This window comes from Streptomyces sp. NPDC025273, assembly GCF_040638585.1.
Classification (GTDB): Bacteria; Actinomycetota; Actinomycetes; order Streptomycetales; family Streptomycetaceae; genus Streptomyces; species Streptomyces cinereorectus.
In genome coordinates, this window is sequence record NZ_JBEZYP010000010.1 from 1 (window position 1) to 57,671 (window position 57,671).

The following is a 57,671-nucleotide window of genomic DNA, read 5'->3' on the forward strand; positions in this document are numbered from 1 at the left end:
ATACACATATTGCCCCCCCCTCATTCCCCCCCCCCGCCCCTAACCCCGTGTGGGGGGGGCGCCCCCCCGGCCCCCCCCCCCCCGCTCGCGTTCACCGGCTCATGGAGCGGTACGCGTCAGAACTGCAGCGCCCAGGAGTTGATCCTCCCGGTGTCGGCCGCGTAGTTGTCGCTGACCCGGAGCTTCCAGACGCCGTTGGCGACCTCCGACGAGGCGTTCACCGAGTAGGTGGTGATCACGTTGTCGGCGCTGCCGCCGGTCCCGTAGGCCTTCAGGTTGTAGACCGAGCCGTCGGGCGCGACCAGGTCGATCCTGAGGTCGCCCGAGTAGGTGTGCGTGATGTTGACCGGAACGCTGAGCGTGGACGGCGCGTTACCGCTGACACCGGAGACGGTGATCGGCGACTCCACCGTGGAGTTGTCGGCGATCGCGTAGGTGGTCGTGCTCTCGAACTTGGGCCCGGTCGGCGGCGTGGTGCCGCCGGTGCCGACGTTCAGCAGCTTGTTCGGCGAGCCGGTGCCCGGGTTGGTCACCACACCGGTGGTGGCGGCGGCGACCAGTCCGGCGGAGACCTGCGCCGGGGTGCTGCCGGGGTTGGCGGCGAGGTACAGGGCGGCCGCACCGGCGACGTGCGGGCTCGCCATCGACGTTCCGGAGATGGTGTTGGTGGCGCTGTCACCGGTGTTCCACGTCGAGGTGATCGAGGAGCCCGGGGCGAAGATGTCCACGACGCTGCCGTAGTTCGAGAAGCTCGAACGGGCGTCGGTGCTGGTCGTGGAGCCGACCGTGATCGCGTCTGCGACGCGTGCGGGGGACTTGGTGGAGGCGTTGGTCGACTCGTTGCCCGCCGCGACGGCGAAGGTGATGCCCGAGTTGACGGCGCTCTGCACGGCGGCGTCCAGGACGGAGTCCGCGCCGCCGCCCAGGCTCATGTTGGCGACGGCCGGCTTGACGGCGTTGGCCGTCACCCAGTCGATGCCCGCGACGACCTGCGCGGTCGTGCCGGAGCCGCTGTTGTTGAGGACGCGCACGCCGACGATCTTCGCCTTCTTGGCGACGCCGTGGGCGGTTCCGGCGACGGTGCCCGCCACATGGGTGCCGTGGCCGTTGCCGTCCTGCGCGACGTTGTCGTTGTCGATGGCGTCGTAGCCGTTCGAGGCACGGCCGCCGAAGTCGCTGTGGCTGATGCGTACACCGGTGTCGATGACGTACGCGGTGACACCCTCGCCCGCCTTGTCGGGGTAGGTGTAGCTCTGGTTCAGCGGCAGGGCCGTCTGGTCGATCCGGTCCAGCCCCCAGGAGGGCGGCGACGGCTGGGTGCCGGAGATCGTGAACGTCCGGTTCTGCACGACGGATTCCACGGCCGGGTCCGCGGCGAACTTCTTCGCCTGCGCGGCCGAGAGCTCGACGGCGTATCCGTTGACGGCCGCGCGGTACGTCTTCTTGATCTTCGCGCCGTACTCCGCGGCGAGCGCCCTGCCTTCGGCCGAGCCCGCTTCGGCGGCGGACTCGTCGAGCGTGACGATGTAGCTGCCGCTGATGGTGCCCGGGGCACCCGCGTTCTCGATCACGCCTTCCGGCGCGCTCTGCGACGCGACGGCCGGCAGGGCCGCCGCGGTCGAAAGGGCCAGGGCGACGCCGGTGACGACGCTCGTCGCGGCCAGTCTTCGCGCGTAGCGTGAGTTCCGCTTCTGTGCCATGTGAGGGGTCCTCCTCGGTTGCGGTGCGCTGGTGGGGGATGCATGGGGGTGCATGTCCTGCATCGCGTGCATGGGGGTGCAAAGGTCGAAACGAAAGTCATGACCATGACAAATCAGACATGGGGGTACCGCGTCCCATGAGGCTCCATGTCAGCGGCATGACCTGCTGCCAGCGAAAGATTGGCGGATCCATAGGAATCGCACAAGAGGTTCCGCGCCAGGGCAATACATTCGCCACACGCCTGACATGCTGACGCGCATGGCCACCTACCTCTGCCCGCAGGACGGGGCCCGCGCCGCCACGGACACTCTGACCTGGTGTTGTCCGGTGTGCGGTGGGCCCTGGGACCTGGACGCCGGCGTCCTGTCACCGGGTCCCCTCAACTCGCTGAACGGACGCGTCAATTCACTGTGGCGTTACGAAGAGGCGCTGCCCCTCGGCGACCCGGCCGTCTCCCTCGGCGAAGGACGGACCCCCCTCGTCCCCCTCACTCCGAGCGTCTCGGCCAAGCTCGACTTCCTCATGCCGACGCTCTCCTTCAAGGACCGCGGCGCGGTGATGCTGGCCGAACTGGCCCGCCGCCTCGCCCCGGAGCGGGTCGTCGCCGACAGCAGCGGCAACGCGGGCACGGCCGTCGCCGCGTACTGCGCGCGGGCCGGACTGCCGTGCACGGTGTACGTCCCCGAGGGGACCTCTCCGAAGAAGACCGAGCAGATCCGGGCCCACGGCGCCCGGTTGGAGATCGTCCCGGGTGACCGCGAGGCCACCGCCCGGGCAGCCCGCGCCGCGGCCGGTGTGCCCGGGACCTTCTACGCCTCGCACGTCTTCAACCCGTACTTCCTGCACGGCACCAAGACCTACGTCTACGAGATGTGGGAGGACCTCGGCGGCACGCTGCCGGACGCGATCGCCGTACCCGTCGGCAACGGCACCCTGCTGCTCGGCGCCGCCCTCGCCACCTCGGAACTCCTCGCCCAGGGCCTGATCGACCGTCGCCCGGCGCTGATCGCCGTGCAGGCCGAAGCCGTGTCACCGCTGGCGGCGGCCTTCCGGGCGGGCGCGGACGGGCTGCTCGACGCCACCGACGCGGCGTCACCCACCCTCGCCGAGGGCATCGCCATCCCCCGTCCGCCGCGCGCCCGGCAGATCCTGGCGGCCGTCAGGGAGTCGGGCGGCACCTTCCTCACCGTGCCGGAGGACCGGATCCGGGCGGCCCAACCGGACCTGGCCTCCCGCGGCCTCTTCGTCGAGACGACCGGGGTCGCCTGCTGGGCGGCCGTGGGCGACTGGACCGACCGCAGCGTCGTCGTGCCCCTGTGCGGAGCGGGCCTCAAGACGGGTCTCGCGCCGTGACCGCCGTCAGTCCGTCCAGTACGTGTCGTGCCTGATGAAGAACTCCGCCCGCTCCTCCTCCGGCAGGTCGGCGACCTGTGCCACCTTCTCGAAGTACTCCTCGCGCGGCGCACCGGGGGTGAACAGCAGCAGCATGGAGGCGGGTGCGTCGGCGTCGTTGCGGAAGGCGTGCAGGCCACCCTGGGGCACGTGGACGAAGTCGCCCTCGGTCGCGTCCACCCAGCGCTCCCCGTCGTAGATCCGCACCGTCCCGCCGAGGATGAAGAACGACTCCGAGATCGACCGGTGGAAGTGCGTGGCGGGGCCGCCGGCCCTGGGCGCCATGTTGATCCGGTACAGCCCGAACTCGCCGTGTGTCTGCTCCGTCGTCGCCAGGTAGTGCGTGGTGCCGCCGCCACGCGTCAGCAGGTCCGCAGCGGTGTCCGCAGGGCGGTACCGCGCACTGATCTCACCCTGGCCGTCCGTGTACGTGGGTTCCGGATACGACATGCCACTCTCCCTGCCCTGTTGCGCCGGTCCGCGCGCCGTAACCGCACCGGCGCACTCGTCTTCCCTACCTTCGTACGGTGAGCCTCAACCGCATCTCCCTCCTCACGTCCCTGGTCGCCGGCGCCCTCATCGCACCCCTGCCGCCGCTCTCCCACGCCGCCGTCCCGCAACCGCCCGCCGCCGTATGCGGCCGGCCGCAGGCCCCCGGCGCACCCTCCCCCGACGCCTCCTGGGCCCCGACGTCCACCGTCTTCGGTGAGGCCGAGGGATACGACCCCTATGTCGGGAACGGATATCTGGGCCACCGGGTGCCCGCCACGGGTGCCGGATACGCGGCGACGGGCGGGAGGACCGGCTGGCCCCTCTACACCCCGCGCTACGACGGCGCCTTCGTCTCCGGGCTCTACGCCCGCGACAAGGACCTGGCCGAGGGCCGCGAGGTGATCGCCGCACTGCCGAGCTGGACCACTCTCGACGTACGCGTCGGCTCGGAGACGTACAACGCCTCGACCCCCGCGGGGCGCGTCTCCCGTTACCGCCAGACGCTCTTCCTGCGCTGCGGCGTCGTGGTCACCTCCCTGCGCTGGACCACCGCCGACGGGCGCGCGACGGACCTCACGTACGAGGTGCTGACCGACCGCTCCGATGTGCACGCCGGGGCCGTACGCCTGCGGATGACCCCGCGCTGGAACGGCACGGCGACGGTCACGGGCCGGCTCGACGAGCGCGGGGCGCGCCGGGTCACGGTCGCCGGTGACGGGACGTTCCGCACGCTCGGTACGGGCACCGAGGGGGCGATCGTCCAGACGGGCTCCGGCGAGGGCACCCGTACGACCCGGGTCGAGGCGGGCCGCTCGTACACCTTCGAGAAGTACGTGGGCGTCGACACCGCCCTCACCTCCCGCGCCCCGCTCGCCTCCGCGCGCGACGCCGCGCTGCGGGCGGCGCGGCGCGGCTGGTCCGGGGTCCTGGCCGACAACGCGGCGGCCTGGCGCACGGTCTGGGCCGCCGACATCGCCGTACCGGGCAGCCCCGATCTGCAGGCCTGGCTGCGGGCCGCGCAGTACGGGCTGCTCGCCAGCACCCGGCCGGGGTCCTCGGACAGCATCGCCCCGGCCGGGCTGACCAGCGACAACTATGCGGGGATGGTGTTCTGGGACGCCGAGACCTGGATGTATCCCGGGCTGCTCGCCACCCGCCCCGAGCTGGCCCGCTCGGTCGTCGAGTACCGCTACCGCACCCGGGGTGCCGCCCGCGCGAACGCCGAGCAGCTCGGCCACAAGGGCCTGTTCTACCCCTGGACGAGCGCGAGCAGGGGCCGGCTGGACTCCGAGTGCCAGAGCTGGGACCCGCCGCACTGCCTCACCCAGAACCACCTCCAGGGCGACATCGCGCTCGCCGTCTGGCAGTACTACCTCGCCACCGGTGACCGCGCCTGGCTCGCCGGCCGCGGCTGGCCCCTCCTGAAAGGCATCGCGGACTTCTGGCGGTCCCGCGCCACCGCCAACAGCGACGGCAGCTACTCGGTGAAGAACGTCGCGGGCCCCGACGAGTACAGCAACGGCGTCACCGACGGCGTGTTCACCAACGCGGTGGCGGCCATCGCCCTGCGCAACGCCACCCGCGCCGCCCAGCTCCTCGGGCATCCCGCGCCCGCCGGGTGGACCCGGGTGGCCGAAGGGCTCCGCATCCCGTACGACGCCGAGCGGAAGCTGTACCTCCAGTACGCCGGGTACAACGGCTCGACGATCAAGCAGGCCGACACCGTGCTGCTCGTCCATCCGCTGGAATGGCCGATGGAGGAGGGCGCCGCCGCCGCGACGCTCGACTACTACGCCGCGCGCACCGACCCGGACGGCCCGGCGATGACGGACTCGGTGCACGCCGTCGACGCGGCCGCGATCGGGGAACCGGGCTGCGCCACGTACACCTATCTCCAGCGTGCCGTACGCCCGTTCGTCCGCGGCCCGTACAGCCTGTTCTCCGAGGCGCGCGGCGAGAAGTCCGGCGCGTCGGACCCGCTCTCCGGCTTTCCGGCCGAGGACTTCGTCACCGGCAAGGGCGGCTTCCTCCAGGTGTTCACCCACGGCCTGACCGGCCTCCGGCTGCGCGAGGACGGGGTGCGGCTCGACCCGCTCCTGCCGCCGCAGCTCCGCGAGGGCGTGGAGCTGACGGGGCTGCGCTTCCGCGGCCGTACGTACGACATCTCCCTCGGCGCCCGGAGCACCACGGTCCGGCTCACGGACGGCGCGCCGTTCACGGTCCACACCCCCGCCGGCCCGCGCCTGCTCTCCACCACCCTCACGCTCCCCACCCGCCGCCCCGACCTCACACCCACGTCCGACGCCGCACGCTGCCGCCCGGCGACGGCCACCTCGGAGACTCCCGGCCTGTACGCCGCGGCCGCGGTGGACGGCAGCCCGTCGACGGCCTGGTCCCCGGACGGTGCGACGGGCTCGCTGACGGTGGACCTGCGCGGGGCTCACCGGCTCGCCTCCCTCACGCCGCGGTGGACGGATGTCGCACCGGCCTCCCACGCCCTGGAGACGTCGCTGGACGGCCGGACCTGGCGGCCCTTCCGGGCCGGCGACGCCGCAAGGAAGGTGCGGGTGACGGTCACCTCCCAGGACGCCGAGAAGCCGACGGGGGTGACCGAACTGACCGTCGGCACACAGGATCAGGCGCTGACACCGGCAACTCCCGGCCCTTCGCGGACGACTCCTGACTCTCGGCCCCGGCCGTAGGGACCCGGGCCGGCCGCGCACCGAAGACCAGGCCGGCCCGCCCCGCTCCCCCGCGCGGCATGAGGGCCCACCGTGCCCGGCGGACCACTTCGGAAGACCGGACGGAGACTTCGGGTCACTACCGTCCCTCTCACAGCATCGCGTCTTCGGCGCGCCGCGATTCTCCTCGTGGCACAGCGCCGAGGTCCGGTGCCGTCCCCTTTGCCGAGGAAGGATCGACGTTGGACGAGAAGGTCCTCGACGCTCAGAAGTGGGTCAACGCGACCTACGGCAGCGTCACCGGTTACGTACGAAGCCCCGAGGACGGCCGCACCGGCTGGTCCACCATGAACGCCCTGGTCATGGGCCTCCAGCACGAACTGGGCATCAGCCCGGTGGTCGCCAGCTTCGGCCCGACCACGATGTCCCGGCTCCAGGCCCTCGGCGACATCGGCTTCGGCTGGGACAAGAACGCGAACATCGTCCGCATCATCCAGCACGGCCTGTTCTGCAAGGGCTACTGGGGCGCGAACGAGTACGGCGGATACGGTGCCGTGACCACCGAGGCGGTCAAGAGCCTGCTCCTCGACATGGGCCTGCCCGACGGAGGCATCGGCACCGCGGGGGGTGTCACCACGCCGAAGATCTTCAAGTGCATCCTGAACATGGACGCCTATATCAAGGTCAGCGGCGGTACGGACGAGATCCGTACGATCCAGCGCTGGCTCAACAGCCGCTACTGGACCAGGGACGCCTACACGATCGGCCCCTGCGACGGGATCTACTCCCGTGACGTGCAGAAGGCCATGATGATCGCCATCCAGTACGAGCTCGGCATAGCCGCCCCCAACGGCAGCTTCGGCCCTGCCACCCAGGCCGGTCTGAAGACCAAGGAGTTCGGCGAGGGCAGCTCCGGCCTCTGGGTCGAACTGTTCTCGGCGGCTTGCGTGTTCAACTCTCCCGTCCCGACCGGCACCAGTGACACGGGTACCCCCACCACCTGGCGCAGCTCCTACGACGACAAGCTCCGCGAGTGGGTCGAGGTCTTCCAGAGGTTCTGCAAGCTGGAGGTCACCGGCCGCTCCGACTACCGGACATGGGCACAGCTCCTGGTCTCGTCGGGCGACCCGGACCGGCCGGCCACGGGCTCCGACACCCGTTTCGAGATCACCGCGTCCCGGGCCCAGTGGCTGCGCAACAACGGCTACGAGGTGGTGGGCCGCTACATCTACGACCCCCCTGGCTCCACCCTGGACAAGGAGATCAAGCCGGGTGAGCTGAACACGATCTTCAGCAACGGGCTGAAGGTGTTCCCGATCTACCAGGACAACGCCCGCGAGTTCGGCGACTTCACCTACAGCCAGGGCTACCAGCACGCCCTCAACGCCCACAAGCTGGCCTCGGAGTACGGATTCAACCGCGGCACCGTCATCTACTTCGCGGTGGACTACGACGCCACCCGCGAGGAGATCGACGCGGCGGTCGTGCCGTACTTCCACGGGATAGCCGCCGGGCTCTCCTACAACGGCAAGCGCTACGTGCACGGTGTGTACGGTTCGCGGAACGTGTGCACGGTGGTCAGCCGGCAGACCGGAGCCCGCTACTCGTTCGTCTCGGGCATGTCGTGGGGCTTCTCCGGCAACCTCGGCTTCCCGATCCCGGCCAACTGGTCCTTCAACCAGATCAAGGAGTTCCAGGTCACCAACGGGTCGGACGTCTTCGACCTCGACCGCGACGTGGTCTCCGGCATCGACCCCGGCCAGAACAGCGTGAACAAGCCATCCGGTCCGGCGGACGGATTCGTCAACTACATCCAGCGCCTGTACGACCACGCGGTCGCCTACACCGGCGACCGCGACCCGAACCAGCTGGTGATGGAGTACATCCGGCACAAGGCGTACGGCGGCGGTGACTGGGACTTCCTGATCGGCTCGTACGACGGGGCGTTCGTCGATTACGCCAACGGAAAAGGTATGTCGGTCATGACCGACTTCACCGACCCCTACACCGCGTACGAGCTGAACGCCGAGCACCTGATGGCTTCCGCCAACGGGCACTTCGTCGCCTGGATGCCGTCCAACCCGCGTTCGGTGAACGAGGGCGATGTCGCGGGCTGGGGCGGCGACCTGCTCACCCTCTACGTCGACTGGCGCCGCGCGACGGACGAGTACCCCGACGGCCGCAACTTCGTACAGCTGAAGATGGCCAAGGTCGGAGTCGCCTCCAGCTTCGGGTACAACGACCTGATCGAGGACGCCGACGCGTGGCTGCTGGCCAAGGCGGTCCGGGACGGCAAGACGATCGTCGAGGCCGTCCGCGACCTCTACAACGGGGGCGGTGGTCTGACGCGTTTCAGCCGCTACTGGACCGGGCGCTTCAGCGGCAACGCCGAGGATGCCAAGTTCCTGGCACACAATATTCTCACCGCGGCGGACGACAAGGAGGTCGTGGCCGCCCAGGTCGGCCTGGTGACGGTCCGGGGCGGGATCAAGACGCTTCCGGCCATGCTCGGATACGACGAACTGGAGCCCTTCGAACAGGGATTCGTCGACGTGCTGCTGGCCCGTACGGGGACCGAGCAGCGTCTGCGCGCCACCTACGAAGCGAACCACGAGAAGTACATGAAGGCCGCCGCAGTCCGTGCGGCCCGCAAGTGAACGAAGGGACCACCCCGTAAGTGAACGTCGTCTCGGCACTGGCCGCCATCGCACTTCCCCCGCTCGTCCTGGCCGTGTTCGTGCTGAGTGTCTGGAAGACCGCACGCGGACTGCCCGCCCACCGGTGGCGGAGCCCCGGGTGGTGGGCGTTCCCCGCGGTCGTGCTGATCGGCGTGGGCTGCGTCGTCTGGTTCGTCGGGGCCTTCTCCGGCGGCCTCGACGTCCGGGAGGCCTGCGCTGCCGACGGTGTCCCCTACGACGACGTCTACCGGACGGAGCACTGGCGCGAGCCGTCGCAGTGGTTTCCGCTGCACAACAAGTGCAACGCCGATCACGACCTGGTCCCCGTCTGGGTCAACCCCTCTCTCGTCGCCCTCGCGGTGGTGCTCGTCGGCTGTGCCGCGGGTGCCGTCGCGACGGCGGTCATCGGAAGGAAGAAGAGTGAGAAACAAGATTGACCGACGCGGTGTCCTCATGGCGGGCGCCGCACTCGGGGCCACCACGGCCCTGGCCGCCCTCCCCGGCGCCGCGTACGCCGCCCCACGCGTCCCGTCGGCCGACGGAGCCCCCGAGGGCCGACGCTGGCCGGGCGCGAAGTCGGCGAACGGCTGGCCCGTGCTGGAGGAGGCGGAACTCTTCCGGATCGAGGGATCGGGCCGGTCCGTGCGCCTCGCCGACGGTGACGCGGCGGTGATCCTGCTGCACGTGGCCCGCCGGTTCCACTACGAGATCGACCAGCTGCGCGACGGCGACGTCACCGGCCACTCCACGACGCGCAACGCGATCCAGAACTACGAGTCCAACTACCTGTCGGGCACCGCCCTGGCGATCCGGCCACTCGCGTACCCGGTCGGCGTCAAGGGCGGCCTGTACCCGCACGAGCTCGTCGTGGTGCGCGACATCCTCGCCGAGCTGGACGGCGTGGTCAGGTGGGGCGGCGACCTCACCACTCCGAAGGAATCCCACTTCGAGCTCGCGTACGCGCCCGGCCACCCGAAGGTGAAGGGCGTGGCCCGCACGATCCGCGGGTGGGACGCCGGCCCCGGCAGTGCGGGGGCGGGCACCGTGGACGCCTTCGACCCGAAGCGCCGCAGCAAGGCACGGGCGTTCGCCCGCCGGGCGGCGTAGCTCACCCGGCACCACACCACCGGTGAGGGTCCTCCCCTCGTCCGGGGCACCAAGCGGCTCACCCGGACGAGGGCGGCAGGGCCCGGGCGTTGACGCGGCCCTCCGCGTCCTGGCCAAGGGCGCTACGGGACACCGGACCCGGATCTCTGTCCCGGAATCAGCCACACAATCAGCAGTTCATCCCAACGAGTGCATGCAACCCAGATTGTGTACGGCCTGACCTGCCTCCTCGCAGGTCAGGCCGTTGTTCACGTCCAATCAGACGTTGAACCGGAACTAACCCACAAGGCTCTGACCTGCACATATGCGGGACATCCCAGCACCATCAGTACGGTGGGATTCACGCCAAAGTACGAGAGGGCTCAGGATCGCCAACGCTACACAACAGCGCTAGCAGAGGGCCGAGGGCCGAGAAGCTTTTCCGCACCGTCTCGGCCCCGTCACGCTCACGAACTCCCGCACCTCGCCTGCAGTCGCCACTCACAGCGGCCAAGCGGTAAGCAAGTCCCCGGGGCCGTAGGTGGCGTCGAGGCCCGGAGAGTCGATGCCGCTGCGCGAGACCGCCACGACAGGAACGGGTTCGTCGGTGAGGGCGGCCCGGTGCCGATGGAGAGCGGCCAGGTCGTGCCGGTCGAAGGGTGACTGCTCCAGCCACTTGATGGAGCCCACGAAGAGAAGCTCCTTGGCGATGGGGGCGCGGTCCGCCCCGACGATGTCGATTTCGACGTCGTTGGTGCGGGTCCAGTAACCGCCCACCGCGGGCGCTGCCGGGAGCCGGTCGTCGGGCAGTATCCGCGCCAGGGCCTCGCGGACAAGAGGCTCGACGGCCCGGCCGCGCCAGCTTGTCCAGTTCTCCCGGATGCGCGCCAAGGTCAGATCACCCCGCCCCCGTTCGATCTCCTCCATGGAGGGGCCAAGCAGGTGCAGCCAAAACCGCAGGTAGGGATCCGTCACCCGGTAGCGGCGATCCTTCGAGGGACGCAGCGATACGGGCAGCTCTGCGGCGACGATCCGCTTGTCCGTGAGCAGCTCCAGCGCTCGTTGCAGCGGCGTGGCTCCGATTCCGCCGGCTGCCCGGGCGATGTTGGTGAAGGTCCGCTCACCACTCCCAATGGCCGCCAGCACCGTACGCGCCTGGGCCTGCGGGGGGAATTCGGCAGCCAGCGAGCGCTCGGCCGACACCAGCAGGGCCGAGACCGGATCACTCAACGCCTCGCCGAGGAAGCCCCAGAGCCCCTCCCCTCTCGACCACTCCGCGCAGATCAGCGGCAGCCCGCCGGTGACCAGCGCGGCGTCGAAGGCTTCCGCCGGTTCCAGCCCAAGCATCCTCCCCACCTCAGCGGGGTTCAGCGGCCCCAGCACCATCTCCCGGCCGCGCTGATGGAAGGGGCGTCCACAACTGTTCAGAGCCTCCATCATCGACAGATCGGAGCCAATGAGGACCAGCAGCACCGGTTTGGCCTCGAGCGCCCGGTCCCAGGCCCTTTGCAGCATCCCCTCAAAGGCACCATCGGCGTCCATCAGGTACGGCACCTCGTCGATGACCAGCACGCTCGTCCGGTCGGCGGGCAGCGCCGCAGCCAGCACATCGAACGCGGCGTCCCAGCTCTCCGGCCGCGCGGCGGCCACCAGCCCCGCCAACGGCAGCGTCGACGCTTGGGCGTCACGGGCCAGCCGTGCCAGATCCTCCCTGGAGGACGCACCGGTCGCCGCGTAGAACAGGAACGGGGCTCCGGAGTGCTCCGCAAACCGCTCAACCAGTCGCGACTTGCCCACTCGGCGCCGCCCACGCAGCATCACACACCGACCGGGCCGCTCCCTGCCGACCCCTGCCGCCACCTTGTGCAGTTCCCGCTCCAACGTCGCCAGCTCCTGCCGACGGCCTACGAAATCCACCACGCCTACCAACCTCCGCACATGAAACTAACAATCATGTTAGTAACATTTAGGTTAGTCTATGGTCTTCGTCAGCTGTCGTCACCCCGGCACCGTCTCCGCTGGTCCGGCTGGCGCCGCCACCGGGCCGTCGCCCGCCAGACGGTCCTCGTCCCTCATCACGCCTCAGCGTGAGGTTGGAAAGGGCTCAGTGCTCGTCCCAGCACGGGCGCGTCCTCGTCCCATCCCAGCACGGGAAAATGCAAAGGGCCCGACCCCGAAGAGTCGGACCCTCTCTGACCTGTACGTTTGCGAGATCAGCGACGTGGTGATCCGTCAGCCGCTACACGTTGAAGCGGAATGTCTGCGGTCTCAACCTGACCTGCGGCGGAGCGCCGTCCATGGCTCTGACCTAGGATTTCCTCGTTGGGATGCGTTGGCTCCCGACGGCCATTTACGGGTGTCCTGCGGACTGGCTGCGGACTGGCCGGGCATCCCCGAGGCAGAGAAATCCATGGCACCTCGGCGGGACTTGCAACGAGACTGCGCGGGTGAGCGACTCTTACCCCTGCCCCTGCTGCGGGCACCGCGTGCTGGACGCGATGTCCGGCTCGTACGAGATCTGCCCCGTCTGCTTCTGGGAGGACAACGGGGTCCAGTTCCGCTGGCCGACCATGGCCGGCGGCGCAAACAAGGTCCCCCTGATCGAGGCCCAGCGCAACTACCAGGACTTCGGAGCCTGCGACCAGCACGGCCTTCGGTACGTCCGCCCGCCGGCCGAGGACGAACCGCTCGACCCCGCCTGGCGCCCCATCGACCTGGCACGGGACTCCTTCGAGGACTGGGCGGCCGAGGACCGCGCCCCGTGGCCCGACGACCACTCGGTGCTCTGCTGGTGGCTGCCCACCTTCTGGCGCCGGAACCACCCGTGACGACCCGCATCGAGAGACTCATCCAGCAGCTCGACGACTCGACCGGCCCGTCGTACGACGCCCGCGCAGAACTGATCGACATCGGCTCCAACACCATCCCCGCCATCATCGACGGACTGCCCTCCCTCGGCGGCTTCGGCCAGCTGACCGCCATCGAGATCTTCGAAGAGGTGGCGGACCCACGCTGCGGCCCCGCCCTGCTCGCCCTCCTGCTCAGCGGCAACTCCACCGTCCGCGAATGGGCGGCGATGGCCCTGGCGAGCCTGAAGATCGACGGCGCTGTCAAGCCCGTGCGCCGCGCCTATCGCGCCTGCCTGGAACGAGCGACGCCACCGGACTGGAGCGAGCCGGAAGGCATCCGCTGGGCCCTAACCGAACTCGGCGCACGCACCCCCGTCATCCCGCCGCTCACCACGCGCCTACGAGCCACCGCTGCGGACGACGCCCCAGGCTGGCCCTCGGCCCACTTCACCGAGATCATCAACGACCTGGCCGACCACGCCCAGGTGATCCTCTACTCCCAGTTCTGGCAGGTGGGCGCCGGCCGCACGTACGGCGTCTCCGGCCCCGGCCTGGACTGGGAACTCGACTGGACCGCGCCCTGGGAGCACCTGGTCGAAGAGTCCCGCACCTGGTCCCTGCTGGAAGCCTCAGAGGCCCCCGTCGGCGGCAACATCTTTGTCGCCCCCACCTGGATCGACCGTACCGACCTGTACCCGGAGAGGTGACCGATGCCGTCCCAGCACCCCGACCTACCCGCAGCCCTCGGCGCCCTCCTCCGCCTCGACGCACACCTCGGCAGCCACCACGCCGACCGCTTCACCGAGCCCGACGGCCCATGGGACCAGTGGGTCAACGCCCTGGCCCACCTCCGCGCCCACCCCAGCTACACCCCTGCCGAGCAGCACTGCTGGACGGACCTCCACTGCGACTTCGCCCACGGCTGGACCCGCCCGCGGTCCTGTCATTCCCGATCGCGTCGCCCCGATCGTGGTCGACCCGGTCACTCCAAGGAGCGGACAGGGAACAACGGAGCACGAAAGAGGCAACGGGCAACACCGCCGAACCCCGATTCTCCAGGCGTACCTCATGCCAAACTCGCTCTCGGATGCGAAGCGAAACGGCGCCGTCACAGCGGGTGTTGACCGTCGGGTTTCGTGTCGCCCGGTGGTCGTCGGATGACGGCTCCCCGTGAGGGCCTACGGCTCTCACGATCGGTGTTCAAGGGGAGGTTGATGATGAGCACGAATTCCAGTTTCGGCCCAGAACTCCGCCGTTTACGAGGGGAAGCGGGGCTGACTCTGACCGAGTTCTCCGTGGCGCTCAACTACGACAAGGGGCACCTCAGCAAGGTCGAGCGCGGGGAACGTTCCGCGTCCCCCGAACTGGCCCGGAGGTGCGATGCCTTCCTCGGCGCGGACGGCGAGCTGCAGCGCCTGGTCACCCGTCCCGAGACGGACTCGGACTCGGGCACTGCCGAATCCCCCGCCGGGCCGAGCCGCTGGCTCGTCGGGCGCCGGGCGGTCCTCTCGGCGGGTACGGGAGCGCTGATCGACCTCGGCCTGACACTCGGCGGTCAGGCGGTGTCCTCCACCGACGACCCCCTCCTGCCCTCCTTCCGCATGCAGTTCGACCAACTGCGTAAGCTCGGCCAGTCCACCGCGCCCAAGGTCCTGCTGCCCCTGCTGGAGACGCAGACCCGCATGATCACCGGGCTGGCTGCCGACGCCCGGTCCGTTTCTCGGGCCCCCGCGCTCCTGCTCGCCTCGCGGTTCGCGGAGTTCACCGGTTGGATGGCCCAGGAGGCCGGGAACAGCGACGCGGCACTCGGCTGGACCGGCGAGGCCGCCGAACTGGCACGCGCCGGGGGTGACCCGCACCTCGGTTCCTACGCACTGGTGCGTCGCGCCCTGGTCACGATGTACGGCGGGGACGGCGCTGGCACCGTCGCCTTGGCCCGCCGCGCCCAGGGCAGCGAACTCCCGCCGCGCATCCGGGGACTCGCGGCCCAACGGGAGGCCCAGGGGCACGCGCTCGTCGGGAACGAAGCCGATTGCCTCCGCAGCCTCGACAAGGCGCGGGAACTACTCGACAGCGACGACACCCGCAGCGGCGCCGAGCCCGTGATCGGCACCTCCCATGTGAGCGATCCGGCGGCGATGTCGACCGGCTGGTGCCTGCACGACCTCGGCCGCCCCAAGGCAGCCGCCGAGGTACTCGACCGGGAGTACCGCCGCCTCCCGCCGCATGCGCTGCGCACCCGCGCCCGGTACGGCTTCCGCCGGTCCTTGGCCCATGCCGCCTCCGGGGAGGTCGAGCACGCGTGCGCGATCGCCGGGGATCTCCTGGGAGTGATGCCGGCCGTGCCCTCAGCGACGGTGAACAGCGACATCCGGCGTCTCGCACGGGAGCTTTCCCGTTTCCGGAGCAGTCGCGCCGTACGTGATCTGCAGCCCGCGCTGGCACGCGTACTCGCCCCCGCGCACGACTGACAGCCGTTCCACGACCGACACCGACTCGAACCGCCCGGCTCGCCGGACACCCCGTCCCTCCGGATCCCACGGTCTCCGGCGGCACCCCTCTGATCACCGCTCGACACGTGGCATCGCGCCCCCGGCTTCTTCAGGCTGCCCGCGACCGGTGACGCACCAGGCGGCACACCTCCATCCGCACGCCTTCCCGTGGATGCGCCATGCCCCGTCCACATGGTCGGAACCTCATGGCCTGGGCGGACCCGTAGCCCCGGTCCACAGCCCCGCGCCCGTTCACCCCGTCCTCCTTCACGAAGGGAACCTTCATGCCCGACGTCTTCGTCAACTACCGCACAGGCGACGAGGAGTCCGCAGCGACCATGATCGCTCGGGAACTCGCCCGTCGGTTCGGCGACGAGCGGATCTTCTTCGCCAGCAACTCGATCGAGCCCGGACGCCGTTTCCCGGTGGAACTGGTCAGGGCGGTGGAGGAGTGCGAGGCCCTCCTCGCCGTGATCGGCCCGCGCTGGGCGGAGGTGCGGGGGACCGACGGCCGCCCCGCCCTCGAAGCCGAGCAGGACTGGACCCGTCGCGAGATCCATACCGCGCTCGACCGCGGGGTCCTCGTGATCCCCGTGCTCGTCGGAAAGGCCACGCGGATCGACCGCGCCCTCCTTCCGGACGATCTGATGGAGCTGGCGGACTGCCAGTACAGGCGGTTCGACCACCGCAACGCCGAATCGGACCTGACGGCGCTCGGCAACACCCTCGCCCGGCTCCTGCCCGAGCTAGGTGCGGTGGACCGGGATGCCCGTGCGGTGCGGGCGCGGGCGGAGGAGAAGTCCCGCAAGAAGTCGGCCCGGGACGCCGGGCACACCAGGATGCGGACGCGCGACCTCGAGCAGCGCGTGCGCGGCGGCATCGGAAACATCGGACGAGACTTGTCCGGCACCTTCGTCAACGAGCCGCAGGGGCCTGTGAACACCGGTCGGGGCCATCAGTACAACGCACCTCACTTCGAGGGCGACAACACCGGGGTCCAGTACACAGCGGGCGACAACAGCGGAACGGTCCACCAGCGCTTCGAGCGCGAGCGTCGGCAGTCGGACGACGGGCGATGACTGAGCAGGACCGCGTCACCGTAAACGATCCGCGCGGCCCGGTGAACAGCGGCAAGGGGCACCAGTACGTCTACTACGGCGTCGGCGCGGACTGGATGATCCGCAAAGGGGTCGAGTCCCTCCGGATCACCCGCGAGGACCGGGTGCGCCTGGCCGACCGGTTCGTTCCGCCGATGGGCTACCGCGTTGCCTCCGACCGTATAAAGAAGCCCGGATCCGTGGTGCTGCTGGAAGGGCTACCCGGCAGCGGCCGCCGCGCCGCGGCAATCATGCTGCTGCACGGATTCGGTGAGAACGGGTGCGCCGACGAGGAGGGAGTCCGGCTCGAGGAGCTCCCCGCCACGGGCAAGGACGAGAACCCTCTCGCTCCCGGTATGGGGGACCGCTTCCTCCTCGACCTCTCCGGAATCGCCGACGAGGAGACGTACGACAAGGCCCAGCGCCGCCTGGCGGTGCGCCGGTCACAGGTACAGGAGGCGGGAGCCCACATGGTCGTCGTCCTGCCGTCGGGCATGAAGCACGCCCACCCGCCGGACCTCGAACCGCACATAGTGAGGCTGGGACGCCCCAGGGGCCTCGCCGTCGTCACCCGGTACCTCCGCATGGACCGGATGCCTTTCCGCCCCGCGGACCTGGGGAGCGCCGACCTCCAGCATCTGTGCGATCGCTCCCCCATGCGGGAACTGGCACGGCTCACAGGACTGGTGAGGGCTGCTCGCGACAGCGGCCGGTTCGGCGCCGACTTCGCGGGATGGCTCGACCAGGCGATGCACGCGGTGACCGACCGTGCCGGCGAGGTGGGCCGGCAGGTGGCCGCGGTCCGCACCGCGCCTGAGCGGGCTCTGCTGCTCGCGACGGCAATGTTCGAGGAGGCCCGCGCCGACACCGTCTACGCGGCGTGGCACGGTCTTATGAAGACGGTGAGGCACGAGGAGGAAGTGACGACCGAGCTCGCGCGGACGGATTTCGGAGAGCGGTTGGAAGGGCTCGGGATCGAGCGGGATCTGGACGGACGGCTCCGCTTCGAACGGCTGGCCTACGCCGACGCGGTACGGACGTACTTCTGGGCGAACTTCCCCGGGGTACGCGATGACCTCAGGGACTGGGTCGGCTGCGCCGCCGGGCTGCGCGGTCTGACCACCGACGACCGGGTGAACGTCGTCGTCCGCTTCGGCGAGCGAGCCCTGGCCGTCGAGCGGCCCGACCACCTCTTCGACCTCGTGGCGCGCTGGGCGGACCACGCGACCGGAACGTCCTGCGATCCACGAGCCGTGGCCGCCCTCGAACTGGGGCTCGGTCACGAGAGGTTCGGGGGCTGGTTCCGCAAGCGGATGTACGAGTGCGTGGTGAAATCCGGCTCCTTGTCGAACGGTCTCGCCCGCGTCCTGACCACGGCCTGTGTCCAGAGCCTCATCGCGACGCACCCGGATCAGGCGGTGGTACGGCTCCACTACCTCGCCGTACGGAAGGGGGAGGCTGCGCGCGAGGCCCAGGAGGCGCTTCTCCACCTCGCCGGCCGCGACCGCCGACTCTACCGACTGCTGATCGACCGCTTACGGGACCGGGCGCGTCGGGAGCCGCACGGGGCAGAACCCCATCTCCAGCTGCTCACAGCATTGTTGAGGAATGACCGGACACCGGACCCGCCGCCGTGGCCGGACCTGTTCCTGGGCTGGGAGGCGGTGTTCTCCCAGACGCCGACGGAGCTCTGGAATCCGCTGGTGAGCAGCTGGCTGAACGCCGTGGCGGGCGACAGCACACGGAAGATGGCGCTGGACGTGATGGTAGGGGCGACGCGCGGCCGCGCGGCCGCCCTCCACCGCCTCTACGCCATCGCGTGCGACTGGGCTGGGTCCGCGCGCCTCCCGTCCCAGGCAGCGGTCGCCGCCCTCTTCTGGCAGTACATCGACCAGGTGCAATACGGCCGCACGGAGCGTGCGGACACCGGACCACGAACCACGGAAGAGGCACGATGAGACACCGTTTCTCCAGCTTGTTGTTCGTCGCCCTCTGCGGCTTCGCACCGGTTGTGCTCGGAAACCTCCTGGACTGGTCGGCCTGGCTGTGGGGCTTCATGTCCATGGTCACGGCCTCGGGCTCCCTGCTGCTCGTGATGACGGTCCTCAGCAGCGGCCGCGCGTCGGCCGACCCGTACGAGCCCGAGGAACCCGAGCCGCCCTCGGTGCCGGTGGAGCAGCCGTACCAGGAGACACGGGTGATCGACGCAGTGTTGCCGAGCGCGACGGACGACTACGACTTCCTCTTCTCCGCCACCGTGTGGTGGAAGCCTGTTCCCGACCACACCGGCCGGTCGGGCGACGCCTCCCCGGCCCTCGCCGCCTCCTCGATCGTCCGCCGGGCCCAGGAGGTCGTCCGCCACGAGGAACCCGGCCGGGCGAGCTTCGCGCAGTATCTCCTGGACGGGGAGTTGGGCGTCCTGCTCCCGGACCGGAACGATCGGGTGAAGGCCCTGGCGACCGATGTGACGCTGACCCTCGCTCCCGCCGACCGCGAGCGTCTGCGGAAGCTGAACGATCTTCGCAAGGACGAGGAGATCTGGGAGTACGAGCGTGAGCACGAGCGCAACAAGCGGCGCTACCTCGGCGACGACGTACTCAAGAGTGCGGGCAGCGCGGTGGTGTGGTGGCTGGCCCGCCACGAGAACGAGATCGAGAAGGCGGTCCACATGATCGGCCCGCTCGCCCAGATCGCGGCGGCCGCAAACGACGAGGAGGTGCCCGAGCTCTTCCGCCACCTGCTTGTTCCGCCCGTGGGCGCGCGGAGCGAGGCGACCGTCGGAGGATCGCCTTGGGAGGAGGGTGGCCTTGGAGGGGAGATGTTCGACCGCGAGGAGGAAGTGGGGGTCTCGGATCGGCTGCGCCTGTTGCTGACGGCTGCGGGCCTCAAGCCGGACATGGACGGGTACACGGTGCTCGCACACCGTGTGATGCGGTTTCTCAAAGCGGAGGGGCTGGACGAAGCCGCCGACGAGATCAGACTGGCCTTTGGCCTGGCCCCCGACGAAGGGCCAGAGGGCGAGACCTCGGACGAGGGGGACGCCACTGCGCCCTGGCCGCCCCACTCTCCAACCCCTGAGGGCCCGCCCTTCACCGACATGGCCACGGACCCGGATGCCGGCACGGGCGGGGACACGTTCACGCCCACGGGGGCGGAGAGCAGCTCAAACGAAAGGAACAGCAATTGGTGGGAGACGGGCACGTCTTCGCACCTCTGAGACCCCTCGCACAGCCCTCACCATCGCGCCGAACCTCGCCCACGAGACGAGGACGGGAGCTGATCCGGTAGACGGTCGACTCTCCGAGGCTCCCCCTTCGCAGCACACCGCGGCAGGGCAGTTCTTTCTCGTCCCGGACAGTGCATGTCGGAAGGGGCCTGACCTCAAAAGGCCAGGCCCCTTCCGACATGCGCATTTCGCTAGATCAGCGACGTGGTGATCCGTCAGCCGCTACACGTTGAAGCGGAACTCCACCACGTCGCCGTCCTGCATCACGTAGTCCTTGCCCTCCATGCGTGCCTTGCCCTTCGCGCGGGCCTCGGCGACCGAGCCCGTCTCGACCAGGTCCTCGAAGGAGACGATCTCCGCCTTGATGAAGCCCTTCTGGAAGTCGGTGTGGATCACACCGGCCGCCTCCGGGGCCGTGGCGCCCTTCTTGATCGTCCAGGCGCGGGCTTCCTTCGGGCCTGCCGTGAGGTAGGTCTGCAGACCGAGGGTGTCGAAGCCGACGCGGCCGAGGGTGGCCAGGCCGGGCTCTTCCTGACCCATCGACTGCAGGAGCTCCAGGGCCTCGTCGTCGTCGAGCTCGATCAGCTCGGACTCGATCTTGGCGTTGAGGAAGATGGCCTCGGCCGGGGCGACCAGGGCGCGCTGCTCGTTCTTGAAGTCCTCGTCGACCAGCTCGTCCTCGTCGACGTTGAACACGTACAGGAAGGGCTTCGTGGTGAGCAGGTGCAGCTCGTGGAGCAGGCGGCCCTTCTCCGTGCCGGCGGTGATGCCCTTGGAGAAGAGGGTGTCACCCGCCTCCAGGATCTTCTGGGCCTCCTCGACCGCGGCGAGGACGGCGACCTTCTCCTTCTGGAGACGGGACTCCTTCGTCAGGCGCGGGACGGCCTTCTCGACGGACTGGAGGTCGGCGAGGATCAGCTCGGTGTTGATCGTCTCGATGTCGTCCTTCGGCGAGACCTTGCCGTCGACGTGGACGACGTTCTCGTCCTTGAAGGCACGGATGACCTGGCAGATCGCGTCGGACTCACGGATGTTCGCGAGGAACTTGTTGCCCAGGCCCTCGCCCTCGCTGGCGCCGCGCACGATGCCCGCGATGTCGACGAAGTCGACGGTGGCGGGGAGCAGCTTCTGTGAGCCGAAGATCTCGGCGAGCGTGTTCAGGCGGGGGTCCGGGACGCCCACCACGCCGACGTTCGGCTCGATGGTGGCGAACGGGTAGTTGGCCGCCAGCACGTCGTTCTTGGTCAGGGCGTTGAACAGGGTCGACTTGCCGACATTCGGCAGACCGACGATTCCGATCGTGAGCGACACTTTGGCGACTTCCTGAGGTGAGGAGGAGGGGCTGTGCGGGCGGGCCTGGAGTGGACCGATTCTCCAGTTTACGGGCGGGCCGGGGCGGCCCGTCACGGGTCCGGGGCGGGGTGGCTGTCCGCGGCCGGGTGACGAGTTTCGGCCCCGTGATATCGAACGCAGTGCCAAGGTCGGCCAAAACGCGTGTCCAACGCCCGAAAGGGCACGCCCCGCGACCTAGGTTGTCCAGGTGGAGCAGCACAGGACACGAACCCCGCAGCGCAGGCAGCCCGCGCCGCCGAAGCAGGCCCCGGTGCCGGTGGCGGTCTCGCCGGTGTCATCGGTCTCGCCGGTCGCGGTGGGACCGGGCTCGCAACCACGCTCCCGGGCCGGGGCGGTCGCACCCGTGGTCATGGCGCTGCGCAGATTCCCCGACCCCCGGCTGACCGGCATCGGAGCGGGGCTCTTCGCCGCCCTGGCCATGTTCCTGCTGGCCTGCCTGGACCGGCTGCTCCTCGACGGTTCGGAGGTCGTGTACGGGCTGCTGTTCCTGCCCGTCAGCGCGCTCACCGCGCTCTGGGTGCGGCCCGCCGACCTGGTCACGGCACCGATCAGCGTGCCGATCGCCTTCGCTGTCGGTGTGATCCCGATCGCCGGGGGCTCGGGCGGCTTCGGCGGGCAGACGATGGCGGTCGTCACCGCGCTCGCCGTCCATGCCGGCTGGTTGTACGGCGGCACCCTCGTCGCCGGGCTGATCGCCACCGTACGGAAGGTGCGGCAGATGCGGGAGCGGCAGCGGCACCTGCTCAGGTCCGCCCAGGGTGCCCGCCGCCCCCGCCCCCGCCCCTAGACCGCTCTCCGGGCCTCAGGGCTACTTGCCCGCCGCCGCCATGGCCGCGCCGACGATGCCCGCGTTGTTCTGCAGCTCCGCCGGGACCGTCTCGGCGCGTACGTGCTCGATCAGCGGCAGGAACTTCTCGGCCTTGCGGCTGACGCCACCGCCGATGATGAAGAGCTCGGGCGAGAACAGCATCTCCACGTGGACCAGGTATTTCTGCACCCGGTGCGCCCAGTGCTGCCAGCTCAGGTCCTCGTCCTCCTTCGCCTTCGTGGAGGCGCGCTTCTCGGCGTCGTGACCGTGCAGCTCCAGGTGGCCGAGCTCGGTGTTGGGGACGAGCTGCCCGTCGGTGAAGACCGCGCTGCCGATCCCCGTACCGAGGGTCAGCATGATCACCGTGCCCTTGCGGCCCCGTCCCGCGCCGAAGGCCATCTCCGCGATTCCGGCCGCGTCGGCGTCGTTGAGGATCGTGACGGGCCGTCCGATCCGGTCGCTGAGCAGCGCACGGGCGTCCGTGTCGATCCAGGCCTTGTCGACGTTGGCCGCGGTGCGGGTGATGCCGTCGGTGACGACACCGGGGAACGTGATGCCGACCGGACCCTGCCAGTCGAAGTGGCCGACGACCTCGGCCACACCGCCGGCCACGCCCTCGGGCGTGGCCGGATGCGGTGTCAGTACTTTGTGGCGCTCCCGCGCCAGCTCTCCGCGGTCCAGGTCCACGGGAGCGCCCTTGATCCCTGAGCCGCCGATATCCACACCGAAGATCTCCATGGATCCACGGTACGGGTACGTGGCGCGGATCACTTCCCGGGGATGCCCTGTCCCGCGGAGAGCGCCGCCGCCTCGGCGCGCAGGTCGCGGCGCAGCTCCTTGGGCAGCGAGAAGGTGATCGACTCGTCCGCGGTCTTCACGGTCTCCACGTCCGCGTAGCCGCGCTCCGACAGCCATTCCAGGACGCCGTCGACCAGGACGTCGGGGACGGACGCGCCCGAGGTCAGGCCGACCGTGTTGACGCCTTCCAGCCAGGCCTCGTCGATCTCGTGGGCGAAGTCCACCAGGTGCGCGGCGGGTGCGCCCGCGTCCAGGGCGACCTCGACCATGCGGATCGAGTTCGACGAGTTCCTGGAGCCGACGACGATGACCAGTTCGGCGTCCTCGGCCAGCTTCTTCACCGCGATCTGACGGTTCTGCGTGGCGTAGCAGATGTCGTCGCTGGGCGGGGAGATCAGCTGCGGGAACTTCTCCTTGAGCGCGTCCACCGTCTCCATCGTCTCGTCGACGGAGAGTGTGGTCTGGGAGAGCCAGACGACCTTCGACTCGTCGCGCACGGAGACGTGGGCCACGTCCTCGGGGCCGTCGACCAGCGTGATGTGGTCGGGGGCCTCACCGCTCGTGCCGATGACTTCCTCGTGGCCCTCGTGGCCGATCAGGAGGATGTCGTAGTCCTCCTTGGCGAACCGGACGGCTTCCTTGTGGACCTTGGTGACCAGCGGGCAGGTCGCGTCGATCGTGGCGAGCCTGCGCTCGGCGGCCTCCGCGTGGACGGTCGGGGCGACACCGTGCGCGGAGAACATGACGATGGAGCCCTCGGGCACCTCCGCCGTGACGTCGACGAAGATCGCCCCCTTCTTCTCGAGCGTCTGCACGACGTACTTGTTGTGCACGATCTCGTGACGGACGTAGATCGGGGCCCCGTACTGCTCCAGGGCCTTCTCGACGGCGATCACGGCACGGTCCACGCCCGCGCAGTAGCCACGGGGTGCGGCGAGCAGGACACGGCGGGCAGGAGTTGCAGTCATGCGCCCCATCGTAAGGCCGTACCGAACAGGCGCGGGAGCGGCGGGGTCGGGAGACTGATGCGTACGCCCGACGACGGAGGGTTCATGACCGGAAGCAGCACGGACCGGGGAGGACTGCGGCGCACACTGGGATTCCGTGACCTGGTGGTCTACGGGCTCCTGTTCATCGCCCCCATGGCCCCGGTCGGCGTGTTCGGCACGCTGGACGCGAAGTCGGACGGCGCCGTCGCGCTGGTGTACCTCGTGGCGACCGTGGTGATGGCCTTCACCGCTTTCAGCTACGCCCAGATGGTCCGGGTCGCCCCGCTGGCCGGTTCGGTCTTCGCGTACGCCCGCAAGGGGCTCGGGGACGGGCCCGGGTTCGTCGCCGGGTGGATGGCGATGCTCGACTACCTGCTCATCCCCGCGGTCGCCTACCTCTTCTCCGGGATCGCGATGAACGCCCTGGTCCCGGAGGTGTCGCGGTGGGTGTGGACGGCGATCGCGGTCGTCGTGACCACCCTGCTCAACCTCTGGGGCGTGCGGGCGGCGGCCCGGGTGGGCTTCGCGGTGCTCGCCATGGAGATCGTGGTGCTGCTCGTGTTCGTGGTGTCGGCGCTGGTGGTGCTGGCCGGGGACGGGGCGCGGCGGGGCTGGCTGACGCCGCTCACCGGGGACACCGGGTTCTCGATGACGGCGGTGCTGGGCGCGGTGTCCGTCGCGGTGCTCTCCTATCTGGGCTTCGACGCGATCGCCTCGTTCGCGGAGGAGGTGACGGGGGGATCGGCGAAGGTGGCGCGGGCGGTGCTGTTCTGCCTGGTGCTCGCCGGGGTGCTGTTCGTGGTCCAGTCGTATCTCGCGGCGCTGCTGGAACCGGTGAGCTCGGCGGAGCTGGCGGCGGATCCGGTCGGGCAGGGGTCGGCGTTCTACGACGCGGTGGACGCGTCGGTCGGGACCTGGCTGCACGACCTGGTGGCGGTGAGCAAGGCGATCGGGGCGGCCTTCGCCGCGCTGGCCGGGCAGGCGGCGGCCGGCCGGCTGCTGTTCGCGATGGCCAGGGAGAGGCGGCTGCCGTCGTTCCTGTCCCGGGTCGACGGCGGGTCCGGGGTGCCGCGTGTCGCGATCACGTGTGCCGCCGTCGTGACGCTGGTGGCGGCGGTGTGGGCGGCCCGGCGCGACGACGGGCTCGACCATCTGGTGTCGGTCGTGAACGTCGGCGCGCTCACCGCGTTCGTGCTGCTTCACGCGTCGGTGGTGGGCTGGTTCGCCGTGCGCCGGATGGAGGGGCCGCCGAGCTGGTGGCGCCATGTCGTGGTGCCGGTGGTGGGCGCGGGCGTGCTGGTCGCGGTGATCCTGGAGGCGACGACGAGCGCCCAGCTGGTGGGGGTGTGCTGGCTGGGGATCGGCCTGGTGGTCCTGGCGCTGCAATGGGGGCGGCAGACGACCTGAGTGGGCGGGGGTCCCTCCGCCCGTCATGCGCGTCGGCGCCGATACGCGTGGCGCTGTCGGAGCCGGATGCGCGGACCGCTGTCGGTGACGGCCGATACGCTCGCCCGTATGGCTCTCACTACGTCCCCGGAAGCTCCGCTGCCCGTCGGCGACGTGTCGCGGCTGATCGGCGGGTGGATCGACCGGCTCGGCGCGGTCTGGGTCGAGGGGCAGATCACCCAGCTGTCGCGGCGGCCGGGCGCCGGTGTGGTCTTCCTGACGCTGCGTGATCCGTCGCACGACATCTCGGTGAGCGTGACCTGCTTCCGGCAGGTCTTCGACCGGATCGCCGACGTGGTGACGGAGGGAGCGCGGGTCGTCGTCCTGGCCAAGCCCGAGTGGTACGCGCCCCGCGGGCAGCTGTCCCTGCGGGCGACGGAGATACGGCCGGTGGGGATCGGTGAGCTGCTGGTCCGGCTGGAGCAGCTGAAGAAGTCGCTGGCCGCCGAGGGGCTCTTCGCCCTGGACCGCAAGCGTCCGCTGCCGTTCCTGCCGCAGCTGATCGGACTGGTCTGCGGGCGGGCGTCGGCGGCCGAGCGCGACGTACTGGAGAACGCCCGGCGCCGCTGGCCGGCGGTGCGCTTCGAGGTGCGCAACACCGCCGTGCAGGGGGTGCACGCGGTGAATCAGGTCGTCCAGGCGGTGCGGGAGCTCGACGGTCTGCCCGAGGTCGACGTGATCGTCGTCGCGCGGGGCGGCGGCAGCGTGGAGGATCTCCTGCCGTTCTCCGACGAGCAGCTGATCCGGGCGGTGGCCGCGTGCCGTACGCCGGTGGTCTCCGCCATCGGCCACGAACCGGACTCGCCCCTGCTCGACCTGGTGGCCGATCTGCGGGCGTCGACGCCGACGGACGCGGCGAAGAAGGTCGTGCCGGACGTGGGCGAGGAGCTCGACCGCGTCCAGCAGCTCCGGGACCGGGCGCTGCGGACCGTACGGGGGCTGCTCGACCGGGAGGAGCGGGGGCTGGCACACACGCTGGGCCGGTCCTCGATGGAGCGCCCGCAGCGGATGGTGGACGAGCGGGCGGCGGAGATCGACGCACTGGCCGGGCGGAGCCGCCGGGTGCTCGGGCATCTGCTGGACCGCGCCGACTCGGAGCTGGCGCACACCCGGGCCCGGGTGGTCGCGCTGTCGCCCGCGGCGACGCTCGAGCGGGGCTACGCGGTGCTGCAGCGGCCGGACGGTCATGTGGTGCGCTCCCCCGCGGACGCCGGGGCGCCGGGCGAGGAGCTGCGGGCGCGGGTGTCGGAGGGCGAGTTCACGGTGCGGGTCGCCGAGTGACGGGCGCGCGGCCTCTCTTCGTTGTCGGACCTCCCGCTTAGGGTGGCTCATATGACGGACGACGGGACGACGACGGCTGCCGCGACCGGCACGCTCGGGTACGAGCAGGCGCGGGACGAGCTGATCGAGGTCGTGCGCCGCCTGGAGGCGGGCGGCACGACGCTGGAGGAGTCGCTGGCCCTGTGGGAGCGCGGGGAGGAGCTGGCGAAGGTCTGCCGACGCTGGCTGGAGGGCGCGCGTGCCCGTCTGGACGCGGCGCTGGCACGTCCCGAGGAGCCCGCGGAGGGAGCCGGCACGGACTGAGTACGGACCGGACACGGACGGCGGCGGGGACGGGGCACGGAGGGCGGACCCGCCGGCGTGCTGTGCGGTGGATCACCACAGGGCCGATTTAGTTGAATGTTAATCAATGCTCCGGCTACGGTGATCGTGTCGCTCGACACCCCACCCGTCCGGAAGGCAGCTCCACAGATGTCCCTCGTTCTTGACCCCGCAGCCCAGGACCTCCTCTTCCGTGAGGCCCGCACCGCCAACACGTTCACCGACGAGCCGGTGACCGACGAGCAGGTCCAGGCGATCTACGACCTGGTCAAGTACGGCCCCACCGCCTTCAACCAGTCGCCGCTGCGCGTCGTCCTGGTCCGCTCGGCCGAGGGCCGCGAGCGTCTCGTGCAGCACATGGCCGAGGGCAACCAGCCCAAGACGTCCACGGCCCCACTGGTCGCGCTCCTCGTCGCGGACAACGAGTTCCACGAGGAGCTCCCGGCACTCCTGCCGCACTTCCCGCAGGCCAAGGACGCGTTCTTCTCCGAGCGCCCGGTCCGCGAGCGGTCCGCCGCCCTGAACGCCGCACTGCAGGCCGCCTACTTCATCATCGGCGTGCGCGCCGCCGGCCTGGCCGCCGGCCCGATGACCGGCTTCGACGCCGCGGGCATCGAGAAGGAGTTCCTGGACAGCGACCACAAGCTGCTCATGGTCGTCAACATCGGCAAGCCGGGCGAGGACGCCTGGTTCCCCCGCCTGCCGCGCCTGTCCTACGACGAGGTCGTCACCACCGTCTGATCCGGGACCACCAGCACACGCAGGAGCCCCGCGGCGCCGAGCGCCGCGGGGCTCCTTGCTGCGTACGGAAGGTCAGGAGGCGGTCTGCAGCGCCGCGGCCATCTCCGCGAGCCGCTCCGTCGAGGCCGAGCCGGTGACCACCGTGGTCACTCCCTCGGCGTGCAGCACGAGGGCGTCGTACTTCGGGCCCTCCCAGCGCTGCCACGCCTCGCCGGCCACGTCGTGCGTACGCCCGGTGTCCCTGGCCTGCTGGCTGACCTCGGGCACGTACTTCCGGGCCGGGGTCGTGGACTGCTCCACCGCGACGTACTTGCCGTCCGGGTCGAGGAAGCCCAGGTGCCAGCCGGCGCCGTTCCGGCCCTCGTACGAGACCGAGGTCGGCTTCCACTTCTCCGACAGCCCGGCCGGAGCGGCCACCGGGTACGGCGCGGCCCGTCGCGCCGTCGCGAGCTCGACCCGGTAGTCGACGGCCTTGATCGGGTCGGCCGTGTCGTCGTGCGGAATGAAGATGTAGACGACGCCCGCCAGTGCGGTGATCACGATCATCGACAGGAACATGTCCCGGACGGTCTGCTTGCCTCGCTTGCTAGCCACGGACTCAATGGTGGCATGAGCCCTCGGACGCCCCACCGGGGGGCACCCGCTCATCCGTGACCCGCCCTGCTCATTTTATCGACCTACCGATAGAGTCACAGCACCCTCTTTTCCGGTCGTCGTCGTACAGAAAGGTGCGCTCCGATGTCCGAGCATCATCTGCCGTCCCAGCTCGAGGTCTCCCCGGAGGCCCCCGACCGCAACCTGGCCCTGGAACTGGTCCGGGTCACCGAGGCCGCCGCCATGGCCGCCGGGCGCTGGGTCGGCCGCGGCGACAAGATCGGCGCCGACGGCGCCGCTGTGAAGGCCATGCGGACCCTCGTCTCCACCGTGTCGATGAACGGCATCGTCGTCATCGGTGAGGGCGAGAAGGACGAGGCCCCCATGCTGTTCAACGGCGAGCGGGTCGGTGACGGCACCGGCGCCGAGGTCGACATCGCCGTCGACCCGATCGACGGCACCACGCTCAACGCCAAGGGCATGCCCAACGCGATCGCCGTGCTGGCCGCCGCGGACCGGGGCGCGATGTTCGACCCGTCGGCCGTGTTCTACATGGACAAGCTGGTCACCGGTCCCGAGGCCGCGGACTTCGTGGACATCAACGCGCCGGTGTCCGTGAACATCCGGCGCGTCGCGAAGGCCAAGAGCTCCACCCCCGAGGACGTCACCGTCGTCATCCTCGACCGCCCCCGGCACGACGGCATCGTCCGGGAGATCCGGGAGACGGGCGCCCGGATCAAGTTCATCTCCGACGGCGACGTGGCCGGCTCGATCATGGCCGCCCGCGAAGGGACCGGCGTCGACCTCCTCATGGGCATCGGCGGCACCCCGGAGGGCATCATCTCGGCCTGTGCCATAAAGTGCCTCGGCGGTGTCATCCAGGGCAAGCTCTGGCCCAAGGACGAGGCCGAGCGGCAGCGCGCGCTGGACGCCGGGCACGACCTCGACCGGGTGCTCTCGACGGACGACCTCGTCAGCGGGGACAACGTGTTCTTCGTCGCCACCGGGATCACCGACGGTGAGCTGCTGCGCGGTGTGCGGTACCGCGCGGAGACGGCGACCACGGAGTCCCTGGTGATGCGCTCGAAGTCGGGGACGATCCGGAAGATCGACTCCACGCACCGGCTCTCGAAGCTGCGTGCCTACAGCGCCATCGACTTCGACCGGGCCAAGTAGGACCGGCGGTCGTGAGGGGCTGCCCCGGCGGGCTGCCCCTCACGCGCGGGTGCCGGCTTCAGCCCGCTGCGGCTATGTGCTCCGCCGGGGTCGCCTTGAGCTCGATGTCGCGCCTGCGCCGCCGGGCGAGCACCACGCGGCGCTCGGCGGCGGTGAGCCCGCCCCACACCCCGTACGGCTCGGGCTGCACGAGTGCGTGTTCACGGCACTCCACCATGACCGGGCACCCCGCACAGACCTGCTTCGCGGCCACCTCGCGGGACAGTCGGGCAGCAGTCGGCTCCTTCGACGGGGCGAAGAACAGCCCGGCTTCGTCCCGGCGGCACACCGCCTCCGAATGCCAGGGTCCCGCCTGGTCCTCCCGCGCGGGCGAGCGCTGGGACGGCACGGCGGCGACCTGCAGGGGCTGATGCGGCAGTTGCAGCACGGTCTACTCCTGACGACGGCTTCGGCTTCGGCTTCGCAAGCGAGAGACGATGCGCAGTCCCTACCCGCTGTACGCGTGCCTATGCACTGAGTGGCCTCACCGTGCCGCCCCCGCAAGGGCGCGCGTTCGCCTTTTGGCCGGAATACGCAGGGAACCGGCCGGCCGTTCTCAATGGCCGAGGTGTTTGCGCAACTGGTCGTGGAGGTTCGCGATGAGCTTGCCACGCTTGGGCTTTGCCTCGACGTTCCCGAAGACGGAATAGCCGTTCACCACGACCACAGGGGCCTCCGGGTCGGCGGATTCCAGTGTGTCGACTTCGAAATTGCCGAAAATCCCCGTACCGCTGCCGCGCAGCGAAATGTTCTCGGGCACCCGGATTTCGACACTGCCGAAGATGGACGTGGCGTTGATGACGGTCAGACGCTGGCCGAAAAGAGCCTCGGTCAGGTCGATCTCGACGCTGCCGAAGAGCGAGAAGGCGTTCGTACGGCCGCCGACGCGCCAGCGCCCCCTGCGGGTGGAGCTGCTGAAGACCGCCACGAGGTTCTCGGCGGGCCCCGCCGGCTCCTCGGGGCCGTACCCGTAGGGCGCCTGGGCCTGCCGGCCCGCGGGGCCGTGCGCGGGCAGGTCCCGCACCAGCGGCTCCAGGTCGCCCACGGTCTTGGCGCGGTAGACCAGGTCGACCCGCTCGGCGTGCTCCTCGGCGGTCAGCCGCCCCTCGGCCATGGCCTCCCGCAGGATGTCCGCGATCCGGTCACGGTCCGCGTCGGAAGCGCGGATCGCGGCGGGCGCGGGACCGGCAGGAGCGTCGGGCTGCTGGGGCTGCTTCTCGAGGTCCACCGCACCAGCCTACCCAAACGCGATAGATCGCGACCAGTACCCCGGCATGCCCGGGCCGGAATCCCGCTCGGACCGTCCCGGGTGAGCCCTACCTCACAGGTTCGGCGTGTCGGCGGCGTTCTACCCTGGTGGATGCGCTGCCCGAGGGAGGCCAGCCGCCGTCACCGAGTGAGGAATGGCCGTAATGCCAGAGTTTGCGTACTCCGATCTGCTCCCGCTGGGAGAGGACACCACGCCGTACCGGCTGGTGACCGCCGAGGGCGTCTCGACCTTCGAGGCCGACGGCCGTACGTTCCTCAAGGTGGCTCCGGAGGCTCTGCGCACGCTCGCCGCCGAGGCCATGCACGACATCTCGCACTACCTGCGGCCCGCACATCTGGCGCAGCTGCGGCGCATCGTGGACGACCCCGAGGCCTCGTCCAACGACAAGTTCGTCGCGCTCGACCTCCTGAAGAACGCGAACATCGCCGCCGCGGGTGTCCTGCCCATGTGCCAGGACACCGGTACGGCGATCGTCATGGGCAAGCGCGGGCAGAACGTACTCACCGAGGGCGGTGACGAGGAGGCCCTGTCGCACGGCATCTTCGACGCGTACACGGAGCTGAACCTGCGCTATTCGCAGATGGCCCCGCTGACCATGTGGGAGGAGAAGAACACCGGCTCGAACCTCCCGGCCCAGATCGAGCTGTACGCCACCGACGGCGGCGCGTACAAGTTCCTCTTCATGGCCAAGGGCGGTGGCTCGGCGAACAAGTCGTTCCTCTACCAGGAGACCAAGGCGGTCCTGAACGAGGCCTCCATGATGAAGTTCCTGGAGGAGAAGATCCGCTCCCTGGGGACGGCCGCCTGCCCGCCCTACCACCTGGCGATCGTCGTCGGCGGTACGTCGGCCGAATTCGCGCTGAAGACCGCGAAGTACGCCTCCGCGCACTACCTGGACGAGCTTCCGGCCGAGGGCGCGCCGACCGGTCACGGCTTCCGGGACAAGGACCTGGAGCAGAAGGTCTTCGAGCTGACGCAGAAGATCGGCATCGGCGCGCAGTTCGGCGGCAAGTACTTCTGCCACGACGTGCGCGTCGTCCGCCTCCCCCGCCACGGCGCCTCGCTGCCCGTCGCCATCGCCGTCTCCTGCTCGGCCGACCGCCAGGCCACCGCGAAGATCACCGCCGAGGGCGTCTTCCTGGAGCAGCTGGAGAGGGACCCGGCGCGCTTCCTGCCGGACACCACCGACGAGCACCTCGACAGTGGCGGTGACGTCGTCCGCATCGACCTGAACCGGCCGATGGACGAGATCCTCGCCGAGCTCACCAAGTACCCGGTCAAGACGCGGCTCTCGCTGACCGGTCCGCTGGTCGTGGCGCGCGACATCGCGCACGCCAAGATCAAGGAGCGGCTCGACGCGGGCGAGGAGATGCCGCAGTACCTCAAGGACCACCCGGTCTACTACGCGGGCCCGGCGAAGACCCCCGAGGGCTACGCGTCCGGTTCCTTCGGACCCACGACGGCCGGGCGCATGGACAGCTACGTCGAGCAGTTCCAGGCGGCGGGCGGCTCCAAGGTGATGCTCGCCAAGGGCAACCGGTCCAGGCAGGTCACGGACGCGTGCGACGCCCACGGCGGCTTCTACCTCGGCTCGATCGGCGGCCCGGCGGCGCGTCTGGCGCAGGACTGCATCAAGAAGGTCGAGGTCGTCGAGTACGAGGAGCTCGGCATGGAGGCGGTGTGGCGGATCGAGGTCGAGGACTTCCCCGCGTTCGTCGTCGTCGACGACAAGGGCAACGACTTCTTCACGGAGCCCGCCCCGGCACCGACCTTCACCAGCATTCCGGTCCGCGGTCCCGGCCTCGGCTGATCCGCCCGCGGCTCCAGGGGGCGTTCCGGCCGCGGCCGGGGCGCCCCTGCCGCATTCTCCCGCGCTCCCGGAAAGTCCCCGCCCCGAGCCGGGAAAGGCCCGCCCGCCGCGGAGCCGTGCGCGCCGCACCGGGCGGTCCCCCTCCCGGGAGCGCGCCGGGTGTGTACTGGCGGACGGTGACGCCGGGGGAATACGGGGAAAGCGCCACGCGCTCATCCCCACCAGGAGGTTGGAACTCATGAACGAATCGGCCGAGGACGCGCAGTACCGCATCGAGCACGACTCGATGGGCGAGGTGAAAGTGCCCGCGCACGCCAAATGGCGGGCCCAGACGCAACGGGCCGTGGAGAACTTCCCCGTCTCCGGCCGGCGCCTGGAAAGGGCGCACATCGAGGCCCTGGCCCGGATCAAGGCAGCCGCCGCCAAGGTCAACGCCGAGCTGAAGGTGCTGGATCCCGACATCGCCGACGCGATCCGGTCGGCCGCCGCCGAGGTGGCCGACGGCCGCTGGGACGAGCACTTCCCCGTCGACGTGTTCCAGACGGGTTCCGGCACCTCGTCCAACATGAACACCAACGAGGTCGTGGCCACGCTCGCCACCGAGCGGCTCGGGCGCGAGGTCCACCCCAACGACCACGTCAACGCCTCGCAGTCGTCCAACGACGTGTTCCCGTCCTCCATCCACATCGCCGCGACCGCCGCGGTCACCGCCGACCTGATCCCGGCGCTCGACCACCTGGCCTCCGCCCTGGAGCGGAAATCGGCCGAATTCGCGGAGGTCGTGAAGTCGGGCCGCACGCATCTGATGGATGCCACCCCCGTCACCCTGGGCCAGGAGTTCGGCGGCTACGCGGCGCAGATCCGCTACGGCGTCGAGCGGCTGCGCGCCTCGCTCCCCCGTCTCGCCGAACTCCCGCTGGGCGGTACGGCGGTGGGCACCGGGATCAACACCCCGCCCGGCTTCTCCGCCGCGGTGATCGCCGAGCTGGCCCGTACCACCGGGCTGCCGCTCACCGAGGCCCGGGACCACTTCGAGGCCCAGGGCGCACGGGACGGACTCGTCGAGACCTCGGGGCAGCTCCGTACCGTCGCCGTCTCGCTCACCAAGATCTCCAACGACCTGCGCTGGATGGCCTCCGGCCCGCGCACCGGGCTGGCCGAGATCAGCCTGCCCGACCTGCAGCCCGGTTCGTCGATCATGCCGGGCAAGGTCAATCCGGTCGTCCCGGAGGCCGTACTGATGGTCGCTGCGCAGGTGACGGGGAACGACGCCACGGTCGCCGCCGCCGGCGCGGCCGGCAACTTCGAGCTCAACGTGATGCTCCCGGTGATGGCGAAGAACCTGCTGGAGTCGGTGCGGCTGCTCGCCAACGCCTCCCGGCTGCTCGCCGACCGCACGGTCGACGGCATCACGGCCGACGTGGAGCGGGCCCGGCGGTACGCGGAGTCCTCGCCCTCGGTGGTGACCCCGCTGAACAGGTACATCGGTTACGAGGAGGCGGCGAAGGTCGTCAAGAAGTCGCTGGCCGAGGGCACCACGATCCGGGAGACCGTGCTGGCCGGGGGCTACGTCGAGCGCGGCGACCTGACCGCCGAGCAGCTCGACGAGGCCCTGGACGTGCTGCGTATGACCCGGCCCTGAGGCATTTCGCAGCGGCGCGGCGGCTTCGTACCTAGGATCTCTTCATGACAGCCACGGAAGCGGGTACGGGAGCAGACACCGGGGCGAGTGCGGGCGACGGCACACGCTGGGCGCCGGGGGACCGGATCCTCTGGCGCTACCGCGACAACGGCGGTGACCGCCCCGTGCACATCTGCCGGCCGGTCACCGTCGTCCAGGACACCGAGGAGCTGCTCGCCGTCTGGCTGGCACCCGGCACCGAATGCGTGAAACCGGTTCTCGCCGACGGCACCCAGGTGCACGCCGAGCCACTCGCCACCCGCTACACGCGCCCCCGCACGACCGTGCGTTCCCGGTGGTCCGGAACAGGTGTGCTGAAGGTCGCCCGGCCGGGCGATCCCTGGTCGGTGTGGCTGTTCTGGGACCGCGGCTGGCTCTTCCGCAACTGGTACGTGAATTTCGAGGAGCCCCGGTCACGATGGGCCGGAGGGGTCGATTCCCAGGACCACTTCCTCGACATCTCCGTGCATCCCGACCGCAGCTGGAGGTGGCTCGACGAGGACGAGTTCGCCCAGGCCCAGCGGGTCGGGCTGATCGACGGGGCCACCGCGCGGCAGGTACGTGAGGCGGGCCGGGCGGCGGCCGAGGTCATCCGAGGCTGGGGCACACCGTTCAGGGACGGCTGGGAGCAGTGGCGGCCCGATCCGCGGTGGCCGGTCCCGCCGCTGCCGGATGACTGGGACCGCACTCCGGCCCCCAACTCGCCGTGAGACCCTTGATGCACCCCAGGGGGGCAACCGTAGGATCGCCCTCCACGGACTGCACGGCCGGTATGTTTCGTCACAACCGGTCGACGCAGCACCGGAACTGACCACAAGTCACCGCACGAACCGCATGAATCACCCGGACCACGGAGCCGGGTGGTCGCGCGGTCGCATGAACCACTACGAGGGGGTGGAGACGTGCTCGCTGTCCGCTGCCCCGTAGCCGGAGTGACCGATACCGGCCTGCCGAGCGGCAGTTCGGTTTCGGCCCCGCTTCTCGGGGCATCCGGTGACAGCCGTTGTTCTCACCGCTCTTGCCGGGGCACAGTGGCGCCCCACGAGGTGATTGCCTCATACAACCGGCCCGGACGGACGGAATCCCACGCGTGACGGAGCATCCCACCTCCCACGAAGGCCGGCAGCCCCTCGCTGCACGGCCGCAGGAACGCGCCCGGCCCCGGCAGCAGGAGGCCGTACCGGGCGTCGCTGCCACCGCCTCGCTCCCCGGCCCCTCGGCGGCGCCGGATCCGGGCCCGGCCGCCGCGGCGGATGCCGCCGACACACAGGCCGTCGCCCGTCGCGAGGGTGACCGGCTGCGCTTCGTCGGCGCCGCCACCCGCCGGATCGCCCGGGGCATAGACCTGGACGAGATCGTGCTGGGTCTGTGCAGGGCCAGTGTGCCCACGTTCTCCGACGCCATACTGGTCTACCTCCGCGACCCGCTCCCGGTGGGCGACGAGCGACCGGTCAGCCCCTTCGTACTGCGGCTGCGCCGCACCGACAGGCTGCGCCTGACCGACGAGGAGAGCGAGATCGGGCCGGAGGGCGAGCGGCTGCTGCGGCTGCCCGTCACCGACCCGCAGGCCGGGCTGCTGCCGGCCGCCGACCTGTGCGAGGTCCTGGCGGGCGGTGCGCTCGCCGAGGTGCTGCGGGGGGTACGGCCCGTCTTCGGGGACTCCGCCGCGGCCCGTGCCGCCCTGCCCGAGCTGCTGGGGGCCGGGCGGACGGTGCCCACCGGGCACCGCGCGATCCTGGCACCGCTGCGCGGGCGGCGCCGGGTGATCGGTGCCGCCGTCTTCCTGCGCGGTACGGAGCGCCCGCCCTTCGAGGCGAACGACCTGCTGGTCGCGGCCCAGTTGGCGACGCACACCGCGCTCGGCATCGACAAGGCGATGCTGTACGGCCGCGAGGCGTACATCGCCGACGAGCTGCAGCGCACGATGCTGCCCGACTCGCTGCCGCAGCCCACCGGCGTACGCCTGGCCTCCCGCTACCTCCCGGCGGCGGAGACCGCGCGGGTGGGCGGCGACTGGTACGACGCGATCCCGCTGCCCGGCAGCAGGGTCGCCCTGGTCGTCGGCGACGTCATGGGCCACTCCATGACCTCCGCGGCGATCATGGGGCAGCTGCGCACCACGGCGCAGACCCTGGCCGGGCTCGACCTGCCGCCGCAGGAGGTCCTGCACCACCTGGACGAGCAGGCGCAGCGGCTCGGCAGCGACCGCATGGCGACCTGCGTGTACGCGGTGTACGACCCCGTCGCGCACCGCATCACGATCGCCAACGCCGGCCACCCGCCGCCCGTGCTCCTGCATCTGGGCGGCCGGGCAGAGGTGCTGCGGGTTCCGCCGGGCGCCCCGATCGGCGTCGGCGGGGTCGACTTCGAGGCGGTCGAGCTGGACGCCCCGGCGGGGGCCACGCTGCTGCTCTACACGGACGGGCTCGTCGAGTCCCGGCTGCGGGACGTCTGGACCGGGATCGAGCAGCTGCGGGAGCGGCTCGCCGCCACCGCCCAGCTGACCGGACCGGACCACTCGCCGCCGCTGGAGGCGCTCTGCGACGACGTGCTCGACATGCTCGGTCCCGGCGACCGGGACGACGACATCGCCCTGCTGGCCGCCCGTTTCGACGGGATCGCGCCGAGCGACGTCGCGTACTGGTTCCTGGAACCGGAGGACGCGGCCCCGGGGCGGGCCCGCAGGCTGGCCCGCAGGGCGCTCAGCCGGTGGGGGCTGGACGATCTCGCGGACGAGGCGGAGCTGCTCGTCAGCGAGGTGGTGACGAACGCGGTGCGGTACGCGGAGCGCCCGGTGACGCTGCGGCTGCTGCGTACGGACATCCTGCGCTGCGAGGTCGGTGACGACTCCCCGCAGCTGCCCAGGCAGCGCCGGGCCCGGGAGACGGACGAGGGCGGACGCGGTCTGTTCCTGGTCAACCGGCTGGCCCGGAGGTGGGGGGCCACCCGGCTGTCCACGGGCAAAGTCGTGTGGTTCGAGATGGTCACCCCCGCTCCGTAACACTTATCCCTCCTTGGACCGTTTCCAGATGTTGCCGACCTCCCGTCGGCGGAGTTGACTTCAGTCGTGGACGAAGCGACCTGACCGATACCCCCACACCGACGGGAGGACGCTCGTGACCGAGGAAGCCCAGAAGGTTCCGTACACCACGAACAATGCCGGGATCCCGGTGGAGAGCGACGAACATTCGCTCACCGTCGGATCGGACGGCCCGATCCTGCTCCAGGACCACTACCTCATCGAGAAGATGGCCCAGTTCAACCGTGAACGGGTCCCTGAACGCGTGGTGCACGCCAAGGGTTCCGGCGCCTACGGCACCTTCGAGGTGACGAACGACGTCAGCCAGTTCACCAAGGCGGACCTCTTCCAGCCGGGCAGGCGCACCGAGATGCTCGCCCGCTTCTCCACGGTCGCCGGTGAACAGGGCTCGCCCGACACCTGGCGAGACCCCCGAGGGTTCGCACTGAAGTTCTATACAGAGCATGGCAACTACGACATGGTCGGCAACAACACGCCGGTCTTCTTCGTACGCGATCCGATGAAGTTCCAGGACTTCATCCGCTCCCAGAAGCGCCGCCCGGACAGCGCGGTGCGGGACAACGACATGCAGTGGGACTTCTGGACCCTGTCGCCCGAGTCGGCGCACCAGGTCACCTGGCTGATGGGCGACCGGGGCATCCCGAAGACGTACCGCAACATGAACGGCTACAGCTCGCACACCTACATGTGGGTGAACGCGGGCGGCGAGCGGTTCTGGGTGAAGTACCACTTCAAGACCGACCAGGGCATCGACTTCTACACGCAGGCCGACGCGGACGCCATGGCCGGGATCGACGGCGACGTCCACCGGCGTGACCTGTTCGAGTCGATCAGGCGCGGCGACCACCCGAGCTGGACCCTGAAGGTCCAGATCATGCCGTTCGACGACGCGCCGGACTACCGCTTCAACCCGTTCGACCTGACGAAGGTGTGGCCGCACGGCGACTACCCGGAGATCGAGGTCGGCCGGATGACGCTGAACAAGAACCCCGAGGACTTCTTCGTCCACATCGAGCAGGCGTCGTTCGAGCCGTCGAACATGGTGCCCGGCATCGGTCCGTCGCCCGACAAGATGCTGCTCGGCCGGCTCTTCTCGTACCCGGACACCCACCGGTACCGGATCGGCCCGAACTATCTGCAGCTGCCGCCGAACCGTCCGCGCTCGCCCGTCCACTCGTACGCGAAGGACGGCCCGATGCGGTACGAGCCCGCGCGCACGGGTGCGGTGTACGCGCCGAACTCCTACGGCGGGCCCGCGGCGGACACCGCGCGCTTCGGTGACCCGGCCGGCTGGGCCACGGCGGGTGAGATGGTCCACGAGGCGTACAAGCTGCGCAAGGACGACGACGACTGGGGCCAGCCCGGCACACTGGTCCGCGAGGTCATGGACGACGCGCAGCGCGATCGGCTCGTCTCCAACGTCTCCGGCCATCTGCTGAACGGCGTGAGCAGGCCCGTCCTGGAGCGGGCGCTGGCCTACTGGCGCAATGTGGACAAGGGCGTGGGCGACCGGATCGCCAAGAAGGTGAACGGCGGCTGACGTCGCGCACGCGTGAGGGGCGGTGTCCTCGGACACCGCCCCTCACGCGTGCTCACTGCCCCGGGATGCCGGGCCGCTCGCCCGGCGGCTGCTCCACGTCCCCGGGATCCTCCGTCGCGCTGGGCGACTCGCTCGGCGTCGCCGAGGGCGACTCGCTCGGCGGCCGGCTCGGCGTCGGCTCCTGGCTCGGGGTCTCGCTCGGCGTCCCGGAAGGCGTCCCGGTCTCCTCGGAGGGTGTCGGGGTCGGGGTCTGCGACTCGGACGGTGTGGCGGAGGGGCGCTCGGTCACCGCCGTCTCACCGCGTTCCACGCCCTCCAGGTCGAAGGTGGCGTCCGAGCCGCCGCCGAGGGCGCCGAGGGTGTAGTCCGCCCAGATCTTCGCGGGGAATCCGCCACCGCTGGCCCGGCCGGAATTGGCCGTACCGGTCAGCGTGACCTGACCACCGCCCTCCTTGGTGGACTCGCCGTACAGGGCCACGGCCGTCGAGAGCTCCGGGGTGTAGGCCGCGAACCAGGCCGCCTTGTTGTTCTCCGACGTACCCGTCTTGCCCGCCGCGTCGTAGGCCGGGGTGTTGGCCTCACGGCCGGAGCCGATGTCGACCACCTCGGTCAGCGCGTGCGTCACGGTGTCGGCCGAGCTGCGGCTGATCACCTGGCCACCGATGCCGTCGACCGGCTCCATGACGCGGTCGCGGTGCTCCGCGGACCTGACGATGGTCGGGGTGACCTTCTTGCCGTGGTTGTCGAGGGTGGCGTACACCCCGGCCATGTCCCAGGTCGAGGCGTTCATGGTGCCCAGGGTGATCGCGGGGCGCTCGGGGAAGTTCTTGTCCGGGACGCCCATGGCGAGCGCGGTCTGCTTCACGGCGCTCGGGGTGACGTCGACGACCATCTGCGCGAAGACGGCGTTGATCGACTTGTCCATCGCCCGCTGGACGGTCGGGTTGTCGTAGCTGATGTCGTCCTCGTTCTGCGGCGCGAACGGGGTGTCGCTGCCCACGACGGGGCGCTTGCTCGTTCCGTCGTAGACCGTGTCGAGGCCGATCCGGTCGCCGTCCTGGGTCACCGACTCGTTCTCCAGGGCGGAGGCGAGCACCAGCGGCTTGAAGGTGGAGGCCGGCTGGTAGTCCTGCCGGGTGGCGTTGGATATCCAGTGCTCGGTGGCACCGACACCACCGTAGAGCGCGACGACCTTGCCCGTCCTCGGGTCGACGGAGGTGGCGCCGGCCTGGACGGTCGCGTCGATCTTGTTGCCCTCGCGGTCGAGCTGGCTCTCCAGCTGGTCGTCGACCGACTTCTCCAGCTGCTTCTGCCGCTTCCTGTCGATGTTGAGGGTGATCGTCCAGCCGCCGGCCTCCCGCATCTCCTCGGTGACGCCCTGCCGCTCCATCTCCTCGTTGGCGGCCTCGACGAGGTAGCCCGTCTGGCCTTCCATGCCGGGGGCGGCCTTGGGGGACTTCGGCACGGGGAACGTCAGCTCCTCGCGCTCGGACCGGTCGAGCCAGCGCTCGTCGACCATGTTGTCCAGGGTGTAGGCCCAGCGCTCCTTCACGAGCTTCTTGCCGGTCGGCGAGGCGACCGCCCAGTCGTACTGGCTGGGGGCTTGCAGCAGGGCGGCGAGGTAGGCGCCCTGGGCAATGTCGAGATCCTTGGCGTCGACACCGTAGTAGGCCTGCGCCGCCGCCTGGATGCCGCTCGCACCGCGTCCGTAGTACACGGTGTTGAGGTAGCCGGCGAGGATGTCGTCCTTCTTCGTGCGCTGGTCGACCTTGAGCGAGATCACCAGCTCCTTGAGCTTGCGGCTGACCGTCTGCTCCTGCGTGAGGTAGTAGTTCTTCACGTACTGCTGGGTGATCGTGGAGCCGCCCTGCTTGCCCTTGCCGGAGAGCGTGTTGAGCAGTCCGCGCGCGGTGCCCTTGAGGTCGACGCCCTGGTCCCGGTAGAAGGACTTGTTCTCGGCGGCGACGAAGGCGTGCTGGACGCCCTTGGGTACGACGGCGAGGTCGACGATCTCCCGGTTGACGCCGGAGCCGGTGCGGGCCAGGAGCGTGCCGTCGCTGTACTTGTAGACGTTGCTCTGCTTCTCGGCCTGGGCGTTGGCCGCCGGCACGTCCACGTACATGTAGAGCGCCACGAAGGCGCCCATCACCAGCAGGCAGAGCCCGAAGAACGTGCCCAGGATCTTCCGCCAGGTGAAGAGTCCGCGTATGCCGCCGCTTCCGCCGGCCCGGCGCGCTCCCCGCCCCTGAGCTCGTCGCGCATCCGCTCGACCCATCGCTGTGGTGCTCCTGTTCCTCTGCTCGTTCCGCTCCGGTCAGATCAATCAGCTAACACCGAAGACGCGGACAAATGGCAAGCGATCCGGCCTTTTCCGGACGTGACAATCAGCACCCGCTCTCCAAGGAACCGACTCACGAGGGGTGCGCAAGGTTGCGAAGTCGGATAATGTGAGATCACATTGCTAGCGTGGCGCTATGCCGCACGACACGGGGGACCCCATGACCGCACCGCACGACCGTCCCGGCACCACCGACCCCGCCGCCGACCTGACACCGGATGCGCCGGAGATGCCCGCTCCCCAGGTCAGGGAGACGACGGCGCACTCCATCCCGGGCGGCTTCGGGCTGCTGCTGACCGTCCTGGGCGTGTTCCTCGGCATCGGCCTGGCCATCGGCGGCGGCGTCCTCGGCGCCGACGGGCACAACGGCATCGGCGTCCCGCTCCTCATCCTGGGACTGCTGCTCGCCATCGCCTCGCTCTTCTGCATGACCGGTGTGAAAATGGTCGCCCCGGGTGAGGCGCGGGTCATCCAGCTCTTCGGCCGGTACGTCGGCACGATCCGCGCGGACGGCCTGCGCTGGATCAACCCGCTGACCTCCAGCCGCAAGATCTCCACCCGGGTCCGCAACCACGAGACGGCGGTCCTGAAGGTCAACGACGCCTACGGCAACCCGATCGAGCTCGCCGCGATCGTCGTCTGGAAGGTCGAGGACACCGCGCAGGCGCTCTTCGAGGTGGACGACTTCCTGGAGTTCGTCGCCACCCAGACCGAGGCGGCCGTCCGGCACATCGCGATCGAGTACCCGTACGACGCCCATGAGGAGGGCGGGCTCTCGCTGCGCGGCAACGCCGAGGAGATCACCGAGAAGCTCGCGGTCGAGCTCACGGCGCGGGTCCAGGCGGCGGGTGTGCTGATCATCGAGTCGCGATTCAGCCATCTCGCGTACGCCCCCGAGATCGCCTCGGCGATGCTGCAGCGGCAGCAGGCGGGGGCGGTCGTCGCGGCCCGTCAGCAGATCGTCGAAGGCGCGGTGGGCATGGTCGAGATGGCGCTGACCCGGATCGCCGAGCAGGACATCGTCGAGCTCGACTCCGAGCGCAAGGCGGCCATGGTCAGCAATCTGATGGTGGTGCTCTGCGGTGACCGTGCGGCGCAGCCGGTCCTGAACACGGGCACGCTCTACCAGTGACGGACGACGCCTCCACCCCGGCCGCCCGGCGGCCGCAGCGCAAGCAGATGCTGCTGCGGCTGGATCCCGCGGTGCACGACGCGCTGGCCCGCTGGGCCTCGGACGAACTGCGCAGCGCGAACGCACAGATCGAGTTCCTGCTGCGGCGGGCACTGGCGGAGGCGGGGCGGCTGCCGGGGGGCGCGGCGCCGATCCCCCGGCGGGGCCGGCCACCGAGGCCGGCCCCGGAGCCCGCGCCGGATCCGGAGCCCGGCACCGGGGAGTGAGACCGCACCTCGGGGGGCTCCGCACCCGAACCCCGGTCCGCATGACGACGGAGCCCCTATACACGCAAGGTATACACAGCATGTAGAGTGCGCGGCATGTCAATCGGTCACACCCTCCTCGGGCTCCTCGAGTCCGGCCCCCGCCACGGCTACGACCTCAAGCGCACCTTCGACGAGAAGTTCGGCCACGACCGGCCGCTGCACTACGGGCAGGTCTACGCGACCATGTCCCGGCTGCTGAAGAACGGTCTCGTCGAGGTCGACGGTGTGGAGTCCGACGGCGGTCCAGAGCGCAAGCGCTACGCCATCACCGATGCCGGGGTCACCGATGTCGCCGCCTGGCTGAGCCGGCCGGAGAAGCCGGAGCCGTACCTCCAGTCGACGCTCTACGCCAAGGTCGTCCTGGCCCTGCTCACCGGGCGCAGCGCCTCCGGTCTGCTGGACGCGCAGCGCTCCGAGCACCTGCGGCTCATGCGCGTCCTCACCGACCGCAAGCGCAAGGGCGACCTCGCCGACCAGCTGATCTGCGACTACGCGCTCTTCCACCTCGAAGCCGACCTGCGCTGGCTGGAACTGACCGGCGCACGGCTGGACCAGCTGGCCACGGTGGTCGCCCCGTGACCCCCGTCGGCTCCCTGCTCGTCGCCCAGGACCTGCACAAGACCTACGGCTCGACGCCCGCGCTCGACGGCGCCTCGTTCTCCGTCCACCCCGGCGAGGTCGTCGCCGTGATGGGCCCTTCCGGCTCCGGCAAGTCGACCCTGCTGCACTGCCTCGCGGGGATCGTCGTCCCCGACGCCGGCACCATCACGTACGCGGGCCGCGAGCTGTCCGCGATGACCGACGCCGAGCGCAGCGCCCTGCGCCGCAGCGATTTCGGCTTCGTGTTCCAGTTCGGCCGGCTCGTCCCCGAGCTGACCTGTCTGGAGAACGTCGCCCTGCCGCTCCGGCTGAACGGCGTCAAGCGCAAGGAGGCCGAGCGCACCGCCCTGGGGTGGCTGGAGCGGCTGGAGGTCGAGGACGTCGCCGCCCAGCGTCCGGGTGAGGCCTCCGGCGGGCAGGGACAGCGGGTCGCCGTGGCGCGCGCCCTGGTCGCGACGCCGAAGGTGGTCTTCGCCGACGAGCCGACGGGCGCGCTGGACTCCCTCAACGGCGAGCGGGTCATGGAGCTGCTCACCGAGTCCGCCCGGTCGGCCGGCACGGCCGTCGTCCTCGTGACGCACGAGGCGCGGGTGGCCGCCTACTCCGACCGCGACATCGTCGTACGCGACGGCCGCGCCCGGAACCTGGAGAGCGCCGTATGACCTGGCTGCGCGACCTCGGCCTCGGCATACGCTTCGCCGCCGCGGGCGGCCGTGAGGGCTGGGCCCGGACCGCGCTCACCGCGGTCGGCGTCGGGCTCGGCGTGGCGCTGCTGCTGACCGCCTCGTCGGTACCGCATCTGCTGGACCAGCGGTCCGGACGCCAGCAGGCGCGTCAGGAGGTCGCGGCGTCCTACGACACGGACGTCCCGGAGTCGGACACCACGGTCCTGCGGACCGGCGCCGAGACCGAGTACCGCGGCGCGACCGTCCAGGGCTTCGTGATGCGTGCGGAAGGCGCCCACCCCGTCCTCCCGCCCGGTGTCACGGCCTTCCCGGGGCCGGACGAGATGGCGGCCTCGCCCGCCCTCCGGGACCTGCTGGCCTCACCCCGGGGCGCGCTCCTCAAGGAGCGGCTGCCGTACCGGATCACCACGACGATCGGCGACGCGGGCCTGCTCTCCCCCGGCGAGCTCTTCTACTACGCGGGCAGCGGCACACTGACCGAGGCCACCGGCGGGCACCGGCTGGCCGGGTACGGAAACGGGGGCGGGAGCGAACCCCTGCCGCCCGTCCTGGTCGTCCTGGTCATCATGATCTGCGTGGTGCTGCTGGTACCCGTCGCGATCTTCATCGCCACGGCCGTACGGTTCGGCGGCGACCGCCGGGACCGCCGGCTCGCCGCACTGCGGCTGGTCGGTACGGACATCCGGGCGACCCGTCGGATCGCCGCGGGCGAGGCCCTGTTCGGTTCACTGCTCGGTCTGCTGGCCGGGGTAGTGTTCTTCCTCGTGGGCCGTGGGTTCGTCGGTCATGTCGAGCTGTGGAACCACAGCGCCTTCCCGTCCGACCTGATGCCCGCTGCCTGGGCGGCGGCGCTGATCGCCGTCCCGGTGCCCCTCTCCGCGGTGCTGGTCACCCTGGTCGCCATGCGCGCGGTGACCGTCGGACCCCTGGGCGTCGTACGCGGGACCGGCAGCCGTGAACGCCGTCTGTGGTGGCGTCTGCTGGTACCGGTCCTGGGGCTGGCCGTGCTGGGGCTGACGGGCCGGGTCGACGAATTCACCCCCGTCGACCCGTACCCGGTCGCGGCAGGCGCCGTACTGGTCCTGATCGGGCTGGCACTGCTGCTGCCCTGGCTGGTCGAGGCAGGGGTGAACAGGCTGCGCGGGGGCCCGCTGCCCTGGCAGCTCGCCGTCCGCCGGCTCCAGCTGAACAGCGCGGCGGCCTCCCGCGCGGTCAGCGGCATCACCGTGGCCGTCGCCGGTGCGGTGGCCCTGCAGATGCTCTTCGCCGCGGTCGGCGACGAGTTCGAGGCGATGACGGGCCAGGATCCGTCCCGTGCCCAGTTCCACACCTTCTCTGAGACGGTCACCGGAGACGCCGCCGCCCGGACCATCGAGGCGTTCCGGTCCACCGAGGGGGTGGAACGCGTCATCGGCACGGTGCAGACGTACGTGACCAAGCCGGGGACGTACGAGGAGGACGAGGTCAGGCCGACCACCACCCTCGTCGTCGGCGACTGCGCCACCCTGAAGGAGCTCGCCGAGATCCGTTCCTGCGCGGAGGGTGACGTCTTCGTCGTCCACCCCAGGGGGGACAGGAAGATGAGCGACTGGGTCGACGAAACGGCGCGCAAGGGCAAGGAGATCGAGCTCAACCCCAGCACCCCTTCCCTGTCCGGCAAGAAGTCGGTGCGGTGGACCCTGCCCGCGGACGCCCGCACCGTCACCGCCGCCCCCGACCCCCTCGGCCAGGAGTACCGGGGCATCATGGCAACGGTCGGGGCCGTCGACCCGCGCACCCTGCCGAACGCCCAGACTATCGCGCAGATCAAGGTCGACGAGAGCGTGAAGGACGTCGCCGAGTACGTGCGGAACACGGCCGCCAGGATCGACCCGGGCATGCGGGTCGCGACCCTGGAGTCGACGGAACGCGACCGGCAGTACGCCAGTGTGCAGACCGGCCTGCGGTTCGGCGCCTCGGCGACCCTGCTGCTGATCGCCGCGTCGATGCTCGTCTCCCAGCTGGAGCAGCTCCGGGAGCGCAGACGGCTGCTGTCGGTCCTGGTCGCCTTCGGCACCCGGCGCGGCACCCTCGGCTGGTCGGTGCTCTGGCAGACCGCCGTCCCGGTGGTCATCGGCTTCCTGGTCGCGACCGCGGGTGGCCTCGGACTCGGCGCCGTGATGACGTGGATGCTGGCCAAGACGGTGACGCAGTGGTGGCTGTTCCTGCCGCTGGCGGGCGCGGGCGCGGCCCTCGTCGTGGCCGTGACCCTGCTCTCGCTGCCCCTGCTGTGGCGCATGATGCGCCCGGACGGGCTGCGCACGGAGTGAGGCCGCGGGGGTGGGCGCGTCGCAGGGCGCGCTCACCCCTCTCCGGGCACCCGTACCGGAAGGATCGCCATCGCCTCCCGCAGCGCCGCCGCGAACTCCTCGAACTCCGCGTGCCGCGCCGTTCCCGTTCGTACCGCCAGCGCCACCCGCCGCGAGGGCGCCGGGTCGGCGAAGTACCCGGTGGTCAGCGCCTCGTTCCGCGCGGTCTCCACCGTCACCGCCGTACGCGGCAGCAGCGTCACTCCGAGCCCGCCCGCGACGAGCTGCACCAGGGTGGAGAGGCCGGCCGCGGTCGTCGTGACCGGCGCCCCCTCCGTACGCCCCGCCTCCCGGCAGATGTCCAGTGCCTGGTCGCGCAGGCAGTGACCCTCGTCGAGCAGCAGCAGGGGCAGGTCCCGCAGGGCCTCGCGCGGGATGTCGGTGCGCCCGCCCAGCCGGTGCTCCTGCTCCATGACCAGGACGAAGTCCTCGTCGAAGAGCGGCAGTTCGGTGACCCCCGGTACGCCGAGCGGCACGGCGAGCAGCAGCAGGTCGAGCCGCCCGGCCGCCAGCCCGTCCAGCAGCGAGGAGGTCTGCTCCTCGTGGACCTGGAGGTCCAGCTCCGGATAGCGCTCGTGGACCAGCCTGAGCACGGCCGGCAGCAGGTACGGGGCGACGGTCGGGATCACCCCGAGCCGGAGCACCCCGGTGAACGGAGCCCGTACGGCCTCGGCCTCCTCCATCAGCTCACCGACGGCCTCCAGCACCGCCCTGGTCCGCACCGCGAGCCTCTCCCCCGCGGGCGAGAGCAGCACCTTGCGCGTCGTACGCTCGATGAGCTGGACACCGAGTGCCGTCTCCAGCGCCGACACGGCTCCCGAGAGCGCCGGCTGACTCATCCCGATCGATGCCGCCGCGTCCCGGAAGTGCAGGTGCTCCGCCACGGCCGCGAAGGCGCGCAGCTGGGAGAGACTGGGCTGCTTGGTCCTATTGGCATGATGTACGTACGCCACTGATAGGCACCTCCGATCATCACGACCGAGTGTAGCTATTTCCGCGATCAATGCACTCTGTGCCAAGGTGGTCATCGTCCAACCCCCAGGAACGCCCCCAAAAAGGGATTTCCTATGCTGCAAGGAGTGCGCGTGCTCACTGTCGGTGACAAGTTCCCCGAGTTCGACCTGACCGCTTGCGTGTCGCTGGAGAGCGGCAAGGAGTTCGAGCAGATCAACCACAAGACCTACGAGGGCCAGTGGAAGATCGTCTTCGCGTGGCCGAAGGACTTCACCTTCGTGTGCCCCACCGAGATCGCCGCCTTCGGCAAGCTGAACGACGAGTTCGCCGACCGTGACGCGCAGATCCTCGGCTTCTCGGGTGACTCCGAGTTCGTGCACCACGCCTGGCGCAAGGACCACCCGGACCTGACCGACCTGCCCTTCCCGATGCTGGCCGACTCGAAGCACGAGCTCATGCGTGACCTCGGCATCGAGGGCGAGGACGGCTTCGCCCAGCGCGCCGTCTTCATCGTCGACCAGAACAACGAGATCCAGTTCACCATGGTGACCGCCGGTTCCGTGGGCCGTAACCCCAAGGAGGTCCTGCGGGTCCTCGACGCCCTGCAGACCGACGAGCTCTGCCCGTGCAACTGGACCAAGGGCGAGAACACCCTCGACCCGGTCGCGCTCCTCTCGGGCGAGTGAGCTGATCGACATGGCACTCGACGAACTCAAGTCCGCCATACCGGACTTCGCCAAGGACCTGAAGCTGAACCTCGGTTCGGTCATCGGGAACAGCGAGCTCCCCCAGCAGCAGCTCTGGGGCACCGTGCTGGCCTGCGCGATAGCCTCGCGTTCGCCGAAGGTGCTGCGCGAGCTGGAGCCCGAGGCCAGGGCCAGCCTCTCCGCCGAGGCGTACACCGCGGCGAAGTCGGCCGCCGCCGTCATGGCGATGAACAACGTCTTCTACCGCACCCGGCACCTGCTGTCGGACCCCGAGTACGGGAACCTCCGTGCGGGCCTGCGGATGAACGTCATCGGCAAGCCGGGCGTGGAGAAGGTCGACTTCGAGCTGTGGTCGCTCGCCGTCTCCGCGATCAACGGCTGCGGCCAGTGCCTGGACTCCCACGAGCAGGTGCTGCGCAAGGCCGGCGTGGACCGTGAGACCATTCAGGAAGCCGTCAAGATCGCGTCCGTGATCCAGGCGGTGGGCGTGACCCTCGAAGCTGAGGCCGTTCTCGCCGAGTAGGACCGCAGTACCCCTTGAACGAGAAGGGCCCCGTGGACGACCGACCGTCCTCGGGGCCCTTCTTCTGTTCCGTGGCTCACCGGCTCACTTCGGCGGTTCGTCCCGCGTACCCGACCCGTCGTCCGGTGTGCCGGCCGGGCAGGCCCCGGGGGCCGGTGTCGGCGCCACCGAGACGGCCGTCGCGCCGTGCGGTTGCGGCGAGTGGCGCAGGGCGATCTCCTGCCCGTACGCCCGCAGGTAGCCGACCGCCGTGTTGGTCACGGCGACCAGCGGTACGGCGACGACCGCTCCGCCGATACCGGCGATCATGCCGCCGGCGGCGACCGACAGGACGACGGCCAGCGGGTGGACGCGCACGGCGCGGCCCAGGATGAAGGGCTGCAGGATATGGCCCTCGATCTGCTGTACCGCGAGCACCACGATGAGCACCATCAGGGCGGTGAACACGCCCTGGGTGACGAGCGCGACGACCACGGCGAGCGCCCCGGAGATCACGGCGCCGACCAGCGGGATGAAGGCGAAGAGGAAGATGAACACGGCGAGCGGTACCGCCATCGGCACGTCGAGGAAGTAGATCCCGAGACCGATGAAGATCGCGTCGATCAGGGCGACGATCACCGTGCCCCGCACATAGGCGGTCAGCGTCCGCCAGGCGCGCGGTCCGGCGCCGGCGACGCCCGGCCGGGCCTGGGCCGGGACCAGCTTGAGCACCCACTGCCAGATGCGCTTCCCGTCGTGCAGCAGGAAGAGCGTCGAGAACATCGCCAGCAGTATCCCGGTGAGGACCTCCACCATCACGGTGACGCCCTGCAGTCCGGCGGAGGTGATCTCCTCGGTGTTGGTGCCGATCGTGTCACTGAGGTTCTTCGCGATGTCGTTGATCTGCGACTCGGTGACATGGAACGGGCTGTCGAGCAGCCAGCGCTTCAGCTCGTCGATGCCGTCGCGCACCTTCTCGGAGAGCGTGTCCAGGTTGTCCATCACCTGCCACACCACGAACCAGCCGACCAGGCCCATGACGACGAAGCCGAGCACGGCGGTGACGACGGTGGCGAGACCGCGCGGCAGCCCGAGCCGCTTCAGCCGTACGACGGTCGGCTGGAGCATCGCGGTCACCAGCAGTGCGGCCACGAAGGCCAGGACGACCAGCTGCACGGCGCTGATGACGCGCATCAGCACCCAGAGCGTGCCCGCCAGGACCAGCAGCCGCCAGCCCGCCTCCGCGGCGACACGCATCCCCCAGGGGATCGCCGCGACCGGATCGGGCCTGGCGGCGATGGTGGGGGCGTACGCCGGCGGAGCGGGCACCTGCTCGGCGGCGACAGTGGAGAGCGTCGACGAGGAGGTCTCCGCGGCGACGTCGTCCGCGTCGTCACGACGGGCGCCCTCGGCGCGCCGTTCTTCCAGGCGCGCCCCTATCTGCGTCAGTTCGGCGCCCAGCCGGCCGAGCCATCCCGGAAGTCTTGACATGATCTTTCCCTTTCCCCCGTCAGCTCCCGTCACTCCCCCCGGAGCCGCTCGGGTCGACCGTACAGCGTGAAGCCCCGCACCGTAGGACGGTGCGGGGCTTCACGAGGTCGAACGCGGGGGAATCCCGGGGGATTCCTAATACCAGTTGTTGGCCTGCCAGAACGACCAGGCGCCGCACGGGCTGCCGTAGCGGCCGTCCATGTAGCTCAGGCCCCACTTGATCTGGGTGGCCGGGTTGGTCTGCCAGTCGGCACCGGCGGACACCATCTTGGAGGCGGGCAGCGCCTGCATGAGGCCGTACGCCCCCGAGGACGGGTTGGTCGCCCGGTAGTTCCACGTCGACTCGTGGTTCACGATGTTGCTGAAGCACTGGAACTGGTCGGCGGGAACCATCTGCCGGGCCATCGCCTGGACTTCGGCCACCGTGTAGGAGCCCTTGGCCGAGAACGAGGAGGCGTCACGGACGGAGGACCGGCTCGCGCGCTCGGCGTCCTCCTTGGCCTTGGCCTCGCGCTCCGCCTCCAGCTTGTCCTCGGCCGCCTGCTTCTTCGCCTTGGCGTCCTTGGCAGCCTGGACGCGGGCCGTCTCCTCGGCGGACTTCTTGGCTGCCGCGTCGGCCGCGGAGGCCTGCGCGTCGGCCTGCTGCGTCAGCGAAGCGGTCTGAACCTGGGCCTGCTGACCCGCGGGAATGTCTGCGAGCAGCGTGGTGTCGGCTGCGGCCGCCTCGAAGTTGTTGTCGTCGACAGCGGCAGTGCTGCCCGACGCAACGCCCACGACGGCGCCTACGGTGGTTACGGCGGTGGCAGATGCCACGGCGAACCCCCGGACCGAGATCCGGCTCACACGGTGTCCTTCCAGCATCGCCCGCTTAGGTGACCTCGCGGGCGCAATCGTGCCCTTGACACTGGCCTCCCTACTGCTTGGGTCACGGGAGGCACGGGCCCGGTGGGCGACTTCCTCACGGAAGCGCCGCGTGGTGCTCGCGGGCGGCATACGGACGGCGATTGTTGAGTTGTGTGGTGCGTGGCGCCTGTGGAGGTGCCCAATTGCCGTATGCGGGGCCTGACGGAAGCAAGACTCTGCCGGAAGGACACGGCGCGTTGCAATTCTGTGTTGCGTGTTAAAGCTCACACCTCGTTCGGAGCAAGTCTTTTCTGCAAATGACCGCGCAGCATGATGCCGCCCGGCTAAGCTCCTTGGCTCGCCGGGCGACATCCAGAGGGAACTTCCGTATCAGATGCGGCCTTCCTCCAGCATTTCGGTCACCAGTGCGGCGATCTGCGAGCGTTCGGAGCGGGTGAGCGTCACGTGCGCGAAGAGCGGATGCCCCTTCAGCCTCTCGACCACGGCGACGACTCCGTCGTACCGGCCGACCCTGAGGTTGTCCCGCTGGGCCACGTCATGCGTGAGCACCACACGCGAATTCGTCCCGATCCTGGACAACACGGTCAGCAGGACGTTCCGTTCGAGCGACTGGGCCTCGTCGACGATCACGAACGCGTCGTGGAGCGAGCGGCCACGGATGTGGGTGAGCGGCAGGATCTCCAGCATCCCGCGCCCCAGCACCTCTTCGATGACCTCGCGCCCGGCGACCGCCGACAGTGTGTCGAAGACGGCCTGCGCCCAGGGGCTCATCTTCTCGGCCTCGCTGCCGGGGAGATAGCCGAGCTCCTGCCCGCCGACCGCGTACAGCGGCCGGAAGACCATCACCTTCTGGTGCTGCCGGCGCTCCAGCACGGCCTCCAGGCCCGCGCAGAGCGCCAGTGCGGACTTACCGGTGCCCGCCCGGCCTCCCATCGACACGATGCCGACGTCCGGGTCGAGGAGCAGGTCGAGCGCGATGCGCTGCTCGGCGCTGCGGCCGTGGATACCGAAGGCCTCCCGGTCGCCGCGCACGAGACGCACACTGCCCTCGGCCGTGACCCTGCCGAGTGCCTTGCCGCGCTCGGACTGGAGGACCAGCCCGGTGTGCACGGGGTATTCGGCCGCCTCGGGAATGAAGAGCGTCTCCTCGCTGAACAGCAGATCGACCTGCTCGGCGGCGAGGGTCAGCTCCGACATCCCGGTCCAGCCGGAGTCGGTGATGGCCAGTTCGGCGCGGTACTCCTCGGCGAGGAGGCCGACCGAGGACGCCTTGATCCTGAGCGGCAGGTCCTTGGAGACGACCGTGACGTCGTACCCCTCGGCCTGCAGGTTGCGCGCCACCGCGAGAATCCGTGAGTCGTTGTCCCCCAACCGGTAGCCGGCCGGCAGGACGCCGGGGTCGGAGTGGTTGAGTTCGACGCGGAGCGTCCCGCCCAGATCCCCGAGCGGGATCGGGGCGTCCAGCCGGCCGTACCGGACCCGGAAGTCGTCCAGCAGGCGCAGGGCCTGGCGGGCGAAGTACCCGAGCTCGGGATGGTGCCGTTTGGCTTCCAACTCCGTGACGACGACGATCGGAAGCACCACTTCGTGCTCGTCGAACCGGGCCATGGCGTTGGGGTCGGCCAGCAGGACGCTGGTGTCGAGAACGTAGGTGCGCCTGTCGGGCATGCGGCGCTTAGTGCTGGTCACCACGGAAGGACGTACCCCCTCGGACGAGGTCGGGGAGTGCGACACAGGTCGCGGAACTTCCCGAAGGGAGAGGACGGACCGGGTTCGGACCCCGTGCGCGGGCCGAACACCGGCCCTCCGCGTCGGCCGCACGGTGTGCGGTCCTTCGTGTGCAAAGGGCCTCCCGGGCGAGCGGGCTGGGTGCCGCTCACTTGGCTGCGACGTCCGCCTGGCTGGAGACCGGACATCGACCTGACAGGGGTATTCCCTCCAACACGCGAAGCCATGCGCGTGGGGTGCACCAGCGGCGTGCCCGGATGCCGCGGGGCGGCGCCCGGCCGGACGGCCTGCCGCGCCTCCGTGGGTGAGGAGACCTCAGGCGCCGTAGCGACGGTGGCGGGCCGCGTAGTCGCGCAGGGCGCGGAGGAAGTCGACCTTGCGGAAGGCCGGCCAGAACACCTCGCAGAAGTAGTACTCCGAGTGGGCGCTCTGCCAGAGCATGAAGCCCGACAGCCGCTGCTCGCCGCTGGTGCGGATCACCAGGTCCGGATCGGGCTGCCCGCGGGTGTAGAGGTGTTCGGAGATCAGGTCCGTGGAGACGATCTCCGCGAGCTCCTCGAAGGTCGTGCCCCTGGAGGAGTGCTCCAGCAGGAGGGACCGCACCGCGTCCGCGATCTCCTGGCGGCCGCCGTAGCCGACGGCGACGTTGACGATTATCCCGTCGATGCCCGCCGTGGCCTCCTCCGCCTCCTTGAGGACGGTCTGGGTCCGCGCGGGCAGCAGGTCGAGCGTGCCGACGTGGTGGACGCGCCACCGCCCGTCGGCGGCCAGCCGGCGCACGGTGTTCTCGATGATGCCGAGCAGGGGGACGAGCTCCGCCTCGGGCCGGTCGAAGTTGTCCGTGGAGAGAAGCCAGAGGGTGACGACCTCGACCTCGGTCTCGCTGCACCATCCGAGCAGCTCGGAGATCTTGTCCGCGCCGGCCTGGTGCCCCTGCACGGCCGAGCCGCCGGACGCCTTCGCCCACCGCCGGTTTCCGTCGAGGATGACTCCGATGTGCTTGGGCACCTGGGAGTGGTCCAGGCGCCCTTCCACCCGGCGTGCGTAGAGCCCGTACACCAGGTCGCGCAAGTTCACTGAGTTCACCCTCTCGGTTCCGTACGGGCCGGCGCGGGCCCGCCCTCCCCGTCGCCGGGGGTCCGGGGCCGCCCCCCGGGGGATCGCCGCGCGGTCCGCACACCACGCTCACGCGCCGCAGACCGGCATGTCCCGAAGTCGCCACATTACTGCGGACGGGTCACGGGGGCCCAACCCGGTGTGTCACAAGTCCGTGATAAGGAGTGAAACGTGACTGAATACCTCCCCCACCGCGCCGCCGAGTCGCGCTACGACTCCATGGAGTACCGCCGCACCGGCCGCAGCGGACTCAAGCTCCCCGCCGTCTCGCTGGGCCTGTGGCACAACTTCGGCGACGACCGCAGCCTGGGCTCCCAGCGGGCCATCCTCCGCCGCGCCTTCGACCTCGGCGTGACCCACTTCGATCTGGCCAACAACTACGGCCCGCCGCCCGGCTCCGCCGAGCTGAACTTCGGCAAGCTCTTCCGGCAGGACTTCGCCCCGTACCGGGACGAGCTGATCGTCTCCACCAAGGCCGGTTACGAGATGCACCCCGGCCCGTACGGGGAGTGGGGGTCCCGCAAGTACCTGCTGTCCTCGCTCGACGCCTCACTGAAGCGGATGCGGCTCGATCACGTCGACATCTTCTACTCCCACCGCTTCGACCCCGGCACCCCGCTCGAGGAGACGATGGGGGCGCTCGCCACCGCCGTACGCCAGGGCAAGGCGCTGTACGCCGGCGTGTCCTCCTACAACGCGGGCCAGACCGCCGAGGCTGCCCGGCTGCTCCGGGAGATGGGGGTGCCGGCCCTGATCCACCAGCCGTCCTACTCCATGGTCAACCGGTGGCTGGAGGCCGACGGGCTGCTCGACACGCTGGAGACGGCGGGCATGGGCTGCATCTCCTTCGCGCCGCTCGCCCAGGGGCTGCTCACGGACAAGTACCTCACGGGCATTCCCGAGGGTTCGCGCGCCAGTCAGGGCAAGTCCATCGACCCGGACCTGCTCTCCGACGAGATGCTCCGCCGGCTGCGCGGACTGAACGGCATCGCACAGAACCGCGGGCAGTCCCTCGCCCAGCTGGCGCTCAACTGGGTCCTGCGGGACAGTCGCATGACGTCGGCGCTGATCGGCGCGTCGAGTGTGAGGCAGCTGGAGGAGAACGTGGCCGCGCTCACCGCACCGGCACTGACCGCCGACGAGCTGAAGGAGATCGACACCTTCGCGGTGGACACGGCGCGGACGAACATCTGGGCCGGCCGGGGCTGACGCCCCTCGCCCGACGCGGGACCGGGCTCCGCTCCCGCACCAGGTGGGCACCAGAGCGGCCGCACCGCGGGGCCACAAAAAACGGGCCGGTCCGTGGGGGGGGTTACGGACCGGCCCGAGGGGGGGTTTCCACCATAACCCTTCGTAAGTGCTGCTGCGTGCCGCGCCACGAAATAATCACTCTCCGAGTTCGCCGGACTGCGCTGCGAGCACGTCCCCGGCGGGGGTGCCGCAGATCCGTCCTCCGGCGCCACACCCCCGCGGGCTGCCGGAAGGGGGCCGCGGGGGCGGCTGGGTGCGCCCGTCGCGGACGGCTCAGCGGCGGACGAAGCGGATCGCCACCGTGTCCCCGCCGAGGACGACGAAGTCACCGTTCTCGCAGCGGATGGCCGCCTCGCACACCTCGCCGTGCTCGTCCCGGCGCTCCCGCGTGCCGGTGACCGTCCACGCCCCTCCGTACGGCGGTGGCGGCAGCTGGCCCAGCGGTGCGAACTGCCACTGCCCGGCGGGCACGCACCAGGCGGGCAGCTCGGGCCAGCCGCCGGAGGTGATCCGCAGGGTCCGGCCGGAGGCGCAGGTCAGGAGGACCGACTGTCCGGTGGCGAGCACGAACTCGACGGCTTCCGGCTCTCCCGCACGGCCTTCGGGCCGGTAGAACAAGCCGTGGACGGCGGTGATCCGCTCCCCGGTGAGCCAGTCGGCCTTGCCGTGACGCGGCCGGCTGATCTCCTCGCCGGACGCTTCCCTTCCCACCGCCATGACCCGCTCCTTCGTTGTGCGTTCAACCACCAGGGTCGCACTACCCGCGAGTAGGACAAAGGAGCGGGTGTTCCCGTAGCATCCGGCGGCCCTGGGGCCGAGCCGGACGGCCGGGCCGGTGAAGCCGCCCACAGCGTATGCCTGTTGGCTCTACCGCGGTTTGCGTGCCTCGATCAGGAAGCGGGAGCTGTACGCGACGAAGGGGCCGTCGGACTCGATCTTGCGCTGCAGGGAGCGGAGTTGGGGCAGATACGCCTCGACGGTGAAGCCCGGGACCATCCAGAGGACCTTGCGCAGGAAGTAGACGACGGCGCCGATGTCGAAGAACTCGATGCGCAGCCGCTCCGCGCGCAGGTCGACGACGTCGAGCCCGGCCGCCTCGGCGCCGGCCCGTGCGCGCTCCGGGTCCCGGGCGGCGCGCGCCTCGGCGGGCTGCGGTCCGAGGAAGTACTCGATGAGCTCGAACACACTGGCCGGGCCCACTTCTTGGGAGAAGTACGTGCCTCCGGGGGTCAGCACCCGGGCGATCTCGGCCCACCAGGTCGTCACCGGATGCCTGCTGACCACCAGGTCGAAGGCGTGGTCCCCGAAGGGCAGCGGCGGCTCGTCCGGGCCCGCGACGACCACGGCGCCGCGCGGGTGCAGCAGGGCGGTGGCCCGGGCGATGTTCGGGGGCCAGGACTCGGTGGCCACGATCAGCGGCGGCAGTACGGGGGCGGACGCGAGGACCTCGCCGCCGCCGGTCTGGATGTCGAGGGCCGCCCGGGCCCCCGCCATGCGGTCCGCCATGGCGCGCGCGTACCCCCAGGACGGGCGCTGTTCGGTGGCGCGTCCGTCGAGCCAGGAGAAGTCCCAGCCGTCGACGCGGACCGTGGCGGCCTCCGCGACGAGGGCGTCGAAGCGTGCGCCGGAGGTGTCGGTGGAGGAGGGCGCGGCCCGTTCGGTCATACGGGGATCGTGTCAGCCGGCCGTGGCCCGCGCGACCGTATATCCGTGCGCCGGGTGAGGGTCAGGCGGCCAGGCCGCCGAACAGCAGGCCGACCAGCGCGCCCGCGATCATGAACGGCCCGAACGGGATGCCCGTCCTGCGTCCGGCCCGGCGCAGCAGGACCAGTCCGAAGCCGTACAGGGCGCCGAACAGGAAGCCGGCGAAGCCACCCGCGCACAGCACCGCCCACCCGTACCAGCCGAGCGCCACCCCCAGGGCCAGGGCCAGCTTGACATCGCCGAATCCCATGCCGTTCGGGTTGATCAGGAAGAGCAGCAGGTAGAAGCCGCCGAGTGCTGCTCCGCCGAGCAGGGCGGAGGTCCAGGAGCCGCCGTGTTCGGGCAGCAGGGCCGCGCCCCCCAGCAGCAGCGCGGCGGCGCCGGCCAGGGGCAGCGTCAGCCGGTCGGGCAGCCGGTGGACGCGGCGGTCGATGACGGCCAGGAGCACGGCGACGGGGGCCAGCAGCAGCCAGACGGCGAGCTCGGGCCGCAGGCCGGTGGCTGCCGCGAGGGCCACGCAGGCGAGCACGGTGACGACGGGGGCGAGCAGGGCGGGGGCGTAGCGGTGCCGGGCGGCCCCCGGGGATTCGTCCGCGGCCGGCTCGGGGCCCTTGCTTCCCCGGAGCGCGGGGACGGCCGCGGCGCAGTCCGCGCAGCGGGTGGAGCCGAGCCAGCCCCGGCCGGGCCCGGTGAGCGCGTGCCCGGCCGGGCACGCGTCGCGCCAGGGCTCCTCCGGCTCGACGGAGAAGCGGTACGCGGCGCGCGGGAGCAGCGGTCCGGTGACGGCGCCCCAGAGCGCGGCGACCGCAGTCAGTGTGGCGTCCACGGGCCGACCCTATTGCGTGCGCAGGCCCGGGTCTTGGGCCCTGGGGCCCACTGCGGGCCGTTCGGAAGCCAGGACGGGGCCACGGGGACTACGGTCGGTGCCATGGGGAAATGGCGCAACGGCAGCGGGACACTGACGGTCGGCACGGACGCGGAGGCGCGGGAGGTACCGCTGCGGATCGCGGCCTCGTACGGGGCGCGGTCGCGGGGGCTGCTGGGCGTGGACGGGGTCGACGGGGCTCTGCTGATCACGCCGTGCGCGAGTGTGCACACGTTCCGGATGCGGTTCACCATCGATGTGGCGTACCTGGACCGGAAGTTCGATGTCCTGGCGGTCCGCACGATGAGGCCCGGCCGGCTCGGCCTGCCCAGGCTGCGGGCCCGCCACGTGCTGGAGTCGGAGGCCGGAGCGATGGAGGAGTGGGGCCTGCGGCCGGGCGCGCGGATACGGGTCTCCGAAGGGGCCTGGGACGGCCCTACGGCAACTTCGCCGCCTGGGCGGTGACGAGTGCGGCCGGGACCTGCGGCGCCGTCCC

51 protein-coding genes (1 of these 51 running past the window's edge) are annotated in these 57,671 nt (G+C 70.5%); 32 read left to right on the forward strand and 19 right to left on the reverse strand.

The window, feature by feature from the left end; genetic code table 11:
- Positions 1-116: 116 nt before the first annotated feature.
- The gene (locus tag AB0F38_RS17935) at positions 117-1,700 is read right to left on the reverse strand and encodes a S8 family serine peptidase (protein WP_361893656.1); all 1,584 of its coding nucleotides are present in this window, start codon (positions 1,698-1,700) and stop codon (positions 117-119) included.
- A gap of 259 nt (positions 1,701-1,959) precedes the next feature.
- On the opposite strand from AB0F38_RS17935, the gene AB0F38_RS17940 reads away from it, so the two are divergent.
- Positions 1,960-3,054, forward strand: a complete 1,095-nt coding sequence (locus tag AB0F38_RS17940; RefSeq protein WP_361893659.1) for a threonine synthase — start codon at positions 1,960-1,962, stop codon at positions 3,052-3,054.
- Positions 3,055-3,060: 6 nt separating this feature from the next.
- Here AB0F38_RS17940 and AB0F38_RS17945 read toward each other — a convergent pair whose 3' ends face one another.
- Positions 3,061-3,543: a cupin domain-containing protein gene (locus AB0F38_RS17945; RefSeq protein WP_361893662.1), complete on the reverse strand. Its 483-nt coding sequence runs from the start codon at positions 3,541-3,543 to the stop codon at positions 3,061-3,063.
- A 77-nt stretch (positions 3,544-3,620) separates the two neighbouring features.
- On the opposite strand from AB0F38_RS17945, the gene AB0F38_RS17950 reads away from it, so the two are divergent.
- The 4 genes from AB0F38_RS17950 (at position 3,621) to AB0F38_RS17965 (ending at position 10,051) form a co-directional block, all read left to right on the forward strand.
- Positions 3,621-6,287: a discoidin domain-containing protein gene (locus AB0F38_RS17950; protein WP_361893665.1), complete on the forward strand. Its 2,667-nt coding sequence runs from the start codon at positions 3,621-3,623 to the stop codon at positions 6,285-6,287.
- 221 nt (positions 6,288-6,508) lie between these two features.
- A complete protein-coding gene (locus tag AB0F38_RS17955; RefSeq protein WP_361893668.1) occupies positions 6,509-8,923 on the forward strand; it encodes a glycoside hydrolase domain-containing protein in 2,415 nt (804 codons plus the stop codon).
- A gap of 20 nt (positions 8,924-8,943) precedes the next feature.
- Positions 8,944-9,381, forward strand: a complete 438-nt coding sequence (locus tag AB0F38_RS17960; protein ID WP_361893670.1) for a hypothetical protein — start codon at positions 8,944-8,946, stop codon at positions 9,379-9,381.
- A gap of 16 nt (positions 9,382-9,397) precedes the next feature.
- Entirely contained in the window at positions 9,398-10,051 is a 654-nt protein-coding gene (locus AB0F38_RS17965; RefSeq protein ID WP_361894355.1) for a hypothetical protein, read from the forward strand.
- 480 nt (positions 10,052-10,531) lie between these two features.
- Here the strand turns inward: AB0F38_RS17965 and AB0F38_RS17970 are convergent, their stop codons facing one another.
- Entirely contained in the window at positions 10,532-11,950 is a 1,419-nt protein-coding gene (locus AB0F38_RS17970) for a DUF234 domain-containing protein (protein WP_361893673.1), read from the reverse strand.
- A 527-nt stretch (positions 11,951-12,477) separates the two neighbouring features.
- On the opposite strand from AB0F38_RS17970, the gene AB0F38_RS17975 reads away from it, so the two are divergent.
- The 7 genes from AB0F38_RS17975 (at position 12,478) to AB0F38_RS18005 (ending at position 19,685) form a co-directional block, all read left to right on the forward strand.
- A complete protein-coding gene (locus AB0F38_RS17975; RefSeq protein ID WP_361893676.1) occupies positions 12,478-12,858 on the forward strand; it encodes a CPCC family cysteine-rich protein in 381 nt (126 codons plus the stop codon).
- Positions 12,855-13,586: a HEAT repeat domain-containing protein gene (locus AB0F38_RS17980; protein WP_361893679.1), complete on the forward strand. Its 732-nt coding sequence runs from the start codon at positions 12,855-12,857 to the stop codon at positions 13,584-13,586. Before AB0F38_RS17975 ends, AB0F38_RS17980 begins: the two co-directional genes overlap by 4 nt.
- A gap of 3 nt (positions 13,587-13,589) precedes the next feature.
- Positions 13,590-14,003 (forward strand): DUF6000 family protein, encoded by a 414-nt coding sequence (locus AB0F38_RS17985; protein WP_361893682.1) that lies wholly within the window; start codon positions 13,590-13,592, stop codon positions 14,001-14,003.
- A 93-nt stretch (positions 14,004-14,096) separates the two neighbouring features.
- A complete protein-coding gene (locus AB0F38_RS17990; protein WP_361893685.1) occupies positions 14,097-15,350 on the forward strand; it encodes a helix-turn-helix transcriptional regulator in 1,254 nt (417 codons plus the stop codon).
- Between the two features lie 305 nt (positions 15,351-15,655).
- A complete protein-coding gene (locus tag AB0F38_RS17995) occupies positions 15,656-16,450 on the forward strand; it encodes a toll/interleukin-1 receptor domain-containing protein (protein ID WP_361893687.1) in 795 nt (264 codons plus the stop codon).
- Entirely contained in the window at positions 16,447-18,426 is a 1,980-nt protein-coding gene (locus AB0F38_RS18000; protein ID WP_361893690.1) for a hypothetical protein, read from the forward strand. The genes AB0F38_RS17995 and AB0F38_RS18000 overlap by 4 nt, the downstream gene beginning before the upstream one ends.
- Positions 18,423-19,685, forward strand: a complete 1,263-nt coding sequence (locus AB0F38_RS18005) for a hypothetical protein (protein WP_361893693.1) — start codon at positions 18,423-18,425, stop codon at positions 19,683-19,685. The genes AB0F38_RS18000 and AB0F38_RS18005 overlap by 4 nt, the downstream gene beginning before the upstream one ends.
- Before the next feature lie 231 nt (positions 19,686-19,916).
- Here the strand turns inward: AB0F38_RS18005 and ychF are convergent, their stop codons facing one another.
- Positions 19,917-21,005, reverse strand: a complete 1,089-nt coding sequence (ychF, locus tag AB0F38_RS18010) for a redox-regulated ATPase YchF (RefSeq protein WP_361893696.1) — start codon at positions 21,003-21,005, stop codon at positions 19,917-19,919.
- A 391-nt stretch (positions 21,006-21,396) separates the two neighbouring features.
- Between ychF and AB0F38_RS18015 the strand changes: the two genes are divergently transcribed.
- Positions 21,397-21,834: a DUF6542 domain-containing protein gene (locus AB0F38_RS18015; protein WP_361894358.1), complete on the forward strand. Its 438-nt coding sequence runs from the start codon at positions 21,397-21,399 to the stop codon at positions 21,832-21,834.
- A 21-nt stretch (positions 21,835-21,855) separates the two neighbouring features.
- On the opposite strand, the gene ppgK is transcribed toward AB0F38_RS18015, so the two are convergent.
- Positions 21,856-22,593 (reverse strand): polyphosphate--glucose phosphotransferase, encoded by a 738-nt coding sequence (gene ppgK / locus AB0F38_RS18020; protein ID WP_361893698.1) that lies wholly within the window; start codon positions 22,591-22,593, stop codon positions 21,856-21,858.
- 29 nt (positions 22,594-22,622) lie between these two features.
- Positions 22,623-23,630: a 4-hydroxy-3-methylbut-2-enyl diphosphate reductase gene (locus AB0F38_RS18025; RefSeq protein WP_361893701.1), complete on the reverse strand. Its 1,008-nt coding sequence runs from the start codon at positions 23,628-23,630 to the stop codon at positions 22,623-22,625.
- Between the two features lie 75 nt (positions 23,631-23,705).
- On the opposite strand from AB0F38_RS18025, the gene AB0F38_RS18030 reads away from it, so the two are divergent.
- From AB0F38_RS18030 to AB0F38_RS18045, 4 genes are all read left to right on the forward strand, one after another.
- Positions 23,706-25,049 (forward strand): APC family permease, encoded by a 1,344-nt coding sequence (locus AB0F38_RS18030; RefSeq protein WP_361893704.1) that lies wholly within the window; start codon positions 23,706-23,708, stop codon positions 25,047-25,049.
- A 108-nt stretch (positions 25,050-25,157) separates the two neighbouring features.
- Complete coding sequence (gene xseA / locus AB0F38_RS18035; RefSeq protein ID WP_361893707.1) at positions 25,158-26,369, forward strand: exodeoxyribonuclease VII large subunit; 1,212 nt, start codon at positions 25,158-25,160, stop codon at positions 26,367-26,369.
- Between the two features lie 51 nt (positions 26,370-26,420).
- The gene (locus tag AB0F38_RS18040; protein WP_361893709.1) at positions 26,421-26,672 is read left to right on the forward strand and encodes an exodeoxyribonuclease VII small subunit; all 252 of its coding nucleotides are present in this window, start codon (positions 26,421-26,423) and stop codon (positions 26,670-26,672) included.
- Positions 26,673-26,840: 168 nt separating this feature from the next.
- On the forward strand, positions 26,841-27,431 hold the full coding sequence (locus AB0F38_RS18045) for a malonic semialdehyde reductase (RefSeq protein ID WP_361893712.1): 591 nt from the start codon (positions 26,841-26,843) through the stop codon (positions 27,429-27,431).
- 72 nt (positions 27,432-27,503) lie between these two features.
- On the opposite strand, the gene AB0F38_RS18050 is transcribed toward AB0F38_RS18045, so the two are convergent.
- Entirely contained in the window at positions 27,504-28,025 is a 522-nt protein-coding gene (locus AB0F38_RS18050) for a DUF4245 domain-containing protein (protein WP_361893715.1), read from the reverse strand.
- A gap of 144 nt (positions 28,026-28,169) precedes the next feature.
- Between AB0F38_RS18050 and glpX the strand changes: the two genes are divergently transcribed.
- On the forward strand, positions 28,170-29,201 hold the full coding sequence (gene glpX / locus AB0F38_RS18055) for a class II fructose-bisphosphatase (RefSeq protein ID WP_361893717.1): 1,032 nt from the start codon (positions 28,170-28,172) through the stop codon (positions 29,199-29,201).
- Positions 29,202-29,259: 58 nt separating this feature from the next.
- Here the strand turns inward: glpX and AB0F38_RS18060 are convergent, their stop codons facing one another.
- Both AB0F38_RS18060 and AB0F38_RS18065 read right to left on the reverse strand, forming a co-directional pair.
- Positions 29,260-29,628 (reverse strand): WhiB family transcriptional regulator, encoded by a 369-nt coding sequence (locus tag AB0F38_RS18060; protein ID WP_361893719.1) that lies wholly within the window; start codon positions 29,626-29,628, stop codon positions 29,260-29,262.
- A gap of 168 nt (positions 29,629-29,796) precedes the next feature.
- Positions 29,797-30,468: a DUF1707 domain-containing protein gene (locus AB0F38_RS18065; RefSeq protein WP_361893721.1), complete on the reverse strand. Its 672-nt coding sequence runs from the start codon at positions 30,466-30,468 to the stop codon at positions 29,797-29,799.
- Positions 30,469-30,652: 184 nt separating this feature from the next.
- Between AB0F38_RS18065 and AB0F38_RS18070 the strand changes: the two genes are divergently transcribed.
- The 5 genes from AB0F38_RS18070 to AB0F38_RS18090 all read left to right on the forward strand — a co-directional run bounded on the left by AB0F38_RS18070 (position 30,653) and on the right by AB0F38_RS18090 (position 38,581).
- The gene (locus tag AB0F38_RS18070) at positions 30,653-32,320 is read left to right on the forward strand and encodes a fumarate hydratase (RefSeq protein WP_361893724.1); all 1,668 of its coding nucleotides are present in this window, start codon (positions 30,653-30,655) and stop codon (positions 32,318-32,320) included.
- 238 nt (positions 32,321-32,558) lie between these two features.
- Complete coding sequence (locus AB0F38_RS18075; protein ID WP_361893727.1) at positions 32,559-33,962, forward strand: class II fumarate hydratase; 1,404 nt, start codon at positions 32,559-32,561, stop codon at positions 33,960-33,962.
- A 44-nt stretch (positions 33,963-34,006) separates the two neighbouring features.
- A complete protein-coding gene (locus AB0F38_RS18080) occupies positions 34,007-34,711 on the forward strand; it encodes a DUF402 domain-containing protein (RefSeq protein ID WP_361893730.1) in 705 nt (234 codons plus the stop codon).
- A gap of 380 nt (positions 34,712-35,091) precedes the next feature.
- Positions 35,092-37,002, forward strand: a complete 1,911-nt coding sequence (locus tag AB0F38_RS18085) for an ATP-binding SpoIIE family protein phosphatase (RefSeq protein WP_361893733.1) — start codon at positions 35,092-35,094, stop codon at positions 37,000-37,002.
- A 115-nt stretch (positions 37,003-37,117) separates the two neighbouring features.
- Positions 37,118-38,581: a catalase gene (locus tag AB0F38_RS18090; RefSeq protein ID WP_361893735.1), complete on the forward strand. Its 1,464-nt coding sequence runs from the start codon at positions 37,118-37,120 to the stop codon at positions 38,579-38,581.
- A gap of 52 nt (positions 38,582-38,633) precedes the next feature.
- Here the strand turns inward: AB0F38_RS18090 and AB0F38_RS18095 are convergent, their stop codons facing one another.
- Entirely contained in the window at positions 38,634-40,856 is a 2,223-nt protein-coding gene (locus tag AB0F38_RS18095; protein ID WP_361893738.1) for a transglycosylase domain-containing protein, read from the reverse strand.
- A 223-nt stretch (positions 40,857-41,079) separates the two neighbouring features.
- Between AB0F38_RS18095 and AB0F38_RS18100 the strand changes: the two genes are divergently transcribed.
- The 5 genes from AB0F38_RS18100 (at position 41,080) to AB0F38_RS18120 (ending at position 45,954) form a co-directional block, all read left to right on the forward strand.
- The gene (locus tag AB0F38_RS18100) at positions 41,080-42,051 is read left to right on the forward strand and encodes an SPFH domain-containing protein (RefSeq protein ID WP_361894361.1); all 972 of its coding nucleotides are present in this window, start codon (positions 41,080-41,082) and stop codon (positions 42,049-42,051) included.
- Between the two features lie 47 nt (positions 42,052-42,098).
- A complete protein-coding gene (locus tag AB0F38_RS18105; RefSeq protein WP_361894364.1) occupies positions 42,099-42,317 on the forward strand; it encodes a hypothetical protein in 219 nt (72 codons plus the stop codon).
- 96 nt (positions 42,318-42,413) lie between these two features.
- The gene (locus tag AB0F38_RS18110) at positions 42,414-42,938 is read left to right on the forward strand and encodes a PadR family transcriptional regulator (RefSeq protein WP_361893741.1); all 525 of its coding nucleotides are present in this window, start codon (positions 42,414-42,416) and stop codon (positions 42,936-42,938) included.
- Entirely contained in the window at positions 42,935-43,621 is a 687-nt protein-coding gene (locus tag AB0F38_RS18115) for an ABC transporter ATP-binding protein (RefSeq protein ID WP_361893744.1), read from the forward strand. The genes AB0F38_RS18110 and AB0F38_RS18115 overlap by 4 nt, the downstream gene beginning before the upstream one ends.
- Entirely contained in the window at positions 43,618-45,954 is a 2,337-nt protein-coding gene (locus AB0F38_RS18120; RefSeq protein WP_361893746.1) for an FtsX-like permease family protein, read from the forward strand. The genes AB0F38_RS18115 and AB0F38_RS18120 overlap by 4 nt, the downstream gene beginning before the upstream one ends.
- Before the next feature lie 32 nt (positions 45,955-45,986).
- Here the strand turns inward: AB0F38_RS18120 and AB0F38_RS18125 are convergent, their stop codons facing one another.
- On the reverse strand, positions 45,987-46,946 hold the full coding sequence (locus AB0F38_RS18125; protein WP_361893748.1) for a hydrogen peroxide-inducible genes activator: 960 nt from the start codon (positions 46,944-46,946) through the stop codon (positions 45,987-45,989).
- A 132-nt stretch (positions 46,947-47,078) separates the two neighbouring features.
- On the opposite strand from AB0F38_RS18125, the gene AB0F38_RS18130 reads away from it, so the two are divergent.
- Both AB0F38_RS18130 and AB0F38_RS18135 read left to right on the forward strand, forming a co-directional pair.
- Positions 47,079-47,633: a peroxiredoxin gene (locus AB0F38_RS18130; protein WP_018100933.1), complete on the forward strand. Its 555-nt coding sequence runs from the start codon at positions 47,079-47,081 to the stop codon at positions 47,631-47,633.
- 10 nt (positions 47,634-47,643) lie between these two features.
- Entirely contained in the window at positions 47,644-48,177 is a 534-nt protein-coding gene (locus AB0F38_RS18135) for an alkyl hydroperoxide reductase (RefSeq protein ID WP_361893751.1), read from the forward strand.
- An 84-nt stretch (positions 48,178-48,261) separates the two neighbouring features.
- On the opposite strand, the gene AB0F38_RS18140 is transcribed toward AB0F38_RS18135, so the two are convergent.
- From AB0F38_RS18140 to AB0F38_RS18155, 4 genes are all read right to left on the reverse strand, one after another.
- Complete coding sequence (locus tag AB0F38_RS18140; protein WP_361893754.1) at positions 48,262-49,647, reverse strand: AI-2E family transporter; 1,386 nt, start codon at positions 49,645-49,647, stop codon at positions 48,262-48,264.
- Positions 49,648-49,782: 135 nt separating this feature from the next.
- The gene (locus AB0F38_RS18145) at positions 49,783-50,490 is read right to left on the reverse strand and encodes a transglycosylase SLT domain-containing protein (protein ID WP_361893757.1); all 708 of its coding nucleotides are present in this window, start codon (positions 50,488-50,490) and stop codon (positions 49,783-49,785) included.
- Positions 50,491-50,880: 390 nt separating this feature from the next.
- Positions 50,881-52,203, reverse strand: a complete 1,323-nt coding sequence (locus tag AB0F38_RS18150; RefSeq protein WP_361893760.1) for a PhoH family protein — start codon at positions 52,201-52,203, stop codon at positions 50,881-50,883.
- 351 nt (positions 52,204-52,554) lie between these two features.
- Positions 52,555-53,316, reverse strand: coding sequence for an isoprenyl transferase (locus tag AB0F38_RS18155; RefSeq protein WP_361893763.1), 762 nt, complete (start codon positions 53,314-53,316; stop codon positions 52,555-52,557).
- 210 nt (positions 53,317-53,526) lie between these two features.
- Between AB0F38_RS18155 and mgrA the strand changes: the two genes are divergently transcribed.
- Positions 53,527-54,564 (forward strand): L-glyceraldehyde 3-phosphate reductase, encoded by a 1,038-nt coding sequence (gene mgrA / locus AB0F38_RS18160; RefSeq protein WP_361893766.1) that lies wholly within the window; start codon positions 53,527-53,529, stop codon positions 54,562-54,564.
- Between the two features lie 315 nt (positions 54,565-54,879).
- Here mgrA and AB0F38_RS18165 read toward each other — a convergent pair whose 3' ends face one another.
- The 3 genes from AB0F38_RS18165 to AB0F38_RS18175 form a co-directional block, all read right to left on the reverse strand.
- On the reverse strand, positions 54,880-55,323 hold the full coding sequence (locus AB0F38_RS18165) for a hypothetical protein (RefSeq protein ID WP_361893768.1): 444 nt from the start codon (positions 55,321-55,323) through the stop codon (positions 54,880-54,882).
- Between the two features lie 150 nt (positions 55,324-55,473).
- Positions 55,474-56,271, reverse strand: a complete 798-nt coding sequence (locus AB0F38_RS18170; RefSeq protein WP_361893771.1) for a class I SAM-dependent methyltransferase — start codon at positions 56,269-56,271, stop codon at positions 55,474-55,476.
- A 61-nt stretch (positions 56,272-56,332) separates the two neighbouring features.
- Positions 56,333-57,136, reverse strand: coding sequence for a prepilin peptidase (locus tag AB0F38_RS18175; protein ID WP_361893774.1), 804 nt, complete (start codon positions 57,134-57,136; stop codon positions 56,333-56,335).
- Between the two features lie 102 nt (positions 57,137-57,238).
- Between AB0F38_RS18175 and AB0F38_RS18180 the strand changes: the two genes are divergently transcribed.
- Positions 57,239-57,640, forward strand: a complete 402-nt coding sequence (locus tag AB0F38_RS18180) for a DUF192 domain-containing protein (RefSeq protein ID WP_361893777.1) — start codon at positions 57,239-57,241, stop codon at positions 57,638-57,640.
- Here AB0F38_RS18180 and AB0F38_RS18185 read toward each other — a convergent pair.
- On the reverse strand, positions 57,612-57,671 hold the end of the coding sequence (locus AB0F38_RS18185) for a hypothetical protein (RefSeq protein WP_361893780.1). Its footprint extends 714 nt past the window's final position; the window shows 60 of its 774 coding nt (coding positions 715-774); the start codon falls outside the window, past its right edge — the gene reads right to left on this strand; the stop codon is at positions 57,612-57,614. The genes AB0F38_RS18180 and AB0F38_RS18185 overlap by 29 nt on opposite strands.

Bases quoted from the DNA above. Each gene is read 5' to 3' on its own strand.
- AB0F38_RS17935 (WP_361893656.1), bottom strand. From the start codon at position 1,700: ATGGCACAGAAGCGGAACTCACGCTACGCGCGAAGACTGGCCGCGACG.
- AB0F38_RS17940 (WP_361893659.1), top strand. From the start codon at position 1,960: ATGGCCACCTACCTCTGCCCGCAGGACGGGGCCCGCGCCGCCACGGAC.
- AB0F38_RS17945 (WP_361893662.1), bottom strand. From the start codon at position 3,543: ATGTCGTATCCGGAACCCACGTACACGGACGGCCAGGGTGAGATCAGT.
- AB0F38_RS17965 (WP_361894355.1), top strand. From the start codon at position 9,398: ATGGCGGGCGCCGCACTCGGGGCCACCACGGCCCTGGCCGCCCTCCCC.
- AB0F38_RS17985 (WP_361893682.1), top strand. From the start codon at position 13,590: ATGCCGTCCCAGCACCCCGACCTACCCGCAGCCCTCGGCGCCCTCCTC.
- AB0F38_RS17990 (WP_361893685.1), top strand. From the start codon at position 14,097: ATGAGCACGAATTCCAGTTTCGGCCCAGAACTCCGCCGTTTACGAGGG.
- AB0F38_RS17995 (WP_361893687.1), top strand. From the start codon at position 15,656: ATGCCCGACGTCTTCGTCAACTACCGCACAGGCGACGAGGAGTCCGCA.
- AB0F38_RS18000 (WP_361893690.1), top strand. From the start codon at position 16,447: ATGACTGAGCAGGACCGCGTCACCGTAAACGATCCGCGCGGCCCGGTG.
- AB0F38_RS18005 (WP_361893693.1), top strand. From the start codon at position 18,423: ATGAGACACCGTTTCTCCAGCTTGTTGTTCGTCGCCCTCTGCGGCTTC.
- AB0F38_RS18015 (WP_361894358.1), top strand. From the start codon at position 21,397: ATGGCGCTGCGCAGATTCCCCGACCCCCGGCTGACCGGCATCGGAGCG.
- ppgK (WP_361893698.1), bottom strand. From the start codon at position 22,593: ATGGAGATCTTCGGTGTGGATATCGGCGGCTCAGGGATCAAGGGCGCT.
- AB0F38_RS18025 (WP_361893701.1), bottom strand. From the start codon at position 23,630: ATGGGGCGCATGACTGCAACTCCTGCCCGCCGTGTCCTGCTCGCCGCA.
- AB0F38_RS18030 (WP_361893704.1), top strand. From the start codon at position 23,706: ATGACCGGAAGCAGCACGGACCGGGGAGGACTGCGGCGCACACTGGGA.
- xseA (WP_361893707.1), top strand. From the start codon at position 25,158: ATGGCTCTCACTACGTCCCCGGAAGCTCCGCTGCCCGTCGGCGACGTG.
- AB0F38_RS18040 (WP_361893709.1), top strand. From the start codon at position 26,421: ATGACGGACGACGGGACGACGACGGCTGCCGCGACCGGCACGCTCGGG.
- AB0F38_RS18045 (WP_361893712.1), top strand. From the start codon at position 26,841: ATGTCCCTCGTTCTTGACCCCGCAGCCCAGGACCTCCTCTTCCGTGAG.
- glpX (WP_361893717.1), top strand. From the start codon at position 28,170: ATGTCCGAGCATCATCTGCCGTCCCAGCTCGAGGTCTCCCCGGAGGCC.
- AB0F38_RS18070 (WP_361893724.1), top strand. From the start codon at position 30,653: ATGCCAGAGTTTGCGTACTCCGATCTGCTCCCGCTGGGAGAGGACACC.
- AB0F38_RS18075 (WP_361893727.1), top strand. From the start codon at position 32,559: ATGAACGAATCGGCCGAGGACGCGCAGTACCGCATCGAGCACGACTCG.
- AB0F38_RS18080 (WP_361893730.1), top strand. From the start codon at position 34,007: ATGACAGCCACGGAAGCGGGTACGGGAGCAGACACCGGGGCGAGTGCG.
- AB0F38_RS18095 (WP_361893738.1), bottom strand. From the start codon at position 40,856: ATGGGTCGAGCGGATGCGCGACGAGCTCAGGGGCGGGGAGCGCGCCGG.
- AB0F38_RS18100 (WP_361894361.1), top strand. From the start codon at position 41,080: ATGACCGCACCGCACGACCGTCCCGGCACCACCGACCCCGCCGCCGAC.
- AB0F38_RS18105 (WP_361894364.1), top strand. From the start codon at position 42,099: ATGCTGCTGCGGCTGGATCCCGCGGTGCACGACGCGCTGGCCCGCTGG.
- AB0F38_RS18110 (WP_361893741.1), top strand. From the start codon at position 42,414: ATGTCAATCGGTCACACCCTCCTCGGGCTCCTCGAGTCCGGCCCCCGC.
- AB0F38_RS18120 (WP_361893746.1), top strand. From the start codon at position 43,618: ATGACCTGGCTGCGCGACCTCGGCCTCGGCATACGCTTCGCCGCCGCG.
- AB0F38_RS18135 (WP_361893751.1), top strand. From the start codon at position 47,644: ATGGCACTCGACGAACTCAAGTCCGCCATACCGGACTTCGCCAAGGAC.
- AB0F38_RS18140 (WP_361893754.1), bottom strand. From the start codon at position 49,647: ATGTCAAGACTTCCGGGATGGCTCGGCCGGCTGGGCGCCGAACTGACG.
- AB0F38_RS18165 (WP_361893768.1), bottom strand. From the start codon at position 55,323: ATGGCGGTGGGAAGGGAAGCGTCCGGCGAGGAGATCAGCCGGCCGCGT.
- AB0F38_RS18170 (WP_361893771.1), bottom strand. From the start codon at position 56,271: ATGACCGAACGGGCCGCGCCCTCCTCCACCGACACCTCCGGCGCACGC.
- AB0F38_RS18180 (WP_361893777.1), top strand. From the start codon at position 57,239: ATGGGGAAATGGCGCAACGGCAGCGGGACACTGACGGTCGGCACGGAC.